The organism is Lacrimispora amygdalina, assembly GCF_900205965.1.
Taxonomy (GTDB): domain Bacteria; phylum Bacillota; class Clostridia; order Lachnospirales; family Lachnospiraceae; genus Lacrimispora; species Lacrimispora amygdalina_A.
Window position 1 is genome coordinate 1 of sequence record NZ_OAOF01000023.1, and the last position, 57,671, is coordinate 57,671.

The 57,671-nt window shown below is 42.7% G+C and carries 51 protein-coding genes, 1 pseudogene and 2 other annotated features; of the genes and pseudogenes, 16 read left to right on the top strand and 36 right to left on the bottom strand.

Translation table 11 applies throughout. From position 1 onward, the window contains the following. Positions 1–187: 187 nt before the first annotated feature. The 7 genes from CRO04_RS21820 to CRO04_RS21850 all read right to left on the bottom strand — a co-directional run bounded on the left by CRO04_RS21820 (position 188) and on the right by CRO04_RS21850 (position 10,707). On the bottom strand, positions 188–670 hold the full coding sequence (locus CRO04_RS21820; RefSeq protein ID WP_097006364.1) for a zinc ribbon domain-containing protein: 483 nt from the start codon (positions 668–670) through the stop codon (positions 188–190). Between the two features lie 86 nt (positions 671–756). Further along, the gene (locus CRO04_RS21825) at positions 757–2,898 is read right to left on the bottom strand and encodes a DUF6449 domain-containing protein (protein WP_097006365.1); all 2,142 of its coding nucleotides are present in this window, start codon (positions 2,896–2,898) and stop codon (positions 757–759) included. Beyond that, a complete protein-coding gene (locus CRO04_RS21830; RefSeq protein WP_097006366.1) occupies positions 2,873–3,772 on the bottom strand; it encodes an ABC transporter ATP-binding protein in 900 nt (299 codons plus the stop codon). The genes CRO04_RS21825 and CRO04_RS21830 overlap by 26 nt, the downstream gene beginning before the upstream one ends. Next, on the bottom strand, positions 3,769–4,164 hold the full coding sequence (locus CRO04_RS21835) for a GntR family transcriptional regulator (RefSeq protein WP_097006367.1): 396 nt from the start codon (positions 4,162–4,164) through the stop codon (positions 3,769–3,771). The genes CRO04_RS21830 and CRO04_RS21835 overlap by 4 nt, the downstream gene beginning before the upstream one ends. 92 nt (positions 4,165–4,256) lie before the next feature. Then, on the bottom strand, positions 4,257–5,102 hold the full coding sequence (locus tag CRO04_RS21840) for a DUF4397 domain-containing protein (RefSeq protein WP_097006368.1): 846 nt from the start codon (positions 5,100–5,102) through the stop codon (positions 4,257–4,259). A gap of 159 nt (positions 5,103–5,261) precedes the next feature. Further along, a complete protein-coding gene (nifJ, locus tag CRO04_RS21845) occupies positions 5,262–8,801 on the bottom strand; it encodes a pyruvate:ferredoxin (flavodoxin) oxidoreductase (RefSeq protein ID WP_097006369.1) in 3,540 nt (1,179 codons plus the stop codon). A gap of 199 nt (positions 8,802–9,000) precedes the next feature. Continuing rightward, positions 9,001–10,707 (bottom strand): VanW family protein, encoded by a 1,707-nt coding sequence (locus CRO04_RS21850; RefSeq protein ID WP_097006370.1) that lies wholly within the window; start codon positions 10,705–10,707, stop codon positions 9,001–9,003. A 181-nt stretch (positions 10,708–10,888) separates the two neighbouring features. Between CRO04_RS21850 and CRO04_RS21855 the strand changes: the two genes are divergently transcribed. Next, positions 10,889–11,743 carry a PHP domain-containing protein gene (locus tag CRO04_RS21855; RefSeq protein ID WP_097006371.1) on the top strand — a complete coding sequence of 285 codons (855 nt, stop codon included), beginning with the start codon at positions 10,889–10,891 and terminating at the stop codon, positions 11,741–11,743. Between the two features lie 23 nt (positions 11,744–11,766). Here CRO04_RS21855 and hemB read toward each other — a convergent pair whose 3' ends face one another. Further along, positions 11,767–12,750 (bottom strand): porphobilinogen synthase, encoded by a 984-nt coding sequence (hemB, locus tag CRO04_RS21860; RefSeq protein WP_097006372.1) that lies wholly within the window; start codon positions 12,748–12,750, stop codon positions 11,767–11,769. Between the two features lie 133 nt (positions 12,751–12,883). Here hemB and CRO04_RS21865 point away from each other — a divergent pair, with 133 nt between their 5' ends. Further along, the gene (locus CRO04_RS21865) at positions 12,884–13,138 is read left to right on the top strand and encodes a hypothetical protein (protein WP_097006373.1); all 255 of its coding nucleotides are present in this window, start codon (positions 12,884–12,886) and stop codon (positions 13,136–13,138) included. A gap of 51 nt (positions 13,139–13,189) precedes the next feature. Here the strand turns inward: CRO04_RS21865 and CRO04_RS21870 are convergent, their stop codons facing one another. Next, the gene (locus tag CRO04_RS21870) at positions 13,190–14,338 is read right to left on the bottom strand and encodes an AI-2E family transporter (RefSeq protein WP_097006427.1); all 1,149 of its coding nucleotides are present in this window, start codon (positions 14,336–14,338) and stop codon (positions 13,190–13,192) included. Continuing rightward, positions 14,325–15,503, bottom strand: a complete 1,179-nt coding sequence (locus tag CRO04_RS21875; protein ID WP_097006374.1) for an alanyl-tRNA editing protein — start codon at positions 15,501–15,503, stop codon at positions 14,325–14,327. The genes CRO04_RS21870 and CRO04_RS21875 overlap by 14 nt, the downstream gene beginning before the upstream one ends. A 153-nt stretch (positions 15,504–15,656) precedes the next feature. Here CRO04_RS21875 and CRO04_RS27325 point away from each other — a divergent pair, with 153 nt between their 5' ends. Next, the gene (locus CRO04_RS27325) at positions 15,657–15,920 is read left to right on the top strand and encodes a hypothetical protein (protein WP_097006375.1); all 264 of its coding nucleotides are present in this window, start codon (positions 15,657–15,659) and stop codon (positions 15,918–15,920) included. A gap of 52 nt (positions 15,921–15,972) precedes the next feature. On the opposite strand, the gene CRO04_RS27330 is transcribed toward CRO04_RS27325, so the two are convergent. Next, the gene (locus tag CRO04_RS27330) at positions 15,973–16,125 is read right to left on the bottom strand and encodes a hypothetical protein (protein ID WP_242974595.1); all 153 of its coding nucleotides are present in this window, start codon (positions 16,123–16,125) and stop codon (positions 15,973–15,975) included. 74 nt (positions 16,126–16,199) lie between these two features. On the opposite strand from CRO04_RS27330, the gene CRO04_RS21885 reads away from it, so the two are divergent. The 3 genes from CRO04_RS21885 to CRO04_RS21895 all read left to right on the top strand — a co-directional run bounded on the left by CRO04_RS21885 (position 16,200) and on the right by CRO04_RS21895 (position 18,615). Further along, positions 16,200–16,763, top strand: coding sequence for a hypothetical protein (locus tag CRO04_RS21885; RefSeq protein WP_097006376.1), 564 nt, complete (start codon positions 16,200–16,202; stop codon positions 16,761–16,763). A 49-nt stretch (positions 16,764–16,812) separates the two neighbouring features. Beyond that, the gene (locus tag CRO04_RS21890) at positions 16,813–17,103 is read left to right on the top strand and encodes a hypothetical protein (RefSeq protein WP_097006377.1); all 291 of its coding nucleotides are present in this window, start codon (positions 16,813–16,815) and stop codon (positions 17,101–17,103) included. A gap of 633 nt (positions 17,104–17,736) precedes the next feature. Then, entirely contained in the window at positions 17,737–18,615 is an 879-nt protein-coding gene (locus CRO04_RS21895; RefSeq protein ID WP_097006378.1) for a hypothetical protein, read from the top strand. A 56-nt stretch (positions 18,616–18,671) separates the two neighbouring features. On the opposite strand, the gene CRO04_RS21900 is transcribed toward CRO04_RS21895, so the two are convergent. The 3 genes and pseudogenes from CRO04_RS21900 to CRO04_RS21905 form a co-directional block, all read right to left on the bottom strand. Next, a complete protein-coding gene (locus CRO04_RS21900) occupies positions 18,672–19,133 on the bottom strand; it encodes a phage tail tip lysozyme (RefSeq protein WP_097006379.1) in 462 nt (153 codons plus the stop codon). A gap of 66 nt (positions 19,134–19,199) precedes the next feature. Continuing rightward, positions 19,200–19,451: pseudogene (locus tag CRO04_RS27335) on the bottom strand (SH3 domain-containing protein); the annotation flags it as partial. A gap of 91 nt (positions 19,452–19,542) precedes the next feature. Then, entirely contained in the window at positions 19,543–20,361 is an 819-nt protein-coding gene (locus tag CRO04_RS21905) for a hypothetical protein (protein WP_097006380.1), read from the bottom strand. 216 nt (positions 20,362–20,577) lie between these two features. On the opposite strand from CRO04_RS21905, the gene CRO04_RS21910 reads away from it, so the two are divergent. Continuing rightward, positions 20,578–20,838: a DUF4160 domain-containing protein gene (locus tag CRO04_RS21910; RefSeq protein WP_097006381.1), complete on the top strand. Its 261-nt coding sequence runs from the start codon at positions 20,578–20,580 to the stop codon at positions 20,836–20,838. Between the two features lie 11 nt (positions 20,839–20,849). Beyond that, the gene (locus CRO04_RS21915) at positions 20,850–21,134 is read left to right on the top strand and encodes a DUF2442 domain-containing protein (protein WP_097006382.1); all 285 of its coding nucleotides are present in this window, start codon (positions 20,850–20,852) and stop codon (positions 21,132–21,134) included. Positions 21,135–21,282: 148 nt separating this feature from the next. Here the strand turns inward: CRO04_RS21915 and leuS are convergent, their stop codons facing one another. From leuS to CRO04_RS21945, 6 genes are all read right to left on the bottom strand, one after another. Beyond that, a complete protein-coding gene (leuS, locus tag CRO04_RS21920; RefSeq protein WP_097006383.1) occupies positions 21,283–23,697 on the bottom strand; it encodes a leucine--tRNA ligase in 2,415 nt (804 codons plus the stop codon). Positions 23,698–23,754: 57 nt separating this feature from the next. Beyond that, positions 23,755–24,001 (bottom strand) — a binding site (T-box leader). A 46-nt stretch (positions 24,002–24,047) separates the two neighbouring features. After that, complete coding sequence (locus CRO04_RS21925; RefSeq protein WP_097006384.1) at positions 24,048–24,962, bottom strand: CPBP family intramembrane glutamic endopeptidase; 915 nt, start codon at positions 24,960–24,962, stop codon at positions 24,048–24,050. A gap of 131 nt (positions 24,963–25,093) precedes the next feature. Then, the gene (locus CRO04_RS21930) at positions 25,094–27,196 is read right to left on the bottom strand and encodes an elongation factor G (protein WP_097006385.1); all 2,103 of its coding nucleotides are present in this window, start codon (positions 27,194–27,196) and stop codon (positions 25,094–25,096) included. Positions 27,197–27,392: 196 nt separating this feature from the next. After that, positions 27,393–28,313: an N-acetylglucosamine kinase gene (locus tag CRO04_RS21935; RefSeq protein ID WP_097006386.1), complete on the bottom strand. Its 921-nt coding sequence runs from the start codon at positions 28,311–28,313 to the stop codon at positions 27,393–27,395. Further along, on the bottom strand, positions 28,310–29,404 hold the full coding sequence (locus CRO04_RS21940; protein ID WP_097006387.1) for an acyltransferase domain-containing protein: 1,095 nt from the start codon (positions 29,402–29,404) through the stop codon (positions 28,310–28,312). Before CRO04_RS21940 ends, CRO04_RS21935 begins: the two co-directional genes overlap by 4 nt. Next, on the bottom strand, positions 29,382–31,820 hold the full coding sequence (locus CRO04_RS21945) for a hypothetical protein (protein ID WP_097006388.1): 2,439 nt from the start codon (positions 31,818–31,820) through the stop codon (positions 29,382–29,384). The genes CRO04_RS21940 and CRO04_RS21945 overlap by 23 nt, the downstream gene beginning before the upstream one ends. A gap of 338 nt (positions 31,821–32,158) precedes the next feature. Between CRO04_RS21945 and aroF the strand changes: the two genes are divergently transcribed. Genes aroF through aroA form a run of 3 tightly spaced genes read left to right on the top strand, consistent with a single transcriptional unit; the run spans position 32,159 to position 35,558 of the window. Beyond that, entirely contained in the window at positions 32,159–33,178 is a 1,020-nt protein-coding gene (aroF, locus tag CRO04_RS21950; RefSeq protein ID WP_097006389.1) for a 3-deoxy-7-phosphoheptulonate synthase, read from the top strand. Beyond that, positions 33,171–34,268 (top strand): prephenate dehydrogenase, encoded by a 1,098-nt coding sequence (locus CRO04_RS21955; protein ID WP_097006390.1) that lies wholly within the window; start codon positions 33,171–33,173, stop codon positions 34,266–34,268. Before aroF ends, CRO04_RS21955 begins: the two co-directional genes overlap by 8 nt. A gap of 12 nt (positions 34,269–34,280) precedes the next feature. Beyond that, positions 34,281–35,558: a 3-phosphoshikimate 1-carboxyvinyltransferase gene (gene aroA, locus CRO04_RS21960; RefSeq protein ID WP_097006391.1), complete on the top strand. Its 1,278-nt coding sequence runs from the start codon at positions 34,281–34,283 to the stop codon at positions 35,556–35,558. Positions 35,559–35,625: 67 nt separating this feature from the next. Here the strand turns inward: aroA and CRO04_RS21965 are convergent, their stop codons facing one another. Beyond that, a complete protein-coding gene (locus CRO04_RS21965) occupies positions 35,626–36,138 on the bottom strand; it encodes a cysteine hydrolase family protein (protein WP_097006392.1) in 513 nt (170 codons plus the stop codon). A 120-nt stretch (positions 36,139–36,258) separates the two neighbouring features. Further along, positions 36,259–36,501: a binding site (T-box leader), on the top strand. Between the two features lie 79 nt (positions 36,502–36,580). On the opposite strand from CRO04_RS21965, the gene CRO04_RS21970 reads away from it, so the two are divergent. Genes CRO04_RS21970 through CRO04_RS21980 form a run of 3 tightly spaced genes read left to right on the top strand, consistent with a single transcriptional unit; the run spans position 36,581 to position 39,323 of the window. Beyond that, entirely contained in the window at positions 36,581–37,648 is a 1,068-nt protein-coding gene (locus tag CRO04_RS21970) for an ABC transporter substrate-binding protein (RefSeq protein WP_097006393.1), read from the top strand. A 26-nt stretch (positions 37,649–37,674) separates the two neighbouring features. Then, positions 37,675–38,553 (top strand): ABC transporter permease subunit, encoded by an 879-nt coding sequence (locus CRO04_RS21975; RefSeq protein WP_097006394.1) that lies wholly within the window; start codon positions 37,675–37,677, stop codon positions 38,551–38,553. Then, positions 38,550–39,323, top strand: coding sequence for an ABC transporter ATP-binding protein (locus CRO04_RS21980; RefSeq protein WP_097006395.1), 774 nt, complete (start codon positions 38,550–38,552; stop codon positions 39,321–39,323). The genes CRO04_RS21975 and CRO04_RS21980 overlap by 4 nt, the downstream gene beginning before the upstream one ends. A gap of 92 nt (positions 39,324–39,415) precedes the next feature. Here the strand turns inward: CRO04_RS21980 and CRO04_RS21985 are convergent, their stop codons facing one another. The 4 genes from CRO04_RS21985 to CRO04_RS22000 form a co-directional block, all read right to left on the bottom strand. Beyond that, entirely contained in the window at positions 39,416–40,441 is a 1,026-nt protein-coding gene (locus CRO04_RS21985) for a sugar kinase (RefSeq protein ID WP_097006396.1), read from the bottom strand. A gap of 115 nt (positions 40,442–40,556) precedes the next feature. Further along, complete coding sequence (locus tag CRO04_RS21990; RefSeq protein ID WP_097006397.1) at positions 40,557–41,588, bottom strand: sugar kinase; 1,032 nt, start codon at positions 41,586–41,588, stop codon at positions 40,557–40,559. Between the two features lie 35 nt (positions 41,589–41,623). Then, complete coding sequence (locus CRO04_RS21995) at positions 41,624–42,274, bottom strand: bifunctional 2-keto-4-hydroxyglutarate aldolase/2-keto-3-deoxy-6-phosphogluconate aldolase (RefSeq protein ID WP_097006398.1); 651 nt, start codon at positions 42,272–42,274, stop codon at positions 41,624–41,626. Between the two features lie 110 nt (positions 42,275–42,384). Beyond that, positions 42,385–43,146: an IclR family transcriptional regulator gene (locus tag CRO04_RS22000; RefSeq protein ID WP_097006399.1), complete on the bottom strand. Its 762-nt coding sequence runs from the start codon at positions 43,144–43,146 to the stop codon at positions 42,385–42,387. A gap of 215 nt (positions 43,147–43,361) precedes the next feature. On the opposite strand from CRO04_RS22000, the gene CRO04_RS22005 reads away from it, so the two are divergent. After that, the gene (locus CRO04_RS22005; protein WP_097006400.1) at positions 43,362–44,363 is read left to right on the top strand and encodes a LacI family DNA-binding transcriptional regulator; all 1,002 of its coding nucleotides are present in this window, start codon (positions 43,362–43,364) and stop codon (positions 44,361–44,363) included. Between the two features lie 29 nt (positions 44,364–44,392). Further along, complete coding sequence (gene uxaC, locus CRO04_RS22010) at positions 44,393–45,790, top strand: glucuronate isomerase (RefSeq protein WP_097006401.1); 1,398 nt, start codon at positions 44,393–44,395, stop codon at positions 45,788–45,790. A gap of 95 nt (positions 45,791–45,885) precedes the next feature. Here uxaC and CRO04_RS22015 read toward each other — a convergent pair whose 3' ends face one another. The 11 genes from CRO04_RS22015 to CRO04_RS22065 form a co-directional block, all read right to left on the bottom strand. Then, positions 45,886–46,887 (bottom strand): hypothetical protein, encoded by a 1,002-nt coding sequence (locus CRO04_RS22015; protein ID WP_166432643.1) that lies wholly within the window; start codon positions 46,885–46,887, stop codon positions 45,886–45,888. A 99-nt stretch (positions 46,888–46,986) separates the two neighbouring features. Beyond that, positions 46,987–47,751, bottom strand: a complete 765-nt coding sequence (locus CRO04_RS22020) for a C39 family peptidase (RefSeq protein ID WP_097006403.1) — start codon at positions 47,749–47,751, stop codon at positions 46,987–46,989. Between the two features lie 171 nt (positions 47,752–47,922). Next, entirely contained in the window at positions 47,923–48,711 is a 789-nt protein-coding gene (locus CRO04_RS22025; protein ID WP_097006404.1) for an RnfABCDGE type electron transport complex subunit B, read from the bottom strand. A 19-nt stretch (positions 48,712–48,730) separates the two neighbouring features. Then, on the bottom strand, positions 48,731–49,306 hold the full coding sequence (gene rsxA, locus CRO04_RS22030; protein WP_097006405.1) for an electron transport complex subunit RsxA: 576 nt from the start codon (positions 49,304–49,306) through the stop codon (positions 48,731–48,733). Between the two features lie 12 nt (positions 49,307–49,318). Then, positions 49,319–50,113, bottom strand: coding sequence for an RnfABCDGE type electron transport complex subunit E (locus tag CRO04_RS22035; protein WP_097006406.1), 795 nt, complete (start codon positions 50,111–50,113; stop codon positions 49,319–49,321). Positions 50,114–50,124: 11 nt separating this feature from the next. Then, positions 50,125–50,739 carry an RnfABCDGE type electron transport complex subunit G gene (locus tag CRO04_RS22040; RefSeq protein WP_097006407.1) on the bottom strand — a complete coding sequence of 205 codons (615 nt, stop codon included), beginning with the start codon at positions 50,737–50,739 and terminating at the stop codon, positions 50,125–50,127. Continuing rightward, positions 50,740–51,663, bottom strand: coding sequence for an RnfABCDGE type electron transport complex subunit D (locus tag CRO04_RS22045; RefSeq protein ID WP_097006408.1), 924 nt, complete (start codon positions 51,661–51,663; stop codon positions 50,740–50,742). A gap of 10 nt (positions 51,664–51,673) precedes the next feature. After that, complete coding sequence (gene rsxC, locus CRO04_RS22050) at positions 51,674–52,996, bottom strand: electron transport complex subunit RsxC (protein ID WP_097006409.1); 1,323 nt, start codon at positions 52,994–52,996, stop codon at positions 51,674–51,676. Between the two features lie 521 nt (positions 52,997–53,517). Continuing rightward, positions 53,518–55,389: an ABC transporter ATP-binding protein gene (locus CRO04_RS22055; protein ID WP_097006410.1), complete on the bottom strand. Its 1,872-nt coding sequence runs from the start codon at positions 55,387–55,389 to the stop codon at positions 53,518–53,520. Then, on the bottom strand, positions 55,389–57,128 hold the full coding sequence (locus CRO04_RS22060) for an ABC transporter ATP-binding protein (protein WP_097006411.1): 1,740 nt from the start codon (positions 57,126–57,128) through the stop codon (positions 55,389–55,391). The genes CRO04_RS22055 and CRO04_RS22060 overlap by 1 nt, the downstream gene beginning before the upstream one ends. Before the next feature lie 4 nt (positions 57,129–57,132). Continuing rightward, positions 57,133–57,636 (bottom strand): MarR family winged helix-turn-helix transcriptional regulator, encoded by a 504-nt coding sequence (locus CRO04_RS22065; RefSeq protein ID WP_242974597.1) that lies wholly within the window; start codon positions 57,634–57,636, stop codon positions 57,133–57,135. Positions 57,637–57,671 lie beyond the last annotated feature (35 nt).

Here is a 57,671-nt window from a genome sequence, read left to right on the forward strand (position 1 = left end):
TTATAGTCAAATAGTGCAGTCAAACCAACAAAACAAAAAACCTCATAAACAACGTCATGGCGAAGTCACACCTTCGCTCTTTTGCTATGCTATTTTTTATTCCAAAGCCATTATACACTTTCTTTGACTATTTGCGCAATTTCCTATAAAGTAAAAAAGGACCGGATCAAGTCCAGTCCTCTTTTTCCTATATCTGATCTTCCGTAGGTTCAAATACGTCGTCATTCACCGCGTTTATACCGGCATTAAAGTTTACTTCCTCTGCTGAGGCAGACTGCTCTTTTTCAGCCATGTCTTCCGTATCCGGCTCCGCAGCCGCTTCCTTTACAGGAGCTCCGCACTTTCCACAGTACAGGGAACTTTTGGGAACCTTGGCTCCGCACTCAGCGCAAATACGGCTTCCTTCGCTTTGGGTCAGTTCAATCTCCAGAGCGGCAATTCTTGCCCGGCTGGCTCTGACAGCTTCATAAGCCTTGGTATAAGATTCTTTTGGCTCACTGTTGTCTTCATAATAAAGTTTTCCGATGACTGCATAAGCCTCTTCCAGCTTAGTTTTTTCTGCACCGATCTGTGTCTTTAACTGTATCGTCTCAGTCAATGCTTTCGCCTTCGTTGCAACCTCTTTGCCGGTATCACTAAGTGTCTTTCCCAGCTCTTCAAAAAATGCCATCCGTGATTCCTCCTTTGACTTTCGCTCCTACCATTGTAACTTTATTGTAAGAAAAAGTCAATGAAAGACTGATGAGCCCCAGCCTGTTACTGCTTTAGCACTTCTTTTACGGAGTCAGGAAGACGGTCAACAGGCACGGTGTACTGAGCCTCTTCAAGACCGTTCCCAGCACTTCTGCTAACAGTGAAGCTGACCCGTTCAGTGTTCCAGATACCAAACGGATTCATTCCGGCATATTCTTCAATTGCAGACTCACTCATGATCTGAGTAATCATCTGCGGATCTGTGATCTTATAATACCGTGCACTGTTGGTATCGTAGACTGGTTTATCATAGTAGTAACTGTTTAAATCAATACTGATTTCATGAATTTCTCCAATAGAAGTCCAGTTGTCTACATTAAGCTGGCATTCTTTTAATAATTCCATCGTATTTGAAAATGAGGGATAAACGGGATAATAACCTCTGGATGTTACATCACTATATTGCCAGGAATTCTGATTTCCCTCCCGTCTGCTGTCCGCCTCGGCCTGCATTCTGGTCATAAACTGGATTGAAGCAACTGGATTTTCTTTGGTCATGGTTTCCACAGTTAACTGGCCAAAATCCTTCTGATATGCCAACAGCAGTTTTTCTGTCATGGCCTTATCCGTACCATTGCGGTCACGGCTCACAATACTGGACTGTGACCCTCTGCTGACCCTGACTGCAGCGGTATTCTCAGCGGTCTGACTAAATACAGGATATACTGCCTGAATGAAAACCGGATCTTGGTAGAGCTGTGTCAGTTCTTCTCTTATCTCTGATTCATCGATAGAATAACTGCGGTACACATCTTTTCCGTTTTTCAACGTGTATTTCACTGATAAATCGTGTACCGCTCCTTGTCTCCATGTGCTCGAACCAGCCCCTTCCCAATCTCTTCTGCTATTATTTTCAACTGCTTTTTTTATTATGGAATATGCAGCTTTATTATCCTTAAGTTTCATGTGATTGAAAATATAATCATCCGCACTTTCATATTCCCAGTGATAGTCACCCAGACCATCCTGAACGGCGTCTCCATAAGATACCCAGTTATTATTGTCTCTAAGGGAAACTGCCATGCTCTCTATGGAACTCTCCTGTGGAATATAGCTGTCATATCCGAACAAATCTAATTGAAATCCGGCAAATACCAGCGCTGCCACCAAAGCAGATGCAATCATCTGTTTCCAGTTTGAAAATAATTTTCTAAAGTCAAAATGATAAATGATTTCAATAACACAATGGGATAAAAACATCCCGCAAAGCAATCCGAATACCGCCCAGCCGGTATAGGAACGAATCATATAGAAAAAGAAGCTTCCAAACAGCGCAGATAAAACAACAATGGGGATCCGAATCAATGGCTTACTGATTTTAAATGCCATAGCCTTCTTGGCCGTTTCAGAACCTCTTTTTTTGTATAAGAGCAGACAAAGAAATGTAAACAGGATAAATAGCACTACTACAATAAGTATCTGAGATACAGTCACCCTATTTGCCGCAACGTTGGAGATAAAGATTGCATATGGAGAAGAGTTCTTTAAAAATGGCAGAAACAGTTCTTCCCCGCTCTTATAGCTGGTATGAAAAAAGTATCCATAGCATCCCTGTAAAACCAACAGCAAAGCAGTAAAATATCCTTCAAACACTGCCGTTCCAAAAATACCGACAATTACACTTCCTGTCATGATCATCGCCAGCACTGTAACAGCATAGATCATGGCATAATGCAGCAGAAAAAATAAGAATCCTGAAAGTACAGTCCCGATAATTTTTGCGGGCAAAATTCCGTAAGCGGCGGCTACTCCCAGAGACAGAACAATATTTATTCCATAAGCAGCTGTTACAATTAATATGCCATTGGTATAATTTGCCCAGAATAAATGCTTCCTGTTTACAGGTATTCCATGATAGAAATCAATTTTTTGCCTGGAATGGAGATAGGAAAAACTCGTTACCCCCATAATAACAGATAAAACCATGATCACAAAGACCATCCAGCCATTCTGAAATCCCAGAAAATGCTGTAATTCAGAAATAACATATGCTTTTTTCTGTTCCTCTTTTATGAAGTCTCCAAGTATCATGGCAACCGAGACAGGAAGGGAGAAGAAAAACAACAGGAAAGTAAGTGTCACCGCCCAAAGCCTGCGCTTTATATCTTCCTTGATTATATTAAAAAATAAGTTTCTTGATGTCATAACCTGCCACCTCCGTCTCACTTATAAATATTTCTTCCAGTGATAAAGGAATCATCTCATAGAAAACGGGTTGATAGGATTCCATAATTCCAACAACCGCTTCCTTCGTTCCCCGCACTGTCATGGTATAAAGCTTTCCTCTTGTCTCTGTCTTAATCCGGTCAAGACCTACCAGGTCTTCATCTGTCATCCCTTCCTTCAAAACACATTGGACCTTATGAATATTCAGCTTTAAATCGTCTAAGTCTCTGGAAAGTAAAATACCACCACGATGCAGCAATCCGATATGATCGCAGATGTCCTCAAGCTCCCTTAAATTGTGGGAGGCAATAATCGGGGTTAGATTTCTTTCCGCCATGTCATTGGCAAAAATGCTCTTCACTGCCTGACGCATAACCGGATCCAGTCCGTCAAACGTCTCGTCACAGAACAAATAATCGGTGTTGGCGCTGATACCGCAGGCAACAGACAACTGTTTCTTCATACCCTTTGAAAAGGTATGTACCTTTCTTCTCATCTCCAGACCGAAATTACCAATCAGTTTTTCAAAACGCTTCCGGTCAAAATCAGGATAAACTTTGCTGTAAAATTCCATCATATCCTTGGGAGTCGCATTATTAAAATAATACTGGTCATCTGATATATAGAAAAATCTTCGTTTCACTTTCTCATTCTCAAAGACAGCCTCTCCATCTATGGTTACAATTCCTTCGTCCGGCTTTAAAATTCCGCTTAACAGTCTTAAAAAAGTACTTTTTCCAGCACCATTGGTGCCGATCAATCCAAATACATTCCCATCTTTTATCTCAGCACTAACATGATCCAATGCCATAATGCCGTCAAATTGCTTTGTTAAATTCTCTGCATGAATCATTCGTTCACTCCTCCCCCCGATTTCATTCCTATTATTGTCCATTCCTCTGCCACCCATGAATGGGCCTTATCCTCTTTTATCCCTGCACGCTTCGCTTCTTCAATCCAGCTGCCCAGTTTCTTCTTTAATTCACTGTTCTTCAACGCACGAATGGAGCTGGTATCCGCTACAAAGCTGCCTTTCCCTTTTACAGAATAGATAAATCCTCTCCGTTCCAGCTCGGTATATGCTCTCTGAATCGTATTGGGATTGATCGATAAATCAGTGGCCAGGCTTCGCACAGAAGGCAGCTGGCTGTCTTGCTCCAAAACACCGCAAATCATAAGGTCCTTTAATTTTTCTACAATCTGTTCGTAGATGGGCCTGCGATCTTTGTAATCAAGCAGAATCATAGTTCACCTCTTTCTTAACTGTACCAACACATTTAATACACTTAATATAGCAGATTGCCTCCGGTCTGTCAATCGGAGGCAGTAAAAATTTGTTAATTTCTTCGGTCTTCCACAATCAGAATCCGAATCGCGTTCATTGTATTGCTCCAGTTAAATACATATAAAGTATAGGATGCATTTCCTCTGATGTAAATATTGGAAGTAAGCAGGATGTTTTCACTTTGAGCGCTGCTGCTCATAACAGCAACCAGATAAAAGCCGGTTTTCTGATATTTAAAACCGGTAAGCTCTTTATAGTCCACTTCCTTAAAGGTAAGTTCACCGCCATTTAAAATGACATTTACTTTCCGATTGGTGATGGACAAATTACAAACCCTGAAACAGCCGCTATTAATACCTCCATTGCAGTACATATCCATAATTTCCATAATTTCAAGACCAGAATCGGAATTGATGACTGCTATTGTTATAGCCTGCCCACGGGAAACCTCTATCTGTTTCTCCAGATAAACGTAACCGTTCTGTCCTTCCACGGTCACTGTCTGCATCTTTGCAGATACTCTTCCGTATTGACTCATATCCCCATTATCCAGCCCATTGACTGCCAGCTGCTTATTAATATAGATCTGAAACGGTTCGTATCCTGCTGCTGCATTTAAAAATCTTACCAGACCGTTTTCAGTCGTATTACAATCATAACACGGTATAATTGGCTTAGGAAACACCGTTATAACTGAAGTCCTGTGTTCATCTGAATCAGAATTATCGCTTAGACTACGTTCTAAAAGCCAATCCGCTCTAAGATCCGGAACAGGCACATCAAGCGAAGGATCCTGATTGCGGGTCTCATTAGTCTCTTCTGCCAGCTTATTCGCTTCCTTATCAGGATCGGGGTTTTGATCTGTATTTGTGCCATGCATATAATAAATAATACCCATACAATCCCTCTTTATTATTGTTATATAGTAAGTTTATTCCATGAACAATCCTCAGTGCCTGTCCTGTGATAATCCTCCGTGTTTTGTTACTATTATGTACAAAAAAAGCAAAAAAGTGCACCCGATTTGATCGGATGCACCTTTTATTTTATAAATTAATTATTCATTTCCGTATAAAGTAACCAGCTTCTGCAGATATTCAAATCTTGCTTTTGCATCTTCCTCATTCTTAGAGAATAATTCAGCTGCTCTTTCCGGATTCTTCATAGCTAAGGATGCGTAACGAACCTCACCCTTTAAGAATTCCTGGTATCCTTCCAGTGCAGGAGCCTTGCTGTCTAAGGAGAATTTCTTCTCAGCAGCAGGATTGAAACGGAAGTTATTCCAGTATCCGCACTCTACAGCAAGCTTCTCTTCTGTCTGTGCCTTTGACATACCCTTCTTGATACCATGGCTGATACATGGAGCGTATGCGATAATTAAGGATGGTCCCGGATATGCTTCTGCCTCTGCAATTGCCTTAACAGTCTGATTGTAATCAGCACCCATAGCAATCTGTGCTACATATACATAACCATAGCTCATGGCAATGCTTGCAAGATCTTTCTTCTTGGTGTCTTTTCCGCCAGCTGCGAACTGTGCTACTGCACCAGTCTTAGTAGCCTTGGAAGACTGACCGCCTGTATTGGAATAGATCTCAGTATCAAATACCATGATGTTGATGTCCTTACCGCTTGCAAGAACGTGGTCAACACCACCGAAACCGATATCATATGCCCAGCCGTCACCACCGAAGATCCACTGGGACTTCTTGCCAAGGAAATCTTTTCCTTTCACTACGGCTTTTGCTAAATCACAGTCAACACCCTCTAATGCTGCAACCAGTTTATCAGATGCAGTACCATTGGCAACACCAACGCTGAAGGTATCTAAATATTCTTTGCATGCTGCTTTTACTTCATCGGATGCTTTTTCAGAATTGCTAAGCTCTTCAACCTTATTCTTTAATCCTTCTCTGATGGCATTCTGTGCTAAAAGCATACCATAACCAAATTCTGCATTATCCTCAAACAGAGAGTTAGACCATGCAGGACCCTGTCCCTTAGCATTTACAGTATAAGGTGTAGAAGGTGAGGAGTTACCCCAGATAGAGGAACATCCGGTAGCATTTGCAATATACATTCTGTCGCCGAATAACTGTGTAACCAGTTTTGCATAAGGTGTCTCGCCGCAGCCTGCACATGCTCCTGAGTACTCAAGAAGAGGCTGTTTGAACTGACTTCCCTTAACAGATGCTTCTTTAAATTTATCAATAACTTCCTGCTTAACCGGCAGAGTCTGACCAAAATCAAATCTCTTCTGAATGACTTCGCTGTTAGCTTCCATGTTAACCATGGTAAGAGCTTTCTCGCCCTTCTTTCCAGGACAAACATTTGCACAGGAGCCGCAGCCGGTACAATCTAAAGCAGATACGGTAATTGCAAACTGATATCCTGGCATACCTGTCATTGGAAGTGTCTTCATCTCTTCCGGTTTCTTAGCAGCCTCTTCTTCTGTTAAAGCGATTGGACGGATAACAGCGTGAGGACATACATAAGAACAGAAGTTACACTGAATACAGTTCTCAGGATTCCACTGAGGAATATTTACTGCAATACCACGTTTCTCGTAAGCAGATGATCCGGAAGGTGTGGAACCGTCAGCATAATCAACAAAAGCTGATACAGGTAAGGAATTACCATCCTGAGCACTTACTTTAATCTGAACATTGTTTACAAAATCAACAACATCCTGTCTGCCTTCTGTGATCTTCTTATAATCAAGACCTTCATCTTCGCAGTTCTTCCAGCTTTCCGGTACATCGATCTTAACAACGCCCTTAGCACCGGCATCAATTGCTGCCCAGTTCTTCTGAACGATCTCTTCACCCTTACGTCCGTAAGTTGCCTTAGCAGCAGCTTTCATCAGCTCGTTTGCTTTCTCAGCAGGAATGATTCCTGTCAGTTCAAAGAATGCAGACTGAAGAATTGTGTTAATACGGGTTGGTCCCATACCGGTTTCAATACCGATCTTCACACCGTCAATGGTATAGAACTTGATGTTATGATCAGCAATGTATTTCTTAACCTGTCCTGGTAAATGCTTTTCAAGGCCTTCCTTATCCCATGGGCAGTTTAATAAGAATACACCACCGTCAACCAGTTCCTGAACCATATTGTACTTACGGATATAGGAAGGATTGTGGCATGCTACGAAATTCGCTTTGCGGATTAAATAGGTGGACTTAATCGGCTTATGTCCAAAACGAAGGTGAGACATTGTAACACCGCCGGATTTCTTGGAATCATAGTCAAAGTAAGCCTGTGCGTACATATCAGTATTGTCACCGATAATCTTAATGGAGTTCTTGTTAGCACCTACGGTACCATCAGCGCCAAGACCCCAGAACTTACAGTTTGAAGTTCCTTCCGGAGTTGTAACGATCTCATCGCCTGTCTCAAGAGAAAGGTGGGTTACATCATCAATAATACCGATGGTGAACGGAGATTTTGTCTTATTTTCGTATACAGCTACAATCTGGGTAGGAGTTGTGTCTTTGGAACCAAGACCGTAACGTCCGGTAAGAATCTTAACCTGATCATACTTTGTTCCCTTTAAGGCAGCAACAACATCTAAGTATAACGGCTCGCCTAAAGAACCTGGTTCTTTTGTTCTGTCTAAAACAGAAATAGTCTTAACTGTCTCAGGAAGTGCATCGATTAAAGCCTGTGCGCTGAATGGTCTGTAAAGACGTACTTTAATCACACCAACCTTATGACCTGCTGCAACTAAATAATCAAGAGTTTCTTCAATGGTATCATTAACAGAACCCATAGCAACAATTACATGATCTGCATCTGCTGCGCCATAGTAATTGAACAGTTTGTAATCAGTACCGATCTTTGCATTCACCTTGTCCATATATTTCTGAACAATTGCAGGCAGTGCATTATAATATGGATTGCATGCTTCTCTTGCCTGGAAGAAGATGTCAGGGTTCTGAGCAGAACCTCTCAGGCATGGATGGTTTGGATTTAACGCATGATTGCGGAACTCATCAACGGAATCCATATTTACCATCTCTTTTAAATCTTCATAATCCCATGTTTCAACCTTCTGAATCTCATGAGAAGTACGGAAACCATCAAAGAAGTTAATGAATGGTACTTTTCCCTCAAGAGCTGCCATATGGGCAACTGGAGTTAAGTCCATAACTTCCTGTACGCTGGATTCGCACATCATAGCACAACCGGTCTGACGGCAAGCGTATACATCAGAGTGGTCACCAAAGATTGATAAAGCATGGCTTGCTATTGCACGAGCGGATACATTGATAACACCAGGTAACTGCTCTCCGGCAATTTTATAAAGATTAGGGATCATGAGTAACAGACCCTGGGAAGCTGTATAGGTGGTGGTCAGAGCACCTGCTGCCAAGGAACCGTGAACCGCACCTGCGGCACCTGCCTCAGACTGCATCTCTGTAATGTGCACTGTCTGGCCAAAAATATTAGTTCTTCCGTCTGTAGACCATTCATCTGTAGCTTCTGCCATAGGTGAAGACGGTGTAATAGGATAGATTGCCGCTACATCAGTAAATGCATAGGATGCATGAGCTGCTGCATGGTTTCCATCCATGGTTTTCATTTTTCTTGCCATTCTTGATTTCCTCCTGCAAATGTGAATATTGTATAATTTGGTTCCCGTTAAGGGAAAGTGACCTGACATTATTATAACAATTATTCAACAAAATGCAAATATTAAAACAGGAAAATAAAGTATTATTTTCAAAACAATTTAAAAAAGACAGTATCAGATTGTAAAATACGCCTGATACTGTCTTTATTTTGCTTACTTTTTACTGATTCATGGGATTGGGCGGAATTACATTCTGGCTGTTATCCTCAGTTGTTCCTTCCGTCTCCGGCTGCGTGGCAGCATTTTTCTGGGTCTGTGCTGCCTGTGTCTGCGGAGGCGTCTGTGCTATATCTGCACCCGGTCCATATCCAGTTGGCTGTGTCGCCTGGGTGTTTGGCTGGTTATTTTCCGGTACGGAGCCTGCAGGATCTGTCGCCGGTATCACAACGCCGGATGTATTGCGCTTAATGGTAGCAGACTTTCCGCGGTACGTACTGTTATGGAAGAATTCATCACTTACCACTTTTCCATCTTTCTTCGTTACCAGATTCGTCACCCAGCGGCTTCCCCTGGTCTCCTGCTTAACGACTTTTTCTTCTCCGGGCTGCATCGTCTGGTCCTCTTCGTAAATCGGTTCCGGAGCATCTAACTCTGCAGTCTTTTTGGAGGTCATTGACAATGTTACTCCTTTTTCCAGTATCGGGATTCCCACTACGGAAATCTTAAGCTTGCGGTTAGAAAAGCTGGTCCTGATAGCAATGGCACTGGAGGAGTTATTTATGAACTTCATATCCGGTCCGCCAAAGCTTACCATAGCATCCTCACCCGGTGTAACATAAGATGGTTCATAACTGTGAGCATGCCGCTCCGTTGTTGTCAGTCCAGAAAAAACAACTGCATTGTACAGCGTGGAAGAAACCTGGCATACACCGCCGCCCGGTTCTTCGATCAGGACACCGTTTAAATAAGCTCCTGCGGGGCGGTAACCTTTCTCAGAGGAACGTTCTCCTGTCGCCTTATTAAAAGAGAACTCTTCACCAGGCTGAAGGATCAGACCGTTGAGAGCGGCAGAAGCCAGTTCAATGTTCTTATTCCTGTCACTGTTGGCTGTGGTGGTGGTGGAATAGGTACCAATCACCTGGTACAATTCCTTCGCCTGCTCTTTCGTTATCTCAGGATTGGTTTCCTTTACAGCCGCCGGTATTAAAGCCTTATAATTCTTCGCCTTTATATGTGCCAGTATATCGGCTGTCAGCTGGTCCTGATCAACGGCGATTCCCTTCTCTTCCCCTGAGTAAACGAATGTACCGGTGCTTTTATCAAAGCCTGAGATAGAGCCGTTCTTAGCGGGCACGTCCCACTTTTGGGCAATTGCTTCTACCTCAGCCTTTACTTCATCGTCCATACCGTCAGTATCGATGGTATATTCTTCTTTTGTATCCTTACCGTAAATTTCCTTCAGCAGAGAATCAATCCTGCTGTCCAGAAAATTCTTAAGTTCATAGGTTTTATCCTGATAAGTAACTTTCATTCCCCAGTCAAGAGACTGGTCAATGGTTTTTCGTGCTTCCGCTTTTGATAAACCCGTAATGGAAATACCATCTACACGGACCTCTTTTTTCAGCTGGGTGTCGGAGACTGTTGTAGAATTCACATCTGCCTCCTTTGTCTTATGACCCCCTATATACTTGACAGCAGCCATAACACTGATAACGGAGGCAACAGCGAAAACAGCAGCCAGCAGAATCTTCGTAATGCCGTACTGCGGCCCTCTTCTTCTCTTCTTCCCACGCCTTGGCTGATAGGAACCTGCCCCTCTGTAAGACTGGCTTGTCCTTCTGCCGGAATTTTGCGAATTTCTTTTGCTTCCGTTCCTGGAGGAACTGGTTCTTCCCCCGGTTCTTTGTCTGTTATCTTCCTGACTCATTTACTTCACCTTTTTACATGATTATGTAGCATTACACTGAGTAGTATACCATACTTTGTGGGAAATGCTATTACGATTTTATGAATTTTCTTAATTATTTATCGAGCTGATTCTACATTTTACAGAACTAAAAAAACATGTTACTATAGTATTAATAAACTATTTCATTTCGGAGGTTACTATGAATTTTGTCGATCTTCACGTACATTCCAATGCTTCAGACGGTACCCTGACACCTGCAAAAGTCGTTGAGCTTGCCGCACAAAAGGGGCTTTCTGCCATTGCGCTTACAGACCACGATACAATCGAAGGTATCCCCGAAGCACAGGAGGCTGCAAAAAATCTGCCTTTAGAAGTCATTCCAGGCATTGAACTCTCCTGCGTTTATCTGGGAGAAGAAATTCATATTTTAGGTCTTTATGTCGATCTGTCTGACAAAGAATTCCTTGCTCAGACAGACCAATTAAAAGAGATCCGCATCAAAAGAAATGAGGAAATGATAAACCGGTTTCAAAAAGCCGGTATCGATATCACACTTTGTGAAGTTCAGGCCGGTAATCCGGACACCGTCATTACCCGTGCGCATTTTGCACGTATCCTTCTGGAAAAAGGATATGTAAACAGCATGGACCAGGCATTTAAAAAATATTTAAGCTACACTGGCCCCTACTGTCCGCGTAAAGAAAAAATCACGCCGGAACACGCCATAAAAATACTGGGAAATTGCGGTGCTTCACCCATTCTCGCTCACCCTTACCAGTATCATCTGGGAGACAAAAAAACAGAAGAACTGGTCTCCTATTTAAAGGAACTGGGACTTCATGGCCTGGAGGTTTACCATTCCTCCAATAATCAGTATGAAAGCGGCAAATTAAAAAAACTGGCAAAAAAATACCAGCTTTTTCCCACTGGCGGCTCTGATTTTCACGGATCAAATAAGCCTGATATTGATTTAGGAACGGGAAGAGGCGGCCTTCGGATATCTGCCCTGCTTCTTGATGATATAAAAAGAATACGGCAGGAAAAAGGACTGTAACCTCATCCTGCCCAAATTACATACTAACCGATTTTCCCCTCATCCATATAACGGGCGAGATCCATGGCGAAATATGTAATAAGTATATCCGCACCTGCACGATAGATGCTCACAGCCGATTCACAGACCGTTTTTTCTTCATCCAGATATCCGGCTTTTGCAGCCGCCTTAATCATGGAGTATTCTCCGCTTACGCTGTACGCTGCCACAGGTACGTCGATTAAGTCTGATACCTCACGGATAATATCCAGATAGGAAAGTGCCGGTTTTACCATTACGATATCTGCGCCCTCGGCCACGTCAAGTTCCACTTCCTTTATTGCTTCTTTCCTGTTATGATAATCCATCTGATAGCTCTTACGGTCTCCAAAGGAAGGCGCCGAGCCGGCAGCATCCCGGAACGGTCCGTAAAAAGCTGACGCATATTTAGCTGAATAAGCCATAACAGGTACATTGATAAATCCTGCTTCATCAAGAGCCAGCCTTATGGAATGGATTCTTCCATCCATCATATCAGAAGGGGCCACCATATGTGCACCTGCTCTGGCATGGGAAACTGCAATCCGGTTTAAATACTCCAATGTCTTATCATTATCTACATACTCTCCGTCTAAGATACCACAGTGCCCGTGAGATGTATATTCACACATGCATACGTCTGTTATAATATAAACAGACGGATAATATTCCCGGATATAACGAATGGTACGCTGTACAATCCCGTTATCGTCATAAGCCTGACTGCCCAGGCTGTCTTTTGATGCCGGTATTCCAAATAAAATCACCTTACTGACTCCGGCAGCCGTCAGCTGGTTAAGGATAACAGAAAGCTGGTCTACACTGTATCGGTACTGCCCTTCCATAGAAGGGATATCTTCCATAATTCCTTCTCCGTCCACTGCGAACAAGGGATAAACAAGGGACTGCTTTGATACTCTGGTCTCCCGCACCATCTTTCTTAAGGTTTCAGATGTTCTGAGTCTTCTGGGTCTGAATAATAAATCCATTTCCTTTACCTCCCTTTTATACCTGTTCTATTATACACCCTCTCAAATAAGATTCAAGTAATTCTTGCGGCATTGGAAAAGATTGCTTATAATAGCAGGTGTACAATATGAACCAGAAACGAGGTACGGTATTATGGATGAATTTTATCAGGCAATTGAAAAAGCCATACAAAACACCGGTTATGACGGTCCGGTAAGCGGACAGGACATCTACGATGAAATCTGTGATGAAATTGAAGACAAAGAACCAGGAGCTTATGTGTTCATGTCTAAAAAAACAGATGAAATATTCTTTGAGTACAAGATTCAGATCTTTGAAGACCAGTTTAATTTAAGTGCCATTGACATTCACTCCGGCGGAAAGGTTTATCACGCAGACCTTGATTAATGGAAAAAAGGATTCGCATAAGGCTGACTGCAGCTTGTGCGAATCCTTTTTTTAATGTTTTACTGTTCTTTTCCGTTTTTCACGTTCCCTGACCCTGATTCTTTTATTAACAGTTTCTCTTAAAATCGCATAGAAAACAGAACAAAGCGGGATAAATATCAGCATACCCACAATCCCCATGGCACTGCCTCCTATTGTCACCGCTACCAGAACCCAGATAGCAGGAAGTCCAACTGAATTGCCGACAACATTGGGATAAATTAAATTCCCTTCGATCTGCTGCAGAACAAAAAAGATTATGAGGAACAATGCTGCATCAAAGGGTTTCACCATCAGCATTAAAAAGGCTCCGATTGCACAGCCGATGAACGCTCCAAACATTGGGATCAGAGCAGTGAAAGCAATCAGCACTCCAATGAGAAGCGCATATGGAAGACGTAATATGGATAATGTAATGAAAAACATGCTTCCCAGTATAACCGCCTCCACACACTGCCCAGTCAGGAAATTAGAAAATGTCCGGCTGGAGAGACTTAATATTTCTGAAATTCTCTCAGATGCATGGTCAGGGAGAAACGCTTTCATAAGCTTTTTCATCTGTCTGGATAAATTTTCCTTCTGTAAAAGAATATAAACTGCAAATACCACACCAATCGCAAAGGTCGTCACTCCGCTTATTATACTTAAAGCAGCAGATAACGTGGAGGACAGCACCGTTCCGGCGCCAACGGATAAAAACTGCACAATACCTTCTATATATGATTTCCAGTCAATCTGAATATTGTTGATGTAATCTGCAATTTCCGGATATTGGGAAAAAAGCTTTTCTGCCCCCTGTTTTACATCATTCCAAAATACAGGCAGGCTGTACTGAAGACTTAATACCGTATCAAACAGCTGTGGAATCACTACAAAAGTGACCAGAAGCAAAATCCCGATTACAAATAAAAATGTAAGGCACAGGCTTAAGGGACGGCGAAACTGATTTTCCTTTTTTACAGGCAGAATACGTTCAATCGCCCGCATGGGAACATTTAAAACAAACGCCAATACGCCGCCAAGCAAAAATGGTGTCGTGATCCCAACTGCTCGTACAAGAAGTGCAAATAAGCTTCTATAATTAACGCCTGCTACTACTGCAACCACTGTAAATACGATCAACCAGCGGATTTTTTTGATTGTGCTGTCATTTAATTCCATTCTGTCCTCCATATAATTCTTCCTGAAATACTTTTTGAATCTCCTTTAGCGAAGCGTTAAAGGTTCCCTGCGCTAACAAGGTGCTGCCCCCTCCCCGTCCGTTCAATCTTTCATTTAACAGGTGGCAAAGTGCCCGCATATCAAAAGCACTGCTTCCTGCCGCATACTGATACAGCCCTTCTTCCCCCGAACACACCAGCACAATACTGCCCTTTTTTCCCTCGTAAAGCATGGTACAAAACAGTCTGAGCTGTGCAGGTGTAAGCTGATCCTCTATTATCAGCAGAGGGGAATCTGATTCCGGATATTCTGCCGTTTTCCATTCAAGCAGTTGTCTGGTAAGCCGGTTTAGATCACTATCTTTTTTAAGACTTTCCTCTTTTAATTTTGTAACAGCTTCCACTACGCTGTCAGGCTTTGCTGATAATAATACAGAAATCCCCTGGACAGCATTTAATTTTCTGCTGTAATCAAGAAGTGCCTGTCTGCCGCACAGCAGTGATACCCTGACACCGCCCTTATAACGAGCCACGCCTGTAACCTTTAATAATCCAATCTCTCCTGCAGTCATTACATGAGTTCCGCAGCAGGCGCATATGTCTGCTCCGGGGAATTCTATAATCCGTACCTGGCCGCTGAGTTCCTTTTTGCTCCGATAATCCAGAGTTTCTAACTCTTCCTTTGTCGGATAAGTCTCAAGGACCGGTATATTCTGCCAGATCAGTTCATTCACCTCTGCTTCCACTTCTTCGGCCTGCTCCATGGTCAGCGGTCCGTTAAAATCTACAGTCACTTCGTCCTTTCCCATATGAAATCCAATATTATCGTAACCGTAATGCTTATGTACCACGCCTGAAAACAAATGCTCTCCGGAATGATTCTGCATATGGCTAAATCTCCGCTCCCAGTTAATGGTTCCGGTTACCACCGTCTTTTCCGGAATGGGCCTGTCCGTAATGTGAACGATTCCCTCCGGGCATTCCCTCACATCAGTAACCAGAGCATCTCCCAGAGTTCCTGTATCTGCCGGCTGTCCTCCACCCTCCGGGTAAAACGCAGTCCGGCTTAAGCGAACCAGATATTTCCCATCTTTATCCGGCCTGCACTCAGCCACTTCCGTTTCAAACAGCTTCACATAAGGTTTCTCATAGTATAATTTTTCCATCTTTTACTCCTTTTAATCCTGTTGTTACTAATTATACACAACATTTCTATCAGTTCAATCAAAACAAATCTAAAATTTTTCAGAAATATGGAAACAATGGCAAGCTGACTTTCATACTATTACAGTGTAAACAAATTATTTGGAGGAACCAATATGAGTGATCTGGCAGCAACTAACTGTGGATGCGGATGCGATTGCAACAACGGAGGATGTGGATGCGGTAATAACGGTTGTAATAGTATTATCTGGATTATCCTTCTCCTGTGCTGCTGCTGCGGCGGTAGTGGCTTCGGCGGTGGATGCGGCAGCGGTTGTGGCGGTTGCGGAAATGATGGTTGTGGAAGTTGTATTTGGATCATCATTCTTCTGTTCTGCTGCGGCGGCTGGGGCGGCGGATGCGGCGGATTCGGCTGCTAAACAAAACATAAAACAGGACCCGAACCATCTTTGGTTTGGGTCCTGTTTCCGTTTAACCGCGGCTTTGACCTTTATTCTGTCCAGGTCTGGTAAAAGAAGCCTGACTGGTTGTTCCTTCCTGGCCGCTTCTGTTTTGTTTCTGTTTCATACATTCATCGTCAATTTCATAAACCGCATTTCCATCTATGATTAGTCTGTTTCTCATATATATCACTCTCCTGTAATACTAATATATGCAGCCGCATATATTGTCAACAAGAAAAGTAAGGATCTCATGACATGAATAATGAAAATAATGTCCATGCAAATGAATTAGATTCCCGTATCGGCGATAATCATCTTGATATGATGAAGGCTGCCCTGCCTTTTATGAATGTCTCCCAGCAACGTTTCATCTCCACCTTTGTCAAATTCAATGAACTTCAGAGAACCATAAACTTATTTGAGGATGGAGAAGTTGCGGCTATGGGAATCTGTTCCGCAGGCGAAAATAAGCGGTCTGGCTCTCCCCTTGAGATGTTAAATACAATTAAGCCTTATGCCAATCCTTCGGAGCAGGACTTAATTGATCTGTTTATTAACATTTTCCAGGGATTCAATCTGGCAAATGCTTACTCAGAAACCGTTCCCAGCTCCACCATCCCCCTGCAGGCACAGGCACAATCACAGGGACCAAAACAGGCACAGGGCGACGGACAAAACCGCTCTAACAACGCCAACCGCCAAAACAATCCCTTTGGCAAAATGCCGTTCGAGCAGCTAAAGAACTTCATGCCGCCGGAACAGCAGTCCCGTCTGGAGACCATGCAGATGATGATGAACGCCATGCAGCAGATGAATTAATGTTTATTGTCCCCCATACATATGCACAAGAAAGGAAGCGTATCGACTTATGAATTCCAACTGGAAACAGGACCCTCGGTTAAAAAATATGAATCCTCAGAAACTTACCATGCTGACCGAATTTGCAAAGCGGGCGGAATCCGCCCCAAAAGACCAGCTTTTCCAGACTCTTATGAGTGTAAGCGCAGAGGCCAATCAGAAAGGCATCAAATTCAGCGATGAGGAGACAGATCTTCTTATTTCTATTATCAGCGCCAATATGGATCCAGGCGAACGGCAGCGGGTGGAAACCATTCGCATGCTTTCGAAAAATATGATGAAACGTAATGGAAAGAAATAAAAAACAGGTGTCAGGACACAAGCCCTGGCACCTGTTTTTTATACAAATATCATATATTCCCTTAAAATTTCTGTCTAGTTAATTGTAGCCGATCCAATAAGTGGGCATAGTGGCTTGAACAAAATGAAAGCCAGTGGCTTGTGCTGGCCGATAACAAAGGCCTATAGCCTTAGAGCAAACCAACCGTTTTACGGGGGCATGATTTATTACGAGGGAATTATGAAAAACCACTAAAAAGTGTTAAGAAAATTGTAGGAAAAAACGGATATCAATTCAGTAAAATAATGGTACAATAGTTGAATAGCCTTATATAAAACTAGCATAATTATTATAGCAGAGAGGTGAGCTAAAGGGGGACTCTTTTGACAATGCTTGCTGTGAATGCTTCTTCAACTGCCTTAAAAGAAGAAATGGTTGTACCGGCTTTGGCAGAATCAATGGACTGAAAGATTGGTTCGGAAAGATTAATAAGACAGTCCGGAGAACACTTAGGAAATCTTACTTGGTGAATGAGATTTTGGAATTATTAGGGACTTTTTAAATGTATGGTGATCGTCAGGAAAGGCGTATCATTGCAACATGAATGTTACTGCAATTTCTTGTTCAATAATAAAAATCAGTGGAGGCTATATTATGAAAAGAAAATTTGTTAGATATGTTGTTGTTTCTATGTTATGTATGTTAGGAATTACCGGCTGCTCGTATTCTACACAAGAACATAATTCGGATGAGATACAGATTAATAATGAATCTATTATAGATAAAGATATTTCTAATAATACAGTAGCGGGAATTGATAGCGTTATAGATAACTCTACAGCCAATATTCCTCAAAAAGATGGTAACTCTAGTGATTTACCTGGTGATATATCAGAAAGTACTTATGAAATGAAATTATTTACTGAAGCACCGAATCAGGATAGCTCTGTAAAAATTCAATATCCTGTTTTTTCTGGAAATAAAGCAAAAGAAATAAATGCATTGATTTTGACCCAAGTACAAGATATTGCTTGGCTTGACCCCTCGCGTTTTCCAAAGAATGCGAAAGAGACTGTTGATTTTCAATCGGCTGTTACCTTACAAAATTCTAAAATAATAAGTATTGTTTTTTGGGGAACATCTGATATAAATGTTAGTCAATTTCCAACCACTAACTTGTACTCTCTTAATATAGATCTACAATCCTTAAAATTAATAACCTTAACAGATTTATTAACAATAAATGAAGAATTTGAAAAGACTTTTTTCGAGAAAGCTTTTTTTCCTACCAATCCAGTTACATCGTATAGCGAAGAAGAATTTCCTGAAATGCTGAAACTGCAGACTCCAGAATATCAATCTATAAGCCCATTTAGTAATCCTGAAGTTGTAAGATACTTTTTAAAACCTGAAGGAATTGTTTTAAGCTTGTTATCAGTACATGCATCTGGAAGTGACCATTTTGAAGCAGAACTTCTATATAACGATATACAGGAATATTATTTATCGAAGCAAAACTATTGGGAACAATAATTTATAAAGGAGACCGAATTTCTACGGTCCCCTTTTAGGCTATATGCTATATTTATTTAAGACAGCGTACCATACCATTTAATAGCCTGATTTCCACGCACTGGAATCTGATTAAGATCCTTCGCCTTTTCATAGTTATAGAGGAACGCAGCAGCAAGGTCATATGCACCTTTTGTAGATTTAGTAAACTCCGGAAATGTATAATTATATTCAGAAGTAGGATACCACTGCTTCTCATTGTAATCAGTTGTAGTTAACTCAAATAATATTCGCTGTAACTGGCTATCCATATCAACCGGATACAGATTTCTTTCATCAGCCCAATTAAGAAACTTAGATGCTGGTGACCACATGGTTAAGCCAAATCCCAACTTCATATTACCTTCATCTCCGTTCTGCCAGCGCCCCGGACTGATTGTGCTTTCTGTCTGCATATTTCCGAGCATGCCGCAAACTGCATTTTTTGTCCATCCTCTAGCTCTTAGATAGTTCAAAATATACTGAGCATTTACTTTCATCTGTCTCTGAGTAAGGTAAGTATTATAAGCATAAACTTTATCATAAGCGGGCGCACTTCCTGATGAAAATGCATTTATTGTTGCATAATTTTCAACAATTCTGTATCTTCTGCGGTCAGGGGCTGATGTCGTCCACGTACTTTGCCATACGCCATCATCATCTACCCAATAATAATTTACCCCATCCGCTGCTTTGATGTAGCAAGAAACAAACAGATAAGAATCTTTACCAAAGCAATAATCTTTCCCTTCAATGGTTTTCCAGGCACTTGCTGTATAGGAATAATCTTTTTCTACATACCACCAACTATTGTTGTCAATGAGTCCAAAAAAATGGAGTCTAAAAAAAGGATATTATCGACAGCCAGTTTCTTCCTGGCTGTCATAATGTCCTTCTCCTGATTCTGTTTTATAAGAAACTAAATGCTGCCAGAAGCACTTGTGTTATCAGCAGATAAAGATAAGAGCCCCGGACACGAAACCGATAAACAAAACCAACGCTGCCATAGATCACCCACAGCCTTAAAAGATTGACTGTCAGTACGATGTCCTTTGCTGATATTAAAATCGCAGCACTAATGCAGATACTTCCAGTCAGTATTACCCATCTAAGGATATCACCAATCCGAAATAAAAGATTTTTCAATTTCGTACGGCTAAAAAAATATATAGTGCCTTCTATGTACACTCCTTTTCCCTTCCTCATATCATGAAGATCGCCGGTAAAGTAAATCAGAAAATTAATAATTAAAGCCAGATAAAGCGCCAGATTCAACTGGTTAAAATAGAAATCCCCCTTTTGGACCAATAAAATTTTCAGCACCGTAGTGATCACGGAGAAGAGAAGTAACATACAAACAATCGCTGCAGTTTTTTTTACAGGGATACCCAGTAATCTATTCTGCTTTTCTGCGATTAGTCGTGACCTCTTTTCATAAGCATCACCGGAAGGAAATCCAAATATGATATAATGATTATTCTGGCATAGAATCTCTCCTTTTCCAGTCTTCAATTGCTCAATTTCTTCATCTATCTCATCATCTAAATATTTGTAAAAAACAGCATACACCTTTGGTGCATCCGTGTCTGTATGACAAAATTTCAGAATTCTGAAAGAGTTCCCTATCATACCGCAAAGAGTATATCCCTTTTTACTCTGCTTTTCTATCAGCTCAGTCAAAGCGGCGTACTCATAGAATTGATAATTATTATATACTATTTTAACCATATTCTTCCCCTTTTTCTAATCTGTCAAACACTACAAATTCATCATATACTCAATATGTAGGTTTATCAACCAGATTGTTGCAATTATAATTAGATTGTCAACAGTTTTCTAGACACCAATCCAAGTATATCAGATTAGAATATCAGTTAATTGCAGCCGATCCACTTGCATATCACAATCTCATCATGGTATAATAATGAAAAGGACGGTGATAAAATGCCTGAGATATCATTATTTTATGGTATACGCATAACTATGTACTATAACGATCATACACCACCACATTTTCATGCCGAGTATAATGGTAGTAAAGCATTGGTGGACATTATTAACATACAAGTAATAAGAGGTTCATTGCCAAATAAGCAGTTACGTTTAATACTTGCATGGTGTACAATCCATCAGGATGAATTAATGCAAAACTGGGAACTAACAAAAGATCAAAAGCCATTAAATAGAATTAATCCTTTAATATAGGAGGTGTGAATATGCAAGATTATTTTCCTGTAGTTGTACAAGTGATACCACTAGACAATTATCATGTACAAGTATTTTTTGATAATGGAAAGATTGTCGACTATAACGCAACAAATCTTTTACAAGGCGAAGTATTTAAACCACTGCAAGATATTCAGACATTTAAAGATACATGCACAGTATTAAACGATACTTTAGCATGGGACATATCAGGCAACAGGGATCCAAGTGAGAGTATAGATATTGACCCGTTCACGCTTTATGAGTTGGATTCAATTAACCACTTAATTGCATAAAAGTATATATAAGCATCAAAAAAGGCGGTTATACCATGGATTAATGGATTACGGACTCTTCGGAGTCCGTTTTTCTATTTTTAAGTAAAAAAGGGGAGCTATTGCTCCAATAGATTATTCATCTATTTTTGCAACAGCCCCGCTTGTTTTATTTACAGACGATATTAATGATCCTTCCAGGAACATAAATTTCCTTCACAATGGTTCCGGTAATCTTATCCGGAATCAGAGCTTTTCCTGCTTCTATTGCATCTTCCTTCGAAACATCCGCCGGAAGTTTTACCACAGCTCTTGTCTTTCCATTCACCTGAACGGCCACTTCGATTTCATCCTCTTTCATAGCCTCTTCACTCCACTCCGGCCATGTTGCATGGAATACAGTATCTGTACCGCCAAGCTGCTGCCACAGTTCCTCTCCGATATGAGGTGCAAATGGAGCAAGAAGAATCACAAAGGTCTTTAATGTCTCTTTATCAATGCCGCCGGCTGTTTTTGCCAGATCAATAAACTTGTTGTTATATTCCATAAACCCGGATATTACAGTATTTAAGTTAAACTGGTTGAAACGCTGTTCAATGTCAAATACCAGTTTGTTACGGAGACGGATCATTTCTTTTGTCGCTTTTACGTCTTTCCCGCAGTTGTCTGATACCAGATTATAGAAACGGTTTAAGAAACGGCTGACGCCTTCAATTCCTCTGTCATCCCACTCTGCATCTAACTCCGGCGGGCCTACAAAAAGCTCATACATACGAAGGGAATCACAGCCATAATCCTGAACCAGCTCGTCGGGAGAAACCACGTTTCCCTTAGACTTGCTCATCTTGATTCCGTTTTTGCCGGTAATCATTCCCTGGTTAAACAGCTTTTTAAATGGTTCATCAAAATCCACAACACCGATATCAGATAAAAACTTGGTATAGAAACGGGAATACAGAAGATGAAGAACTGCATGCTCCACACCGCCAATATACATATCAACTGGAAGATATTTGTCTGCCTTTTCTCTGGAAACCAGTTCTTTCTCATTGTGGCTGTCTACGTAGCGGAGGAAATACCAGGAAGATCCTGCCCACTGCGGCATGGTATTGGTCTCTCTCTTTGCAGCAGCACCGCATACCGGACAGGTGGTGTTTACCCACTCCTCAATATCCGCAAGAGGGGATTCTCCTGTACCAGTAGGCTGATAGCTTTCCACTTCCGGAAGGGTAAGAGGAAGCTGGTCTTCCGGTACCGGAACATTGCCGCAGTGTGGACAGTGTATGATGGGAATCGGCTCTCCCCAGTAACGCTGTCTGGAGAATACCCAGTCACGAAGCTTAAAGTTCACTGTTTTCTTACCAAGACCTCTCGCTTCGATCATGGCAGGTGCTTCCTTTTTGAGAACTGCTGATTCCATACCGTTCCATTCGCCGGAATTGATCATGGTACCGTTTGCCTCTGTATAGGCCTCTGTCATGTTTTCTATTTCTTTACCGTCTTTTGCAATTACCTGTATGATAGGAATATTAAATTTTGTTGCAAACTCAAAGTCTCTGTCATCATGGGCAGGAACACACATGATAGCACCTGTACCGTAATCACCCAGTACATAATCGGAAATCCAGATCGGAACTTTTGCACCGCTTAAAGGATTAACTGCATAGCTTCCCGTAAATACACCTGTTTTTTCCTTATCCTGCAGACGGTCAACATTGGATTTCATGGAGGCGTCATAGATATACTGTTCCACAGCTGCCTGAGTTTCCGGCACTGCAAGAGAAGAAGCCAGAGCGTGCTCCGGTGCAAGCACCATAAAGGTTGCTCCATATAACGTATCAGGTCTTGTGGTGTAAACCGTTATGGCTTCATCCCTTCCCTCAACCTTAAAATCCACCTCTGCGCCGTAAGATTTTCCGATCCAGTCTGTCTGCATCTTCTTAACCTTTTCCGGCCAGTCAAGCTTATCCAAGTCATTTAACAGACGGTCTGCATAAGCTGTGATTTTTAACATCCACTGTCTTAAGTTCTTCTTGGTTACGGTAGTTCCGCAGCGTTCGCAGCAGCCATTTACCACTTCCTCGTTGGCAAGACCTGTTTTACAGGAAGGACACCAGTTAATGGGGAACTCCTTCTCATAAGCAAGGCCCTTCTTAAACATCTGCACAAAAATCCACTGAGTCCACTTATAAAATCCCGGATCTGTGGTGTTAACTTCCATATCCCAGTCGTAAACAGCAGCAATTTCATCAATCTGCCTTTTGATGTTCTTTACATTCTCAGCCGTAGATTTTGCCGGATGAACACCCATCTTAATTGCATAATTTTCTGCCGGAAGGCCAAACGCATCCCAGCCCATTGGATGGATCACATAATGACCCTTTAAGATCTGATAACGGCTCCAGACATCAGAGATGACATAGCCTCTCCAGTGACCTACATGAAGACCACTTCCGGACGGATAAGGGAACATATCCAGACAATAATATTTTGGTTTCTTTCCATCGTCCACATTAATCGGATTTTTCGCCCAATTCTCACGCCACTTTTTTTCAATAGCGCTATGATTATAAGATGATGCCATAACAATATTTCCTCCTTTAGTTATAAAAAAAAGCGTCTCCAACCGTAAAAAAACGGTTATAGAGACGCAGAATTTACCACGTGGTACCACTCTATTTCATACAAAATGTATGCACTCAACCGGACAGAAGCTTCTGTCCGCCCGCTGTAACGGTCGGGAAACCGGCTATACCTACACAAAAGCCATGGCTTTCTTCAGCACGCTACTCAAAGGCCAGTTCAGCTGTCTTCCCCAACCGGCTTTCACCAGCCGCCGGCTCTCTGAATGTTTCAGACTGCTTACTACTCCTGATCACTGTATTTTTGCTAACTGTAAATGTAACACAATTGCCGGGACGTGTCAACATGATTTTATGAAAACTCTGTAATTACAAAGGAAATGGCAGATAATATAAAAAATAATACCATGCCAATATTCAAAAACAGTATCTTTCCTGCTCCCCTGCCCCAGACCGCTTCTTCGCCCTGCCAGAACATCCAGTCTTTCCTCGTAAGAATAAACAACACGATTCCCGCAATCATGGATCCATATAGAACCAGAGAATAAATCGCTGCCAGCACCATGGAATTCTGAATATAGATTGCCGCCACTGATCCTAAAAAGTTAATAATCATATGGAATACTATGGTATAGCGGAGTCTTCCTGTTCTGGTATAAATATAGCCAAACACAAGACCAATTCCAAATGCGTAAAAAAATTGATAAAAATTCCCGTGGCAGAGTCCGAAAATCACTGCAGATACTAAAATAGCCGCTTTCTCCCCATATCTGCGTATCCGGTCAATGATAAGCCTGCGGAATAGTATTTCTTCACAAACAGGTGCCATAACCACCATAATTGCAAATATAGTCCCTGTACTCAGCCCCTTAAGCACCTCTGTCACCGGATTCACCATCGGTCTTCCTTCCAGCGCGCTGATCAGACTCATGAGCAGCTGCCCCAGTAAATTACCGGCAATCAATGCAGTGATACAGATAAAAAATGAGCAGATCAGCAGCTTTTTATCCGCTTTCCTGCTTACCGGTCTATGAGTGACAGGCATATTCTTTATAATCAGAAATAAAACCATTCCTCCCGCTGCATAATTGGCCAGGGAAGTAGCAAATAAATACCAGTTGCGGGATAAATTCAAAATACCTTCCCGATTAACTACATAAATAAAAATCCTTAACACAATTTGAAGTACAATTGATGCACTGAGAAAACCGGTATATCCGATTCCGATTCTTCCAAATGCTTTTCTTGCGGCTCTCGTCTCTTCCACTCGCCCCTTACCTCCTGCTGAATTGTTACCAGTTTAACACATAACCATGAAATACGCAATTCCTCCAGCAGTCTTACGGTAATAAAACGGCGGACCCATATGTATTCTGGATCCGCCTGAATCATTATCTATTAAGCATCCATCCGGTCAACTTTTGATGCCCGTTCTTCAACTTCCTTCTTCTGCACATCTCCGGGAGCCAGCTCATAACGGCTGAACTCATATTCAAAAGTACCAATCCCTCCTGTCATTGAACGAAGATCTGTATTATAGCCAAACAGCTCTGACATAGGTATATCAGCCTCTATAATCTGCTTTCCATGATGATTGGGATTCATTCCCAGAACCCGTCCTCTTCTCCTGTTTAAATCTCCCATAACGTCTCCGGTAAATTTATCCGGTACTGTGACTTTTAATGATGCGATCGGCTCTAAAAGCACAGGATTTGCATCCATAAAACCTTTTTTAAAGGCAAGCGTTGCAGCCATCTTAAATGCAAGCTCTGAGGAATCTACCGGGTGGTACGAACCATCGGTCAGTGTTGCCTTAATTCCTACAACGGGATACGCAGCAAGGGGGCCCTTTAGTACACATTCTGCAATTCCCTTTTCCACTGCAGGAAAATAATTTTTAGGAACTGCCCCGCCGAATACCGTCTCTTCAAATATATATGGGGTTTCCAAATCTCCTGAGGGTTCAAAGGTCATCTTAACGTCACCAAACTGACCGTGTCCGCCGGACTGCTTTTTATATCTTCCCTGAACCTCCACACGTTTGCGTATGGTTTCCCGGAAGGCAAATTTAGGCTTGCTTAATTCAATCTCAACCTTGTAGCGGTTTAACAGCTTGCTGGTCACCACATCCAGCTGCTGGTCACCGATTGCGTAAAGAAGTGACTGATGGTTCTCCGTATCGTTGACTGCCTTTAATGTCCAGTCCTCTTCCATTAATTTCGCCAGCGCATTGGAAACCTTGTCATCATCCCCTTTCGTCTTGGTTTTGTAACGCATATACGTATAGGGGGTGGAGATCTCGGGCTTGTGATATACAATGGGTGCAGAACGAAGGGCTATGGTATCTCCGGTCTGTGTCACGTTAAGCTTTGATACTGCTCCGATGTCTCCGGCCTTTAATTCCGGCACTTCTATGGCTTCTTTCCCCCGCAGGAGATAAAGTTTACCGATCTTCTCTTCCGTATCTTTATTCACATTATAAATTGCCGAATCAGATTTCAGCGTTCCGGTACAGATTTTTAAAAGAGAATACTTTCCGATAAAGGGATCTACGATTGTTTTAAATACACGGGCAGACAACGATACGTGATCGTTGTATCTGGCTGTAAACCGTTCTCCCGTGGATACATCCACACCAATGCACTCATAGCGCTCCGGTGATGGAAAATACTTGTCAATTGCCTGCAAAACCATCTTTACCCCCTGGGCATTGATTCCGGATCCCAGCATGACCGGAACCATATTCCCCTGTATGACATGTTCCCGAAGTGCAGAAGAAATCTCTTCCTGGGTAAACTCATCGCCGGAGAAATAGCGTTCCATGTATTCCTCACTGATTTCAGCAACTGCCTCCATCAAAGCTTCTCTTGCAATGCCCAGATTCTTCTGGCTGTAATCAGGAATCTCACATTCCACATAATCACTGTTAACCGTAAAGCGCCGCCCTGCCATTTTTACTACATTCACGAATCCCACAAACTTTTCATTCTCTCTGATGGGAAGGTGGAACGGTGCTATTTTTCTTCCAAATTCTTTTTCCAGCTTTATCAGCAGCTCACGATAGCTGGCCTGATCATCATCCATATTGGTTACAAAAAACAATCTGGGAAGCTTGTACTTTTCACAAAGCTCCCATGCCTTTAACGTACCAACCTCAATTCCTGCCTTGCAGTTTACTACAATGACTGCAGCATCTGCCACACTGATTGCTTCTTCAACCTCACCAACAAAATCAAAATAACCGGGAGTATCAAGTAAATTAATCTTGATCAGTCCTTCCTCTCCTTCATATTCCAACGGAATCAGGGAAGTGGAGATGGAAAACTGTCTCTTAATCTCTTCTTTGTCATAATCGCTGATGGTATTGCCATCGGAAATTTTTCCCATTCTGCTGATGGCTCCGGTCACTAACGCCATTGCTTCAGCAAGGGTAGATTTGCCGGCGCCCCCGTGCCCAAGTAAGGCGACGTTACGGATCTGTTTGGTTCCATACACGTTCATAAACATTCCTCCTGTTCGGTATATAAGTCTATAATCACATTTTACTAAAAATGTCTTATAATTGCAAGCAAAAGGTACAATTTGCACAAATATTTTTCGACATTTTTCTATATTTTGATAAAAGAAAGGAAGGCTTCCGCCTCCCTTATGGTCAATTTTTTCTAAAATTGTTATTTATATGCCCAAATCCAACATTTCAGCATATATAATCTTTCTTCTGAACAGCCTGAAGTGCCGCATCCAGAGCGGTTATTTGCGGGATGTCCATACGCATACCAGGCAGCTCTGCATGGACTTTACCTTTCACCATTTCACGGAGAATGTGGTTTTTCACCAGAAGACTTCCCCATAGCCAGAGGTCTGCTCCTTCTCTGTTCATTTTAGCCGCTGTGTCACGGATCAGCCCCCATAAGGCATCTGCACATTCCTGGTGAATCCCTATGGCTGTCACATCTCCTGATGCTGCGGCCTGATAGGCGAGAAGGGAAAACCGGGCTATCTGAGACTTCTCCATCAGATTGTCATTGATATAATCATCGATCTTTCCCAGTGAATCCAGCCCTGTCGTCTTAAGAAATAAAGGCGTAAGCACCGGACTTTTACTTCGTCCGGATAATTCACTGCCAACTGTTTTTAAGACCTTCAGTCCCATGTCAAAACCACTGCCTTCATCGCTTACTATATGATTCCAGCCGCCTGTCCTGTGTGTGATCCCCGTCTCATCTCTGCCAAAGCAGACTGATCCCGTTCCCGATACTAAAACCAGAGCCGGAAGTCTGGTCTGATAAAGAAACACCTCACAGTCATTGACTACCATCAGGTAATCCGGTAAAAACCCCATTTCCTCAAAAATGGATCTGCATTCCTGCTCATCAGAAGGGGAATCAATGCCGCTTGCAGCCACACAGATCCCCCTGCAGCTGCCTGGGGTAAGATTCTGTTTCAGAAGTGCCGGGAGCACCAGATCACGGTAGCGCAGCCGGCTCTTTACCGCACCGTCTGTGTTAAAGCTGCAGCCGGGAGCAGTAAATTCTCCCAGCACTTTTCCTGACAGATCACAGATTTTTAGTCTTCCGCTTGTTCCGCCTACGTCCAGTCCCGCATAGTACTCTTTCATAAACCAGTATTCCTCCCAGTTGTGTTGTCATTCCATGGCATAAAACCTGCTGTGGTAAACATCTCATTGCCCTCTGAAAGATACTTTTTCAGTGCTGACTGCAGAGATGTTGTACAGGGAAACTGTAAAAGTTTATCCATGGTAAAATCAAAACCCATGACCCGTTCCAGTATCTGTGGCCGGTCTGCCATAACCGGAATTTTATAAAACCGGTGCATAAAGTTAACCACCCGGCTGGTCTGCGGCAGAATAAGCTCCAGATGCGGGTCCAGCATCCAGCTTTCACAGATAAGAATGGAATTCTCATAATAGCTCTTTGCAGCATGGAGAGAGGCGTCAATGCTGTCGGGAGACAAATCTGCACCTTCAGGAATATGAACGGCAACCGCCTCTTCTCCAGGAACAAGCTTCACCTCCCAATTCTCAAGACAATACGAAGCTTTTTCTTCCACATTCAGAGTTCCCCGTTTTAAATCCGCACAATACCCGTGAAGGTTCCCCTCCCGGTACTCTAACTCCGTTTTTACTATACTCACCGATTTTCTTGCATTTGTACCTGCGAAATAGCCATCCTGATCTGCCACAAGATCCGGATATGCCATTGCCTGCAGCTTCCCGGACTGTCTGTTTTCCAGGACCAGAAACGGGAATTCATATGTCACTTTTTCAAACTGCAGGCTGCCGAATCTTTGTACCTTTCCAGCCAGCGAACGAAACACCCATTCAATCCGGTCAAGCCCCACCTGCCCCTGATGATATTTCCTGTAAGACTGAATCCAGATTTCAATGTCTCTTAAAGATTCCATAATCACCGTATCAGGAATGCCCTGTTTCTTTAAATCTTTTAACAGTTCCGGTAACATCCAGTCTATATAGACAATGGGCAGCAAATAACAATCTAAGTGAAGGAGCCTGGCATGCATGATTCCAAACCTTACGGCTTCAGCCGCTCCCTCAGGATCTTTTTCTGTCAGCAGAAGCTCCCTGCATCTGCTGTAATTTCTTATAAAATAAGGTTGTCTCTCATAGACGGCGGAAGAAGCCGCAACCGCCGCCCGGGTTTCTTTCCTAAATATACTGTGTTCTGTCATTGTTATTTGTAAATCTCACTTTTAATGGTCCTGCTGTCAGAATACGCTGTTGTGCATCAAAATTGGGATGAAGGTCCTTTGCATAAGCAGTAAATTCTTCCAGGCTCTTAAAATCCTGACGGCCTGCACATACACAGAAGTAAGCGATGTCATCTCCATAGGTTCTGTATTCGCATTCAAACAGCTGGTCATCAACGGGTTCCAACATACCGCTGCACCATAGCGCGGCAAATCCATCTGCCTTCCTGCCAGACAGCCAGTGATCTGAAATTATCGTCTCCGAAAACTTTGGCGCCGGGAAATAAGCATGTGTAAAATGTATCGGGTGCTCCTCTGGAATGTGATAGACGGCACCCAGGAAATTTTCTTCCTGAGCCAGCGAAGGCATGACTCCATTTCCATACCAGTAACCAGGTCTCATGGAGCTGGAATCACAGGTTCCGCCTGGGTGATTTGTAAAGAGATCTGTTTCTTTATCAAGAGCAGCATACCACATATGCTGCTGATAGCCATAGACTCCAGGCTCAAAACAGGTGGTTCCATGAAACCGTTCATTCAGCGATTTGGTGTATTCACAGGTGGAAGTATCTGAATCCGGATCCAGAGTAAGATTTCTCCACCGTTTAAATTCCTCATCCTGTCTGGGGGACTGAACGGAAGTCATACAATATGCAGGTGTTTTTTTCAATCTGATGAGAGCATTTCCAGTGGAGTATGCCTTATCAGCCGGCTCCTTCATCAGAACTGTTAAATCTTTTGGCAGCTGGTAGCTGCTGCTTGCATAAAAGCCAAGCCAGCCCTCCCCATAGGAATAAGGTACTTCCGGATTTATTAAGTTCATCAGCGCCTGTGCACCCTGCTCAAACGGGTGAACCACTTCCCTGTAAACCCGTCCCATGGGGGCAATGACAACGCCGTCAAAGGTATGGCGGCACAGCATTTCAAGGAGCCGGTCGGTAATTTTTACGGCACGCCGGGAAATGACATCTTCTGAAAAATCAATTACATTTAACAGCGCTGCAAATGTAACGCACATATATACTGTACTTAAAAATTCTTCAAATCCATGCTCCTCCACATCAGCCAGCCAGGCTTTAACTTTGCTTCTTCCTTCTATAAAAAGCTCTCTGCCGGTCATGTCAGCACGGGGGAAATATTCTTCCGGATACATCTCTCCTGCATTCATCGCACAGGTATAGAACATGAGGGAGTGATTTTCACTCCAGAAACACATGGCATCAGACCCTTTCTGGTCCATCCAGTAACGCCAGTTTAAAAGAACCTCTTTCGCCCGTTTTGCCAAATCCTCATTCACCGGATAATTCTTCAGATACCTTATAAGACCGCATACCAGGAAATCAGAACAGTCATATCTGCTTTCAATCTGGTCAAGTGTTTCATAAAGAAGCTCTGTATCCCGTTCTCCATCCACGCCAAGAAATTTTCTTGCAAGTATATTGGAGATGGAAAAGCCGAATTTATCCCCTCTGGATAAGCCTTCTGCTTCCCCAATCCTGCGAAAAATAGCTTTTTTATTTTCTTCAAAGTCTATGATTCCAGAGTATTCCGGCTTCTGTGCCAGGATATTTTCCACCTTTCTTGTGAGGGTACCGTGCTGGTTCTTAACGCTCACTAAGATCACACCTGGTTTTTCTTCATCCAGTTCCACCCGGGTTTTGCCGCTGATCTCATGCCATTCCTTACGGATATTTACCTGGGCAAAATCCGGACTCTGACTGTCATACCCCAGATACGTTTCGTCTGGAGCACTCCCCTGGTAAGTCATAACTGAATTTTTAATCTTAACGGAAGCAAGCCACTGTTCGATCCGGACCAGTTCCTCCGTCTGCTTCTCATCAGGCAGTACAACACAAATGTCCTCTGTATGATCCATGAACTGAATGCCGAATAATGTTCTGGTATCTCTGACCCCCAGTGTCTGGAGGCTGACATAGATTTGATTCTTCCCTTTTTTTAACCGGAGCTCCATTTTCTTCTTTTGTATGGGCTTATAAACCGGCGTATCCATACGGCACGCCAATTCCCCATTGCACCAGACATCCACAGCTGCATAAGACCATACAACAGCTTCTGCCGTCAAATCCTCCTCAACCAGAATTTGGGTCACTGCATCAAGCTCCACTTTCTTAAGGGTGGAATAAAATGTACTTTCATCTACAAACCAGTTTCCATAATGGTAATAATACTTCCATGGCATTTGAAGTCTGCTGTTTTGTCCAAGAACTATTGGTCCTCTGGGGCATGTTCTGCTTAAATCAGCTACCAGAGATCTTAAATGCTGTTCATATCGCAGCTGGTTCTCGTCTGTTTCATCGTTAACAAAATCCATCTCTTTTGGACCGGAAATGAGATAATTGGTAAGAAATCCGGTTTTGTTTAATTGTAATTTTTCCATTGTCTTATCCTTTACCGCGCCAATATTGGTGCATATTATTAGTATTTTGCCTCATACTGTTATTTTAAATAATTTTGCAAAAAAATTATATGGCATTTTCCATGTTTCATGTAACTTTTTTTATTATTCTTCTCATTCATACAGAAGTTCTACACAAAAAGAGAGCTGAGGGGACTGCTGTTTCCGCCGATTTTACCATCTGTAAAGTTGCCATGCGGGTTCCTTTTAGCAACTTTTACTTTAAAGTGTCAAAGTTTAACGTGTAAAAGCGTTGACAACTTTCATACTATCCATTACAATGGGGATTAATCATTTGTTGGAAAAGAGGGAAAAGAGATATGACAATTATTATGAAACCGAATGCTTCTCCAGAAGCTGTGAGTAAAGTAAGGCAATTTATTGAATCCAGCGGACTGACCGCTCATTTATCAGAAGGAACCCAGGTAACAATTGTAGGTGTTGTAGGTGATAAAACAAAAATTCAGGGTGCGAATATTGAGATGATGGATGGTGTAGATAAAATAGTTGCAGTAACAGAGAGTTACAAGGTTGTGAACAAAAAGTTTCACCCGGAAGATTCAGTCATCACCGTAGGCAAAACGAAAATCGGTCCGGGACATCTTACCATGATGGCTGGTCCCTGTGCCATTGAAAACCATGATATGCTGTTAGAAACTGCTTATGCGGTGAAAAAAGCTGGTGCCCAGTTCTTAAGAGGCGGTGCTTATAAACCAAGAACTTCCCCCTATGCTTTTCAGGGACTGGAGGAAGAAGGGTTGCAGTACATGAAAGAAGCCAGAGAAGCTACCGGACTGAATGTGGTTTGTGAGGTAACCAGCCTGCGTGCACTGGAAACTGCAGTAAAATATGTTGATATGATCCAGATTGGCGCAAGAAACATGCAGAATTTTGAGCTTTTAAAAGAAGCAGGTAAAGCAGGAATTCCAGTTCTTTTAAAAAGAGGTCTTTGTGCTACCATCGATGAATGGTTAAACGCAGCAGAATACATCGCTTCCGAAGGGAATCCTAACATTGTTCTTTGTGAAAGAGGAATCCGCACATATGAAACTGCAACAAGAAACACCCTGGACATCAGCGCGATTCCGGTTATACGCTCAAAGAGCCATCTCCCGGTTATCGTAGACCCCAGTCATGCGACCGGAGTCAGAGCTTACATTGAACCTATCTCAAAGGCAGCCCTTGCCGTAGGTGCAGACGGTTTAATCGTGGAAGTTCATCCCTGTCCTTCCTGCGCATTATCCGACGGTCCCCAGTCTCTTACCTTTGAGCAGTTTGAGCAGTTAACCAGGCAGTTACAGCCTTACGCAGAACTTTCAGGGAGGGTTTTAGATGAATGATGCCGTAGTAGCCTTTATCGGGCTTGGTCTGATCGGGGGCTCCATCGCCCGGGGGATCAAGCGTGAAACACCTGAAACTAAAATCATGGCTTATATGAGAACCCGCTCCAGGCTGATTGAGGCCAAAGAGGATGGCATCGTCGATGTGATTCTGGACGGAATTGGAAAAGAGCTGTTAGAATGTGACCTCATATTTCTTTGTACACCCGTGGAATACAATGCAGAGTATCTAAGTAAAATCCAGCCTTTTTTAAAACCAGGAGCCATTGTTACCGATGTGGGAAGCACCAAAACGGACATCCATGAGGCCGTAATCCGCCTTGACATGGAATCCTGTTTTGTGGGTGGGCACCCTATGGCAGGTTCTGAAAAAACAGGCTATGAAAATTCCACCGACCATCTGCTGGAGAATGCTTATTATATTATAACACCTACAGCCAAAACTACTCAGGATCATACAAAACGTCTGGTCCGTATTGCAGAAATGATCGGTTCCATCCCCATTGTTCTGGATTATCACGAGCACGATTTTGTGACAGCTGCAGTCAGTCATCTGCCCCATATCGTTGCTTCCAGTCTGGTTAATTTAGTAAAGGATTCTGACAGTCAGCAGGGTCTGATGAAAAGGCTGGCAGCCGGAGGATTTAAGGATATTACACGTATCGCCTCCTCCTCGCCGGAAATGTGGGAACAGATCTGTATGACAAACCAGCAAAACCTTTCTATTATATTAGAGCGGTATATCACATCCTTAAATCAGATTTTAGATCAGTTAAACCAGAAAAACGGCAGTTATATCAACCAGCTCTTTGAAACCTCCAGGAATTACCGGAATACCTTTTCGGAACGGACTACCGGCCCTATAGCACCGGAATATTCTTTCACAGTAGATATGGCCGATGAAGTTGGTGCCATATCTACCCTGTCCGTAATTCTCGCCTCCAAGGGTATCAGTATCCGCAATATTGGGATCAATCATAACCGGGAGCATGGAGAAGGTGCCCTGCGCATCGCATTTTACGATAAGGAAACCATGGATCATGCCTGGAAGCAGCTGGAAAGCTATCATTATGAATTAATATCCAATTAAGAGAGGTATCTTATGAAATTTACAAAAGCCTCCCCTTTAAGGGGGGAATTATCCATACCCGGTGATAAATCCATATCCCACCGCAGTATCATGTTCGGCTCTCTTGCAAAAGGTACGACGGAGATCACCAATTTTCTTCAGGGCGCAGACTGCCTGTCTACTATTGCCTGTTTTAAAAAGATGGGCATTGATATTGAAAATAACGGGGACTCTGTGATTGTTCACGGAAACGGTCTTTATGGACTAAAAAAACCGGAGGATATACTGGACTGCGGCAACAGCGGCACCACCACCCGCCTGATATCAGGTCTTCTGTCTGCCCAGAACTTTGATGTCACCTTAACCGGCGATGAGTCCATAAAAAAACGCCCGATGAAACGGATTATGGACCCGCTCTCTCACATGGGTGCTGATATCAGAAGCCTGGAAGGCAATGGCTGTGCGCCTCTTGCCATTACCGGAAAGAAGCTTTACGGCATTCATTACACCAGCAGGGTAGCCTCTGCCCAGGTTAAATCAGCCATTCTTCTGGCAGGACTTTATGCAGAAGGGGAAACCAAGGTAACCGAACCATATATTTCAAGAAACCATTCAGAAATCATGCTGAAATACTTTGGTGCTGATGTAACAACAGAAGGGACAACTGCCTCCATACGGTCTGCAAAGGAACTGTATGGCAGCAGAATTGATGTTCCCGGGGATATCTCCTCTGCCGCCTTTTTCATTGCAGCTGGTCTTTTAATACCTGGTTCTGAAATACTGATAAAGCATGTGGGAATCAATCCTACCAGAGACGGAATTCTTACTGTATGCAGGGATATGGGCGCGGATATCACTCTGCTTAATAAAAACAACGGTTCCGGTGAGCCTACTGCTGATATTCTTGTAAAAACCAGTACTCTTTGCGGAACCGAAATCGGCGGTGCCATTATCCCCACTTTAATTGATGAACTTCCCATCATAGCTGCCATGGCATGTTTTGCAGAGGGCGAAACTATAATCAGAGATGCAGGAGAATTAAAGGTAAAGGAATCCAACCGGATTGAGGTAATGGTTAAGAATCTTTCTGCAATGGGAGCCGATGTAACAGAAACAGAGGACGGAATGATTATACGCGGGGGAAATCCTCTTCACGGAGCAGTAATTGACAGCAGGCTGGACCACCGGATCGCCATGACCTTCGCTGTTGCAGGACTATGTGCAGATGGTGAAACGCAGATCAAGGGAGCTGAATGCGTAAATATATCCTACCCCGGTTTCTACAGGGATTTAGAGCGTCTGGGTAAATAACCCATAAAACATAAAAAGCAAAAAAACAGCAGCTCCATCTCATGTTTTTTTGCTTTTTTATATTTGATTATAAAACAGTAACCTGGCACATCTTCATGGCATTCAAAGCATTCTCATGGCTTTCCGGTGTAACTCCTGCACAACAGGAAGAATCAACCAGAATTGGAATTTCCGGAAGAAATGCTTTGATTAACAGAGCGTTGGATATGACGCAGATATCGGTGCACAGACCGACCAGCTCTATGGATTTATAGCTGCCTGACGCTGCATATTCTCCCACAGCCTTACTGGCAAAGGTATTCTTCTCAAACCGCCTGCCCGGAATCTCTTTTATCGCATCCGCCAATTCCCAGCCTGGAGTCCCCTTCACACAATGAATAACCGGAAGATTCTTTCCCTCCTGGGTATCCATATAATCGTTCTCATGGGTATCAAGCGTAAATATCACATCGTCTCCTGATTCCTGATACTCTTCAATTTTCTTTTTTACATTGGTAACGACCGCCTCCGCTTCCCTGGTTCCCAATGAACCGTTTATAAAATCCTTCTGCATGTCCACCACAACTAACAATCTGCTCATAAGTTCTCCTTCCATCGCATGTCTTTTTTTCATTCTATCACAGATCCAGGGAAATAAAGAAAGAATTTTCAATTACCTGTTGACAAAATTCCTTTCACGCATTAATATATTGATTAATAAAAGAAACCGTTGAAAAAGAAGAGTAAGCTTTCGAAGCAGTATTTCAGAGAGCCGCCGGTGGTGTGAGTGCGGTATAGTGCAGATAGCTGAATGGACTTTTGAGGGCAGCCTTGAACCGACAGGAAGTAGGGGCTGACGGATTCCACAACCGTTATTCATGTGGCATATATGTTAGTATATGAAAAGAGGGCTTATATTAAGTCAATTTGAGTGGCACCGCGGATTGTATGATTCGTCTCAAGTATGTGAATAACATACTTGGGACTTTTTTTATGCAATGAAAGCATTTTATTAATGAGAATAAATTTCAGGAGGAATTATTATGAAAAAATCAGTAAAAATCATGTTATTTGCAGCACTTGCTGCTACCCTTACCGGATGTGCTTCCGGTAAATCACCAGAGAGCACCAAAGAGACCAACGCCACTAATACTACTGCTGCTGCAACTGCCAAGAGCGAAGAAACCAAAGCCTACACCATTGGAATCGCCCAGTTTGCAGAGCATGGTTCTCTTGATAACTGCAGGGAAGGTTTTTTAAAGGGGCTTGCAGAGGAAGGACTGGAGGAAGGAAAGAATTTAACCGTCCTTTATGAAAATGCGCAGGCAGATGGCGGTACTGCCAGTCAGATCGTAAACAACTTTCTGGCCAAAAAGACCAATCTGATCTGCGCCATTGCAACTCCTATGGCACAGGCAGCCTACAGCGGCGCAAAAAAAGCGGATATACCTGTTATCTTTACCGCTGTTACAGATCCGGCAGCTGCTGCACTTGCCAATGAAGATGGTACACCGGTAGGCGAAATAACCGGAACCAGCGATAAGCTTCCCGTTGAAAAACAGCTGGAAATGATCCGCAAGATTCTTCCGGATGCAAAAAAAATCGGTATTTTATACAGCACCAGCGAAGTAAACTCAGAGACAGCTATTAAAGAATACAAAGCGGCTGCTGCGAATTACGGATTTGAAATCGTAGAAGGACCGGTTACTGCCACAGCTGATATTCCCCTGGCAGCTGACAGCATTTTGGAAAAGGTTGACTGCCTTAACAATTTAACTGATAATACAGTAGTCAGCTCTCTTCCGCTTATCCTTGATAAAGCCGGCAAAAAGAACATTCCTGTTTTCGGCAGTGAAGTGGAACAGGTAAAGATCGGCTGCCTCGCAGCAATGGGTCTTGATTATGTGGATTTAGGAAAACAGACCGGTGTCATGGCTGCCAAAGTATTAAAGGGTGAAGCCAAAGCAAGTGAATTAAACTTTGAAGTAATCAAAGATGCAGCATTTTACGGCAATTCTAAGGTTGCCGAAACACTGGGCATCACCTTACCAAAGGATATGACCGATACTGCAGCTGAGATATTTACTGATATTTCAAAAGGAACAAAATAAATAGAAACATTGGAGGAAGTTAAATCATGTCAATTATACTTGGCGTTTTGGAAGAAGGTCTGGTTTATGCCATTATGGCACTGGGCGTATACATCACTTATAAGATCCTGGATTTTCCGGATCTGTCTGTTGATGGGACCTTTCCCCTTGGAGGCGCTGTTACCGTTACCCTTATTTTAGCCGGATTCAATCCTCTGGCAACCCTGTTTATCGCATTTGCCATAGGAGCTCTTGCAGGATGCATTACCGGTTTCATTCATGTAAAATTAAAAGTACGGGATCTTCTGTCTGGTATTATTGTCATGACCGCTTTGTACTCCGTTAATTTAAGAGTCGCCGGAAAAGCCAATGTTCCATTTTTCAATGTGAATACCATTTTTGAAAACAGCCTGGTTAACAGGCTGTTTCCGGCGTCTTTAAGCTCTATAACTGTAGTTATCATACTTGCACTCATCGTTCTCATTGTAAAATTTATCTTGGACCAATACTTAAAAACCCGCTCCGGCTATCTCTTAAGAGCAGTCGGCGATAATGAGACACTTGTTACTTCTCTTGCAAAGGACCGGGGAATGGTTAAAATCGTGGGGCTGGCTATCGCAAACGGACTTGCTTCCCTGGCAGGCTCCGTATACTGTCAGCAAAAGGGATTTTTCGAAATCAGCATGGGAACGGGAACCATCGTTATAGGACTTGCCAATGTAATCATTGGAACAAAGCTGTTTAAGCGGGTCGGATTTGTGAAATCAACCACTGCTGTCATTATAGGCTCAATTATTTACAAAGCCTGTGTGTCATTTGCGATCTATCTGGGTATGGAAGCTTCTGATCTGAAACTGATTACATCTGTTCTGTTCTTGGCAATTCTGGTACTGAGCAACGGAAGGGAAAAGAAGGTGAAAGCATGATTGAACTGAAAAATATCAACAAATATTACAACCACGGAACCGTCAATGAGATGTGTCTGTTCCATGACTTTCAATTAACCATAAAGAACCAGCAGTTCATATCAGTTGTGGGCAGCAATGGATCCGGGAAAACTTCTCTCTTAAATCTGATCTGCGGAAGTATTCCTCTGGACAGCGGATCCATACTCATTAACGGAACTGATATTACCAGCATGCCGGAATACCGCCGTCAGCGGCGTATTGGAAGAGTCTATCAGAACCCCGCCATGGGTACCTGCCCTAACATGACTATTCTGGAAAATATGGCACTGGCTGATACGAAAGGAAAACCATTTAACTTACGTCCCGGAACCAATAAGCAGCGGATTGGGTATTACAGAGAACAGCTTCGCACCTTAGGTCTGGGCCTGGAAGACAAACTGCACGTAAAGGTAGGGGTGTTGTCCGGAGGGCAGAGACAGGCCATGGCACTTTTAATGTCAACCATGACACCTATCGAATTCCTGATTCTTGATGAACATACAGCAGCCCTTGATCCCAAAACGGCTGAGATCATCATGCAGCTGACAGACAAGATCGTAAAAGAAAAGCAGCTGACAACCATCATGGTGACTCATAACCTCCGTTATGCAGTAGACTACGGTAACAGGCTTTTGATGATGCACCAGGGAAATGCAGTTGTGGACTGTTCAGATGAAGAAAAAGATAATATTGATATTAACTTTATACTTGAAAAATTTAATGAGATCAGCATAGAATGCGGAAATTAATCAAAATTATATAACAACTCAAAAATAGCCTGGGTCAATTCTCATAGACCCAGGCTTTGACTATATTCATTTTTTCTTATCCAGACAACTTGCTATCTGCTCATCTCACTTTGAGGTCCCTTATCATTATGTTCCCTGATAATCGTATTAACCTCGCTCAAGTCTGAGGTTGGAAGGTCACCCGGTATAGTATTTTTTAAGGCGGCTGTAGCATTGCCGTACTGGACCGCTTTCATGCAGTCTCCGCCGGTGCTTAAGAGACCATAAAGCGCACCTGATATATATGCATCTCCGCTTCCGATCCGGTCCACAACATCAATATTACGGTAAGGTTCTTCCTCATAATATTCGTTTCTCGAAGCATCGTAAATAATAGAACCGAATGTATGACTCTTCGGACTATGTACGATTCTTTGAGTGGAAGCCACAATGGATATGGGATAATCCTTAGTAAAGCTCTTCATCATCTCTTTGACTGTTCCTTCTTTTTTGAAGGTCAGCCTCGCTGTATCTTCCGAGCAGAAAAAGATATCCACATAAGGAAGGATCTGCTCAATGCACGCTCTCGCTTCCTCTCCTGTCCATAGATTCCCACGGAAATTTACATCAAATGAAATAATCGTACCGCTTTCTTTGAATTTACGCATCATATCAATGGCAGTTTTTCTTGTATTCTCACACAAAGCCAGGGTGATGCCGGTAGTGTGAAAACAGGTGGTTGCTTTATACATCTCGTCCGGAAATGAAGCCTCTATAATATTATAAAAAGAACTGTTCTTTCTGTCATAGATTACCTTAGGCTTTCTTGGATATGCTCCATACTCGTAATAATAAAGCCCAAGTCTGGCATTGGAGCTTTCGTCATATACAAAATAATCATCACTGATTCCATAGGAACGTACCTTGTTCTTTACAAAATTTCCCATGTCATTCGATGGAAGCTGCGTTACCACGCCGGTATGAAGACCTAAAAGAGCCGCTCCTACCGCTACGTTTAACTCTGCTCCACCTACCTGCTTTTGAAAGGAATCTCCCCTGACCAGCCTTTCTACGCCATCCGGAGACAGACGTAAAAGCAATTCTCCCAGGCTTAATAAATCAAATGGTCTGTCACTCATCTTGATCGTTCCTCCATAGATTTTAAAAAAAGGGGGTCATTGCAATGACCCCCGATGTCTTTCCTCGTTCAGTTAGAGGCAGTCATATCATCTGCCGGAATAGTTCAGCCTGAAATTATCTCTGAACACGTCCTGATCCGTCACCGCCAGCCAGGTTGTCAACATCTTCTCTGGATACAAGGTTGAAATCGCCAGGAATGGTGTGCTTTAATGCAGAAGCAGCTACTGCATATTCCAGAGCAGCCTTAAAATCCTTCTTGTCAGCCATACCGCAGATTACGCCTGCTGCGAAGGAATCTCCGCCGCCTACACGGTCTACGATTGGTGTGATGTGATACTTTCTGGAATGATAGAATTCACGGGTAGCACCGTCCATAATACATGCAGACCAGCCGTTATCGGAAGCAGAATGGCTTTCACGTAAAGAGCTGATTACGTACTTGAAGTTGAACTTGTCAACCATCTGATTAAAGATATCTACATATCCCTGTAATTCCAGTTCTCCTGAGGTTACATCAGTGTTGCCTGGCTTGAAGCCAAGAACCTTCTCTGCATCTTCTTCGTTACCGATACATACATCTACATACTGCATTAAGTTTGTCATAACCTTCTGAGCTTTTTCAGAAGACCATAATTTCTTACGGAAGTTTAAGTCAACGGATACAGTCACGCCGTGTGCCTTAGCTGCCTTTAAAGCTGCCTCAGTCAGTTCTGCTGCACTGTCGCTGACAGCAGGAGTGATTCCTGTAAAATGGAACCAGTCTGCTCCTTCAAAGATCTCATCAAAGTTAAAGTCTGCAGCTGTTGCTGTAGAGATGGAGGAATGAGCTCTGTCATATACAACAGTAGAAGCTCTCATAGCAGAACCTGTCTCTAAGAAATAGATACCAAGTCTTTCTCCGGTTTTTGCAATGTGCTTTGTACCAACATTGTATTTTCTTAAAGCAGCAACTGCGCACTCTCCGATCGGATTCTTCGGAACTGCCGATACGAATTCAGCGTCATGTCCGTAGTTTGCAAGAGAAACTGCAACGTTTGCTTCGCCGCCGCCGTAATTTACATCAAATTCATCTGCCTGAATAAACTTTTCATTGTTCGGGGTAGATAATCTTAACATGATCTCGCCCATGGTTACGATCTTTGCCATTTTGTATTCTCCTTAATTCTGCTGTTCTTAATCTATTATTTACGTGCTGCTGCCACTGCTTCAACAAATTCTTTTGCTTTCGCGGTAACTGCTGCAAAATCGCCTGTATTAGCGCCCTTTGTCAGGCTGCTGCCTGTACCAACGGCATATGCGCCTGCCTTAATCCACTTATCAACATTATCAACGTCAACACCGCCGGATGGCATGAAGTCACCCTGAGGAAGGGGTCCTTTAAAGGAGCTGATCGCTGCCGGTCCCATGATGTTGCCTGGGAAGATCTTGATGATATCACAGCCGCACTCCAGAGCAGTAATTGCTTCGGTAGGAGTCATAACACCTGGAAGCATCGGTACTCTGTAACGGTTGCAAAGCTTGATAGTATCTACATTTAAGCCAGGACTTACCACGTAGTTGGCACCTGCAAGGATTGCTGCTCTTGCAGTCTCAGGATCCAGAACGGTACCTGCACCGATAACAACGTCTTCATTGCTTCTATATTTTTCTGACATCTTAGCGATGAATTCAATTGGGTTTCCTTCATCCATAGTCATAGTAATTTCAATAAAATTGATTCCGCCTGCAATAATTGCATCTACGACTTTTTCGCCCTGTTCCAGGCTTTTCGCACGAACAACAGCAACCAGACAGTCTTTTTTCATCTTTGATAAAACTTGTTCTTTTTTCATGATTGTTCTTCTCTCCTTTTTTAAATTCGCATATACGAATTGACTTCATATTTACGATTCCTATACTTGAAATATTAATCGCTTCCAGGCATTTTGTCAATAAGTATTCCTCATATTTTTCCAAGAAAGCCTAATAATCTGGAAACCTCCATACCCTTCATCGAAACCAGCTTTCCAAGAGCATCATAATCCTCTGCCGGCTTATATAAGCTGGAAATGCTGATTGCTCCCAGCACGTTGCCATCCCGGTCAAAAACCGGGGCTCCCACGCACTGCATATGCTCTTCCATCTCCCTCGCATCAAAAGCGTATCCTCTTTCCCTGACCTCATCCAGTTCAGCAAGAAGGCCTTCTCTGTTTCCAATGGTGCGTTCTGTAAACCGGTTAAACCGAATGCGGCTGATAATCTGATCTCTGTTCTCCTCATCGCTGTAAGCAAGAATCACCTTTCCTAAAGAAGTACAGTACATAGGATTTTTTGATCCGACCGTTGCCGTTGTAATAATAGGATTCTCCGGTTCGAACTTACATATGTATACAACATGGTGATCCGATGGAATTCCAAAAAAAACAGTTTTTCCCACTTCCTTTGAAAATGCCTTAAGAACCGGCTCGATTGTTCCGATAAAATTCAGATTATTGGTATAATTAACTCCGATCCGGTATGCCATCAGACCGATGGTATAATTCTGCTTCTGCCCCCGCGTCACATTGACCATGCCCATCTCTCCCAGAGTGGTGACAATATCATAGGCACTGGTCTTCGGCAGATCCAGCTTCTGGCAGATATCATCTAACGTTGCGCCTTCCGGTGTCTTCGAAATAAGCTTCAGGATTTCTACTGTACGTTGTGTAGTTCTGTTAAGTTTCATGGTATAGCCTCCGTTTCTAGGCTCTAGTATACTCCCGGGGTCCACAAAAAAGCAAGATTATTTTCCCATATACGAAGTATTTGTAAGTGTTTACAGGATTATACGGATATTTTATAATATTTAGCAAAAAAGACAAATGGGGGATTGTAATATATATCATAATTATGTATAATAACCTAGGAATGTAAATACTTACAATTACGGAGGGGATGCTTTTGAATATATACGATGTTTCCGAACATGCTCATGTTTCCATCGCTACCGTTTCCCGTGTCATTAACGGGAATCCCAATGTCAGTGACAAAACCAGAAAACGGGTTCTCGCTGTCATGGATGAACTTGGTTATACACCGAATGTGTTCGCCAGAAGTCTGGGACTCAACACTATGAAAACCATTGGAATCATGTGCGCGGATTCCTCTGATCCATGGCTTGCTGAGGCTGTCTATTATCTGGAAAAGCAATTGAGAAGCAGCGGCTATGATTCCATCTTATGCTGCAGCGGTTATCTTCCTGAAACAAAAAAGAAGTATCTGGAGCTTTTGCGTTCCAAACGTGTGGATGCCATTATTCTTGCCGGCTCCCATTATGTGGAAGCCAGGGACAGGGACAATGCCTATCTTTTAGAAGCCGCAAGGGATATTCCCATTATGCTGGTCAACGGCTGTCTGGAAGGCGGACAGATTTACAGCACGGTCTGTGACGATCAGGCTGCTGTCTATTCTGCTGCAACAAAGCTTTATAAGTCCGGCCGGTCGGCGCTGTTATATCTTTATTCCGGCACTTCCTACAGCAATTTATGTAAGCTTTCAGGATACCGTCAGGCTACCGCTTCTGCCAATCTTCCGTTAAAAGAAGAACTTATGGTTCTCTGCTCCAAAGACCCGGATCTTGCCATGGAACAGCTCAAGGAATTATCAGGTTCCGGAATTAAGTTTGATTCTGTTTTGGCAGCTGAGGATATTTTGGCTGTTGGTGCGGTAAAATATGCAAATCAGACCGGTATTTCCATCCCTGAGGAATTAAGCATTATAGGATATAATAATTCCATATTATCCAGGTGCACAACGCCGGAAATCACTTCGGTGGACAACAAGGTGGAAGCGCTCTGCACCACTACCGTCAACACTTTGATGAGGGTGCTGGAAGGAGGCAATGTGCCTGCTAAAACTTCCATTACTCCGGAGCTGATCAAACGAGGTACTACTAATTTTTAATCACATATATCTAAGGAGGACACTCTAACATGAAACAATTTATGGACAAAGACTTTTTACTGTCTACCCAGTCTGCAAAAGATCTCTATCACAATTATGCGGCAAAGATGCCAGTCGTTGACTATCACTGCCACATCAATCCCCAGGAAATTTATGAAGACCGCAAATTTGATACCATCACTCAGGTATGGCTGGGCGGCGATCATTATAAATGGCGTCAGATGCGTTCCAACGGAGTAGAAGAAAAATACATTACCGGAGATGCCACTGACAGGGAGAAATTCCAGAAATGGGCAGAGACCATGCCAAAGCTGATTGGTAACCCGCTTTATCACTGGAGCCACTTAGAGCTGCAGAGATATTTTGGCTACACCGGCTATTTAAATGGTGATACCGCAGAAGAAGTCTGGAATTTATGCAATGAAAAGCTGCATCAGGATTCCATGAGTGTCCGTAATTTAATCAGACAGTCCAATGTGACCGTAATCTGTACAACGGATGATCCTGCTGATACACTGGAATGGCACCAGAAGATCGCTGCTGATTCCTCCTTTGAGGTAAAGGTTCTTCCAGCATGGAGACCAGACAAAGCGATGAATGTTGAAAAACCTGATTTTGCCGCTTATATTACAAAGCTTTCTGCTGCAAGCAAGATGGAAATCAAGGATTTTGCTTCTTTAAAAGCCGCTTTAAAGAACCGTATGGAATTCTTTTCCAGCCAGGGCTGCTGTGTATCTGACCATGCTCTTGAGTATGTTATGTATGTACCTGCCGATGATGCAGAGCTTGATGCAATCTTCGCAAAAAGCATTTCCGGAAAAGCTGTTACAAAGGAAGAAGAACTGAAATACAAAACTGCATTTATGATCTTTGCAGCTAAGGAATACAACCGCATGGGATGGATTATGCAGCTTCATTACGGCTGTAAGAGAGATAATAATGCTCTTATGTTTGAAAAGTTAGGACCTGATACCGGATTTGACTGTATCAACAACTATGCTCCTTCTGCACAGATGGCTGATTATCTCAACGCGTTAAGCGCTACAGATGAGGTTCCGAAAACTATCATCTATTCCTTAAACCCTAATGATAACGCTTCCATCGGAACAATCCTCGGCTGCTTCCAGAGCCAGTACCCAGGAAAGATCCAGCAGGGTTCAGCATGGTGGTTTAATGATCACAAAACCGGCATGACAGAGCAGATGACTTCTCTTGCCAACTTAGGATGTCTTGGAAACTTCATTGGTATGCTTACCGATTCCAGAAGCTTCTTATCTTATACCAGACACGAATATTTCCGCAGAATTCTCTGTGAACTGGTAGGCGGCTGGGTAGATAATGGAGAATATCCGGATGACCAGAAGGCTTTAAAAGAGATTATTGAAGGAATCTCTTATAACAATGCTATGAAATATTTCGGATTCTAATACATTGGCATAAATACACGGTGCCGCAAAGAACTGCTGATTTACAGCGGCTTTGCGGCACCTTTCTTTAATAATAAGATTATTGTTTTTCGTTATTATTGAGGAATTAAATATACATTTTCCTTCCCGTTGCCATGATCCGGCTGCTTTACAATCAGAAGATTATCCCCATAAGAAAGCATAACCCGAATACTGTATGTATCATTTTCCAGATCGTAATTCTGAATCTCTATTTTCCCTGATTCTGTATCCAGCCTGTAAATTTCATTCGTATTTCTTTTATATAAATATTCATGGGGACTGTTTACGGAATCATTGGGGACATAAACAACATCCGTTTCGCATAACAGCGCCTGATTATTTCCATCTGCAAAGCTGCATAAAATGGTATTACTGGAATAATCGGTCATAGTGAAATAATTCTGAAACACAGAAAAAGAGGCTATTCCACTGGTTATTTCATACTTCTTCAGGATCTCAGTTATATCCATTTCACTTATAGATGAAAAATTCCGGTCATATTTTACTATAAAGCACTTCTTGTCCGGATCAGAATCACTGATTTCTATGGCATATAAATATGTATTGTCACTTGCAATCGAAACGATACGGCGGGGCTGACTGGCTGCAGAATGTAATTGGACCCGTTCCATTGTCTGACCGCCATCCTGCATTTCTATAAACGATTGAAATATTCCATTTTCCGAATAATCTCCCTGCAGGGATATCAGTTTACCATCTAAGACTGTTAAAGGAATCAGTTTCTGGCAATATCTGTTCTTAGATACTGCGTGCATGCGTTCTTCTGAGAAATTCACTACATACAGATCATTCTCCAATTCTGTTCCATGGTATAAACTCATGTAAAAATACAGGGCATCGTCTATAAATGCATTGCTCATCCCTTTTAGCGCAAAATTACCGACTGTTAAAATCTTCTTATTGCTGCCGTCCTGAAAATTATAAATGAAAAAGGCTGTATCTGCTTTTCCAGTCTCCATATATAGTAATCTCGTTTCATAAAGATCGATATAGGTCCTTAATGCAAAATTATCAAAAGCCACGTGGTAAGCAGGACTTACCTTGTCAGATTCCATATGGCAGCCTGACAGGGTTATGAGGCAAATTATGATTACAGAAGCGATAACGCCTTTCATTTTTTGATATATCCCATTCGTCTCTGACATAATCTGAAATTAATACATAAATCCTATATTTACTTTACTATATGCCTTATAAAGCGTTGTTGCAGATTTGGTATATGTCCAGGACTCACCGTACAGTCCGGAACCTGAATAACCAATCCAGGGATCTCCCAGTGCAAATGCAGATTTGTCACTTTTCGCTCCGTATACAGACATGAAATGCCCGTTTGTGGAATAAAGCCAGCCGTCATTGGTTGAAAATGTTAATCCTATGATGGGAACTGCTTTGCCAGTTGCTACTGTACTATATAATAATCTGGTCATTTCAGACTTTGATTCATTATATTTACCCACATATCGGTTCCGCCCCTGCTGTCTGTTTATATATGTAACCATATCAGCAATATAAGAACCATTAACCGTAGTTCTGCAGCCTTTCGCAATATCCGATTGATTCCGGTTGACACCAAGATAGTTTAATGCTGCCTGAACCGATGCAGGCCCGCAATTATAGCTTGTTACCTGGCTGTATACAGTAAACCCGTTTAAATATTTCCAGGACGACGCTGACTGGCGTAAGAGACTCTCACTCAGCATATCAGGTTCTTTAACACCGGATTTATCCTGAGGTCTTGCTAAACGTGCACCTTTTGGAGCATTCATTGAATCCTGACTTAAGGGTCTGGTTTCACCGGTGACTGACACGGTTTTCGCTTCCATAAATTCTTTCCCTGAATTTCCCTGACCTGCAAAGGAACTGTAATGGGCTGACAAAACCATGGTTACTGTGAGAAACATAACTGCTAACTTTTTCATATTGGTTACCCTCCATTTTCATTTGTTGGTTCTTCCAGACTAATGTACTACAAAATTCTGCAAAAAAACGCGCTGTTGTTGAATATGGCAGTCTGGATGTAATGAAATGCAGTCAGACATAAAAAAAGCTGCCGCTTAAGCAGGTTATCTGCTTTTGCAACAGCTTTTCTCTTATATAATTACTTTAACCGGGCACTTAGCCGCGCATTTACCACAATTGGTGCATTTCTCGTAATCAATCACTGCAACGTTATTATCCATATGGATTGCATCAAATTCACACTGCTTAATACACATGGTACAACCGATACAGCCAGTTTCACATTTCGCCTTAACATCTTTTCCCTTGTCATGGGAGTTGCACTGAACTAAATGCTCTGCCTTATACGGAACCAGATCAATCAAATTGTTAGGACAGGAAGCCACACATTTCCCACAGGCAACACACTTTTCCTTATCAACCACTGCAATTCCGTCTACTACGTGAATGGCATCAAACTCACACGCTTTCACACAGGATCCATATCCCATACAGCCATAGACACATGCCTTTTCACCGGCTCCGGGAACAACTGAGATCTTCCGGCAATCATCAATTCCATAATAATTGTACTGAACTTTTGTCTTATCACAGGTACCCTTGCATTTAACAAAAGCAACCTTTTTATCTGCAGCACCGGCAGAGATGCCCATGATTTTGCCAATCTTTTCTGTAACGGACGCTCCGCCTACGGGACAGGCACCAACATCAGCCTGACCTGCAGCAATGGCTTTTGCCAAAGCGTCACAGCCTGCATAGCCACAGCCGCCGCAGTTGTTTCCAGGCAGTTCATTTCTGACAAGGATTTCTCTTTCGTCCACTTCAACTTTAAATTTCTCGCTGGCAATGCCGAGGAATATACCAATCAGAATACCGATAATGCCTACAACGGCTGCCGCAATTATTATTCCTGTTATCATATTCTTTCGTCTCCTCCTTTTAAATTAATCCGGAAAATCCGAAAAATGCAATTGCCATCAGGCCAGAGGTAATCAGAACAATCGGTGATCCCTTAAAGGAATGAGGAACGTCATTATATTCGATTCTTTCGCGGACACCAGCCAGCATAACGATGGCAATGGTGAAACCTATAGAAGTACCCACACCGTTTATAACACTTTCCAGAATATTATAGCTTTTCTGAACATTGGTCAGGGCTACACCCAGCACTGCACAGTTAGTTGTAATCAGCGGAAGGTATACACCCAGTGCCTCATAAAGAGCAGGGATAGATTTTTTCAAAAACATTTCTACAAACTGTACCAGTGCTGCAATTACAAGAATGAATACGATGGTCTGTAAAAATTCCAGATGAAGATTGTAAAGTACACCCTTATAAATGATACTGGTAACAAATGATGCAATGGTAATAACAAAGATAACAGCCGCGCCCATGCCGGCAGAAGTTTTCACATTTTTGGAAACTCCAAGGAACGGACAAAGGCCGAGGAACTGGCTGAGCACTACGTTGTTGACCAGTGCGGAGCCTATGGCAATAATTAATAATTCTTTCATCGATCCACTCTCCTATTCGTCTTTCTTGGAAGTTGCAGTTTTTAATTCTGCTTCTTTTCTGGCTACTTCTGCTTTCTTAGCTGCAAGCGCTTCTTCTTCCGCCTGTCTTTTTCTGGTTTCTAAAACCTCATGGTTTGACATGCAGGAAGAACCGGAGCATGACATACAGTTGCCTCCGCAGGCTAACTTAGACGGAGGAACGGAACCATTGGTCGCAGAAGGTGCTTTAAATTTATTCTGCAGTGCTGTTAAAATCGAAAGCACGAAGAATGCACCGGGAGCCAGAACGAAAGAAGCGATGTGGTAGCTCTCCGGAATGAATTTAAAACCAAATGCAGCACCGGAACCTAAGATCTCACGAACCAGACCGATACAGGTTAATGCGATGGTAAAACCAAGTCCCATACCAATTCCGTCAAAGGTGGAAACCATCACACCGTTCTTGGAAGCATAGGATTCCGCACGTCCTAAGATAATACAGTTAACAACGATCAGCGGAATATAGATTCCGAGAGCTGAATACAGACTGGGTACATAAGCCTGTAAAAGCAGCTGCACAATTGTAACAAGGGTAGCCACAATAACGATATAAGCCGGAATTCTCACACGGTCCGGAATTATCTTACGCATGGCAGAAATAATCATATTGGAAAATAACAGTACCACCGTCGTGGAAAGTCCCATACCTGCTCCGTTGATCGCAGATGTGGTAACAGCCAGCGTCGGACACATACCGAGCATCAGCACGAAGGTTGGATTCTCTTTTACGATACCGTTAAATAAACGTTCTGTACATTTGTTGTTCATCTTCCCACCTCCTACTGATTTATATAGTGATGCACATAATACAATGCTGCGTTAACTGCATTGGTTGTTGCACTTGATGTAATGGTAGCACCGCTGATGGCATTGATCTCAGCGTCACCTGCATTGCCGGATTTGGTAACTGTAAGTGACTCTGCACTCTTTCCAGTATACTGATCCTTAAATGCCGGTTCTTTTGCCTTCAGACCTAAGCCCGGTGTATCACTGATTGCAAGAAACTCAATACCGCTTATACTTCCATCCGCTTTGATTCCTACAGACAGCTCTACGGTACCGCCATAGCTGTCATCTGAATGGGAAGTGATGACATAGCCAAGCAGCGTGCCGCTTTCATCTACTGCCTGAAGCGCATTGTTTACGCCTACATTGCCAAAATTCTGTGCCGGCAGTTCCGTATTGCAGGTTTCAATCGCTGCCTTCATCTGATCGTCAGGCTTAAACTCTGCCGCTTCCGGAAATACCGCTTTGTATGCCTCATTATTGGCAGCAATTGTTGCTTTTTCAATAGGTGCTTTTGTAATCTGATAAGCGCCGCCTAAAAGGAAGCCGGAAACCAGGGTAATAACAAATAAAATCAACGCGTCTTTCATAAATCCGCCACTTTTCATCTACTTGCCCTCCTTTCCAAATGCTTTTGGAAGAGAGATCTTCTCGATCAGAGGAACCAGAATATTGCTGATGATGATCGCATAAGAAACTCCCTCTGCGGAACCTCCGAAAAGCCGGAACAGACCGGTAAGTACACCCAGAAGAATTCCAAAGTAGATCTGGCCTTTTGGGGTAACAGGGCTGGTAACATAATCAGTTGCCATAAAGAACGCACCAAAAATAATACCGCCGCCGCATAAGTGAGTCAGCACATACATCAGGTCATGCTGGCCGAATATAAAAACAAATACAGAAAATGTAATCAAATATGCAGCCGGAATCCGGATTGAAATTACTTTTCTTATGATTAAATATGCTGCACCAATTAAAAGTGCAATAACGGAAACTTCACCAATTGTACCAGGAATCCTTCCGATAAACATAGCTGTCACATCTACTGCCTTGCCTGCTTTAAACGCTGCCAGAGGAGTAGGGCTTACGACCGCGTCATTGTATGTAAACGTGGTCATGGGACCTGCAAAAGAAATCAGAAGAAAACATCTTGCTGCAAGCGCAGGGTTCATAAAGTTCTGTCCCAGTCCGCCATAAAGCTGCTTAACAACGATGATTGCAAATACACCGCCTAAAAATGCCATCCACAGAGGTAATGCCGGAGGCATGTTAAGCCCAAGAATCATTCCGGTTACAAGAGCGCTTCCATCACTGACAGTTATTGGTTTTCCCATCAGGGATTCAAATACATATTCACTTAATACACAGGATAAAATGCTGACAAGCAGAACCAGTGCAGCTTTTATTCCAAACTGATATACACCATACGCAGTTGCCGGGATCATGGCGATTGCAACATCCAGCATTAGATTTTGTGATGTTACCTGATCCCTGACATGAGGTGATGATGATACGTTTAATAATTTACTCATGTTCACCCTCCTACGCTTTCTTTCTGCTTGCAATGACTGCTTTACGCATCTCTTTAAATGCCTGGGTTAACGGCAGTTTTGCCGGACAGGCATACGCACAGCAGCCGCATTCGCAGCATTCCATACCATCTAATTTTACAAATGTATCTATGTCAGATCTGACAGCCGCCTGCATCATCATCTGGGGAATAACGCGGCTGGGGCATACATTTACACATCTGCCGCACCGGATACAGGCTGTTGGCGCATTCATTGCAACCTCATCCTTTGACATACAGGTAAGTGCAGAGGAAGTTTTGGTAACAGGGATATTCATGTTGAACAGTGCCTGGCCCATCATGGGTCCTCCGGAAATCACTTTCTCCGGTTCTGTCTTAAATCCGCCGGAAGCCTCTAAAAGTTCGGAATAATTAGTTCCTGTCCTTACATTATAATTCTGTGGATTTGCAATGGCATCTCCGGTAACTGTGATAATTCTTCTGATTAACGGGGTTGACTTTGCAACTGCATTATAGATAGAAATAACCGTATCCACGTTATCTACGATACAGCCAGCATCAGCAGGAAGCATGGATGAGTTAATCTTTCTTCCTGTAACCGCATAGATCAGGGAACGCTCTCCTCCCTGGGGATATTTTGTCTTTAATGGACAAACCGTAATTCTCGGTTCATCTTTTACAAGTTCCGTTATCAGTCTGATTGCTTCCGGTTTATTGTTTTCAATGCCGATTACGCCCTTTGCATTATCAAACAGCTGAAGAATAATATTCAGACCTTTCACAATGCTTTCCGGCTCTTCTAACATCATCCGGTAATCAGAAGTCAGATAAGGTTCACATTCCGCTGCATTTACAATGATGGTATCAATTTTTGTTTCATCCTTTGGTGTCAGCTTTACGTGTGTAGGGAATCCAGCACCGCCAAGACCAACAATTCCAGCTTCTTTTACAATATCGCGGATCTCTTCTTTTGACAGTGATTTGGGATCCCGTTCTTTTCCAAATCCTTCCATCTCCTGATATTTTCCGTCGTTTTCAACGATAATGGACATCACCATGGAGCCATTGGCAACCATTCTCGGTTCAATGGTTTTTACTGTTCCTGATACGGAACTAATGACACAGGCTGAAATAAAACCGCCTGCCTCTCCGATCTTCTGACCAACTAATACCTGATCACCTGCTGCCACCAGAGGCTTTGCAGGAGCACCGATATGCTGGGACAGCGGGAACACCATCTCGCCTTTTGGCTGCAGTACCTGCACAGGTTTATTCTCCGACAATTCCTTTCCCTCGTAAGGGTGAATGCCGCCTTTAAATGTAGCCAAACCCATTAGACTAACCCTCTTTCTCTACAATTCTTTATCTCTCCCGACAAAATCAACTTATTTTGTCACCGGAAACAGTATAGCACACTCTGCAGAGTGAAACAATGCGAAATTACATATTGTATACTGTGTTCCTAATGTAAATCTTTCCATATGTGAGAGGAATGACCGGATGAAAGTTTGAAATTATTGTTAAATTTCAAACAATTATATTTTGAAACAGTGCGCTTTGTTTTTACAAAAAAACAATCATTTCCTTTTGCATCCATTTAAAAACAAAATAATCATATTTTAGGTCTATTGTTTTTATTTTTATACAGTTTGCATTGTGAAATTTTTGTTTAATTTTATTCTTTGTTAGAAAATTAACTTTCTTATTCATAAATAATTTTCATTAATAAACCCATTTATTTATTAAAAAAAATAATAATAAAACAGGAGCATCCTGCATGCCAGTAATGGGAATTTCTCCCCGTTACAAGCTTTGCCCAATGCTCCCAGACTGATACCAGCGGGTAAATAATGGATCAATCCAACTCCGCTGCTCCGGTATGAAGCTGATAATATCGTCCTTTTTGTTTTACCAGATCCTCGTGATCTCCCCGTTCAATAATTTCCCCGTTTTCCAGCACCATAATGGCATCGGCGTTTCTTACCGTAGACAGGCGGTGAGCAATTACAAAAGTGGTCCGGTTGGTCATGAGACGATCCATTCCCCGCTCTATATGCTTCTCCGTTCTTGTATCCACGGAGCTTGTCGCTTCGTCAAGAATTAAAATGGGTGCTTTGGAAATAGCCGCTCTGGCTATGTTAATAAGCTGTCTCTGGCCCTGGCTTAGGTTTGCCCCATCTCCTTCCAGAACTGTCTGAAACCCGTCGTGCAGTCTCATGATAAATGAGTAGGCAGAAGCAGTTTTAGCCGCCTCAATCACTTCCTCATCCGTGGCATCCAGTCTGCCGTAGCGAATATTTTCCATTACAGTTCCTGTAAACAAATGGGTGTCCTGGAGCACCATGGCGATGTTTTTCCGGAGATTTTCCCTTTTGATATCGTGTATGTTTACACCGTCAATGATTATTTCCCCACCCTGTATATCATAAAAGCGGTTGAGCAAATTGGTGATAGTTGTTTTACCGGCTCCGGTTGAGCCTACAAAAGCAATCTTCTGTCCTGGCTTTGCATAGAGACTGATATCGTTTAAAATCACCTTTTCCGGATTATAACCAAATGTCACGTTCTTTAATTCCACAAACCCATTCATAGGCTCCAATTCTATTGCATCTTCCCCGTCTGCAGGCTCGGGAACCTCATCCATAATTGCAAATACCCGCTCTGCTCCGGCAAGCGCGGAGAAAACGTTGCTGATCTGCATGGAGATCTCATTGATCGGCCGGCTGAATTGTCTGGAAAAGTTTAAAAATACAGTGAGTCCGCCTACGTCAAATCCTTTTAATACACACAAAAGAGCGCCGATACAGGCAGTTAATATATAATTCAACTGACTTAAGTTAAACATAACAGGCATCATGACACCGCCAAAAAACTGGGCATGTATCATGTTATTTTTTAAATCCTCGTTGAGAATACCAAATTCCTCTTCTGCATCCTGTTCATGACAGAATACTTTTACTACCTTCTGCCCGCTGATGGTTTCTTCAATATATCCGTTGACAGCTCCCAGAGAACTCTGCTGGGCAGAAAAGTATTTCTGGCTTCTTGAAGCAATCATTCCGGCCGCCTTCATCATAACCGGTATCAGCGCCAACGTCACCAAAGTCAGCCAGATATTGGTATAGATCATAAGTGCAAGTGTTCCAACAATGCTCAGTGCTCCTGAAAAAAGCTGGATCAGGGTATTGCTCAGCATCTGACCGATGGTATCTACGTCATTGCTGAAGCGGCTCATTAAATCTCCGGTATTGTTGGTGTCATAAAAACGAATCGGGAGAGTCTGCATCTTTTTAAACAGTTCATCTCTTATCTTCTGAAGCGCATTCTGAGCCACTGTAACCATAATCCTGGACTGGATATAATTAGCCAGTACTCCCACCACAAAAACTCCTGCCATAGCGGCTAGCCCTTTTGCAAGACCTGCCACATCTCCCCTGCTCCCGTCTAACGGAGCAATAAACTGGTTGATAATGGGGCGAAGCATATAAGCACCACCTAAATTAGACAGCGTGCCTATGATTACACAGACAAGTGCAATTGCCATTTGTGATCTGTATTCCTTTAAATAAGCCAGTAAACGTCTGGCGGTAAGGCTGGCATTCTTTGGAGTGCCTTTTTTCATGGCTCTTCCATGCCTCCCTCCGCCCATTCCACCACCGCTTTTAAGCGTCTTTGCAGACCGGCCGTATCGCCGCTTCAGGCTTTCTATCTTCTTTTGTTCTTCCATCAGGCACCGGCCTCCTTTTTCCGTTCTTTCTGTGAATAATAAATCTCCTGATAGGCTTCGCAGGTTTCCATCAGTTCCTCATGGGTTCCCATACCTGCAATTTTTCCTTCATCCAGAACAATTATTTTATCCGCATATTCCACAGAACCGATTCTCTGGGCAATGATAAACTTTGTTGTATCTTTCAGTGTCGTTGCAAAGCTCTGTCTGATCTTTGCTTCCGTCGCTGTATCAACTGCAGAAGTACTGTCATCAAGAATCAGTATTTTAGGTTTTTTTAACAGAGTCCTTGCGATACACAGCCTTTGCTTCTGACCACCGGAAACGTTAGATCCTCCCTGTCCCAGATCCGTATCATACCCATCTTTAAAGCTGGATACGAATCCATGCGCCTGGGCGCTTTGGGACATGAGAATTATTTCATCCATATCCGCGTTTTCATTTCCCCACCTGAGATTCTCCTCAATCGTTCCGGAAAAGAGAACATTTTTCTGAAGCACCATTCCCACGCTTTCTCTTAAATTTTTCAGCAAATAGTCTTTTACATTGATTCCGTCTACCAGCACTTCTCCCGCATCTGCATCGTAAAGCCGGGGAATCAGCTGTACCAGTGAGGTCTTACCGCTTCCGGTTGCACCAATAATACCGATGGTCTCTCCCGGATTTGCAGTGAAGGTTATGTGATCCAGAACCAGTTCCTCTGTCTCCTTTTCATAACCGAAACACACATTGCGAAACTCCACTTTTCCAGCAGTAACCTGTGCAGATTTTTCTGCTGCATGCTCATCGTTTAAGTCAATTTCCGTGTCTAAAACCTCTCTCACCCTCTTCAAAGAAGCCATGGCACGGGAGGCCTGTAAAAATACCATGGATAGCATCATTAAGGACATAAGAATCTGAACAATATAGATGGTAAATGCAGTCAGATCACCTACAGGCATCTTACCTGCAATAATCAGATTCCCACCATACCACACCACGGCAATAGTAGTAATATTCATCATCAGCATCATCAACGGCATGGAAGTGATCACTATCTTCAGCGCATTTAAGCTGCCTTCTTTCAGATCCCGGTTGGTCTCCTTAAACTTTTCCTCCTCATGCTTTTCCCTGACAAAGGATTTAATTACTCTGACATTGGTGAGTGCTTCCTGTACGCCGGAATTTAACCGGTCGATCTTCTTTTGCATGATCTCAAACCGTGGAAATGCGATTACAAGGATAATCCCGATCATAATAATCAGTACCGGAATAACCACAAGAAGAATGCTGACCAGTTGCCGGTTCATTATAAATGCCATGATGAGTCCTCCTATCAGTAAACCCGGAGCCCGAAACATCATACGGAGCGTCAGCATGACTACGTTTTGAATCTGCTGAATATCGTTGGTCAGTCTTGTTACAAGAGATCCTGTGCTGAAATCATCAATATTCTTAAAGGAAAATTCCTGTACCTTATGAAAAATATCCTTTCTTAAATCCGTGCTGAAGCTGATGGAGGCCTTAGCTGAATAATAAGCGGCTCCGATTCCTCCAACTACCATAATGACAGCAATTAATACCATGATCATACCCATTTTAATAATGTAGGGATCATTCTTTTCCAACACTCCGTTATTGATAATCAGCGAAGTCAGTCTCGGCAGCAGTATTTCTCCAAAAACTTCCGTAAGCATCAGAATGGGAGCCAGAATAAAGGCACCCAGATAGGGCCTTATATATTTCCAGTATCGTTTCAAGTTATTATTCCTCTCTTTCTTCCATATCCTTTTCTACAGGTATCTGTGATAGATTATTATAAATACGGTCCAGTACCTGGCCCATGTAATTGAGATCCTCATCGGAAAACCCCTGGAACATTTTGATTTCTACATTGCGGAAATATTCCCTGCTTTTGCCTACCATATCCTTCCCTTTCTGGGTCAGGCAAAGCTGATTTACCCGGTTATCCTCTTTGTCGACGATCCGTGTAATATAACCTGCTTTCTCCAGCTTCTTTACTGATACTGCTATGGTAGCAGTGGAAACAAAAAGAAGTTTTGCTATCTCCTTTTGTGATACATTGGAATGTTCCGAAAGCATCATCAGAATCTGATGCTGGCTGCGGTATACACCGGTCTGCTTTCCCTGCTCATCTAAAATGCACCGGTGCATCTTCATGATTTTCATATATTTTATCATGACATTATGCATCGGTGAGCTCATACCCATTGACTCATCCGATCCAGATCGGTACATCGATCTCATTTCATGCCTCCTTTTGTTAGCCTGCTAATAATTAG

Excerpts from the sequence above, each read along its gene's own strand:
- CRO04_RS21820 (WP_097006364.1), bottom strand. The coding sequence starts at position 670 with ATGGCATTTTTTGAAGAGCTGGGAAAGACACTTAGTGATACCGGCAAA.
- CRO04_RS21825 (WP_097006365.1), bottom strand. The coding sequence starts at position 2,898 with ATGACATCAAGAAACTTATTTTTTAATATAATCAAGGAAGATATAAAG.
- CRO04_RS21830 (WP_097006366.1), bottom strand. The coding sequence starts at position 3,772 with ATGATTCATGCAGAGAATTTAACAAAGCAATTTGACGGCATTATGGCA.
- CRO04_RS21835 (WP_097006367.1), bottom strand. The coding sequence starts at position 4,164 with ATGATTCTGCTTGATTACAAAGATCGCAGGCCCATCTACGAACAGATT.
- CRO04_RS21840 (WP_097006368.1), bottom strand. The coding sequence starts at position 5,102 with ATGGGTATTATTTATTATATGCATGGCACAAATACAGATCAAAACCCC.
- nifJ (WP_097006369.1), bottom strand. The coding sequence starts at position 8,801 with ATGGCAAGAAAAATGAAAACCATGGATGGAAACCATGCAGCAGCTCAT.
- CRO04_RS21850 (WP_097006370.1), bottom strand. The coding sequence starts at position 10,707 with ATGAGTCAGGAAGATAACAGACAAAGAACCGGGGGAAGAACCAGTTCC.
- CRO04_RS21855 (WP_097006371.1), top strand. The coding sequence starts at position 10,889 with ATGAATTTTGTCGATCTTCACGTACATTCCAATGCTTCAGACGGTACC.
- hemB (WP_097006372.1), bottom strand. The coding sequence starts at position 12,750 with ATGGATTTATTATTCAGACCCAGAAGACTCAGAACATCTGAAACCTTA.
- CRO04_RS21865 (WP_097006373.1), top strand. The coding sequence starts at position 12,884 with ATGGATGAATTTTATCAGGCAATTGAAAAAGCCATACAAAACACCGGT.
- CRO04_RS21870 (WP_097006427.1), bottom strand. The coding sequence starts at position 14,338 with ATGGAATTAAATGACAGCACAATCAAAAAAATCCGCTGGTTGATCGTA.
- CRO04_RS21875 (WP_097006374.1), bottom strand. The coding sequence starts at position 15,503 with ATGGAAAAATTATACTATGAGAAACCTTATGTGAAGCTGTTTGAAACG.
- CRO04_RS27325 (WP_097006375.1), top strand. The coding sequence starts at position 15,657 with ATGAGTGATCTGGCAGCAACTAACTGTGGATGCGGATGCGATTGCAAC.
- CRO04_RS27330 (WP_242974595.1), bottom strand. The coding sequence starts at position 16,125 with ATGAGAAACAGACTAATCATAGATGGAAATGCGGTTTATGAAATTGAC.
- CRO04_RS21885 (WP_097006376.1), top strand. The coding sequence starts at position 16,200 with ATGAATAATGAAAATAATGTCCATGCAAATGAATTAGATTCCCGTATC.
- CRO04_RS21890 (WP_097006377.1), top strand. The coding sequence starts at position 16,813 with ATGAATTCCAACTGGAAACAGGACCCTCGGTTAAAAAATATGAATCCT.
- CRO04_RS21895 (WP_097006378.1), top strand. The coding sequence starts at position 17,737 with ATGAAAAGAAAATTTGTTAGATATGTTGTTGTTTCTATGTTATGTATG.
- CRO04_RS21900 (WP_097006379.1), bottom strand. The coding sequence starts at position 19,133 with ATGAAAGTAAATGCTCAGTATATTTTGAACTATCTAAGAGCTAGAGGA.
- CRO04_RS21905 (WP_097006380.1), bottom strand. The coding sequence starts at position 20,361 with ATGGTTAAAATAGTATATAATAATTATCAATTCTATGAGTACGCCGCT.
- CRO04_RS21910 (WP_097006381.1), top strand. The coding sequence starts at position 20,578 with ATGCCTGAGATATCATTATTTTATGGTATACGCATAACTATGTACTAT.
- CRO04_RS21915 (WP_097006382.1), top strand. The coding sequence starts at position 20,850 with ATGCAAGATTATTTTCCTGTAGTTGTACAAGTGATACCACTAGACAAT.
- leuS (WP_097006383.1), bottom strand. The coding sequence starts at position 23,697 with ATGGCATCATCTTATAATCATAGCGCTATTGAAAAAAAGTGGCGTGAG.
- CRO04_RS21930 (WP_097006385.1), bottom strand. The coding sequence starts at position 27,196 with ATGAACGTGTATGGAACCAAACAGATCCGTAACGTCGCCTTACTTGGG.
- CRO04_RS21935 (WP_097006386.1), bottom strand. The coding sequence starts at position 28,313 with ATGAAAGAGTACTATGCGGGACTGGACGTAGGCGGAACAAGCGGAAGA.
- CRO04_RS21940 (WP_097006387.1), bottom strand. The coding sequence starts at position 29,404 with ATGACAGAACACAGTATATTTAGGAAAGAAACCCGGGCGGCGGTTGCG.
- CRO04_RS21945 (WP_097006388.1), bottom strand. The coding sequence starts at position 31,820 with ATGGAAAAATTACAATTAAACAAAACCGGATTTCTTACCAATTATCTC.
- aroF (WP_097006389.1), top strand. The coding sequence starts at position 32,159 with ATGACAATTATTATGAAACCGAATGCTTCTCCAGAAGCTGTGAGTAAA.
- CRO04_RS21955 (WP_097006390.1), top strand. The coding sequence starts at position 33,171 with ATGAATGATGCCGTAGTAGCCTTTATCGGGCTTGGTCTGATCGGGGGC.
- aroA (WP_097006391.1), top strand. The coding sequence starts at position 34,281 with ATGAAATTTACAAAAGCCTCCCCTTTAAGGGGGGAATTATCCATACCC.
- CRO04_RS21965 (WP_097006392.1), bottom strand. The coding sequence starts at position 36,138 with ATGAGCAGATTGTTAGTTGTGGTGGACATGCAGAAGGATTTTATAAAC.
- CRO04_RS21970 (WP_097006393.1), top strand. The coding sequence starts at position 36,581 with ATGAAAAAATCAGTAAAAATCATGTTATTTGCAGCACTTGCTGCTACC.
- CRO04_RS21975 (WP_097006394.1), top strand. The coding sequence starts at position 37,675 with ATGTCAATTATACTTGGCGTTTTGGAAGAAGGTCTGGTTTATGCCATT.
- CRO04_RS21980 (WP_097006395.1), top strand. The coding sequence starts at position 38,550 with ATGATTGAACTGAAAAATATCAACAAATATTACAACCACGGAACCGTC.
- CRO04_RS21985 (WP_097006396.1), bottom strand. The coding sequence starts at position 40,441 with ATGAGTGACAGACCATTTGATTTATTAAGCCTGGGAGAATTGCTTTTA.
- CRO04_RS21990 (WP_097006397.1), bottom strand. The coding sequence starts at position 41,588 with ATGGCAAAGATCGTAACCATGGGCGAGATCATGTTAAGATTATCTACC.
- CRO04_RS21995 (WP_097006398.1), bottom strand. The coding sequence starts at position 42,274 with ATGAAAAAAGAACAAGTTTTATCAAAGATGAAAAAAGACTGTCTGGTT.
- CRO04_RS22000 (WP_097006399.1), bottom strand. The coding sequence starts at position 43,146 with ATGAAACTTAACAGAACTACACAACGTACAGTAGAAATCCTGAAGCTT.
- uxaC (WP_097006401.1), top strand. The coding sequence starts at position 44,393 with ATGAAACAATTTATGGACAAAGACTTTTTACTGTCTACCCAGTCTGCA.
- CRO04_RS22015 (WP_166432643.1), bottom strand. The coding sequence starts at position 46,887 with ATGGAATCTGACAAGGTAAGTCCTGCTTACCACGTGGCTTTTGATAAT.
- CRO04_RS22020 (WP_097006403.1), bottom strand. The coding sequence starts at position 47,751 with ATGAAAAAGTTAGCAGTTATGTTTCTCACAGTAACCATGGTTTTGTCA.
- CRO04_RS22025 (WP_097006404.1), bottom strand. The coding sequence starts at position 48,711 with ATGATAACAGGAATAATAATTGCGGCAGCCGTTGTAGGCATTATCGGT.
- rsxA (WP_097006405.1), bottom strand. The coding sequence starts at position 49,306 with ATGAAAGAATTATTAATTATTGCCATAGGCTCCGCACTGGTCAACAAC.
- CRO04_RS22035 (WP_097006406.1), bottom strand. The coding sequence starts at position 50,113 with ATGAACAACAAATGTACAGAACGTTTATTTAACGGTATCGTAAAAGAG.
- CRO04_RS22040 (WP_097006407.1), bottom strand. The coding sequence starts at position 50,739 with ATGAAAAGTGGCGGATTTATGAAAGACGCGTTGATTTTATTTGTTATT.
- CRO04_RS22045 (WP_097006408.1), bottom strand. The coding sequence starts at position 51,663 with ATGAGTAAATTATTAAACGTATCATCATCACCTCATGTCAGGGATCAG.
- rsxC (WP_097006409.1), bottom strand. The coding sequence starts at position 52,996 with ATGGGTTTGGCTACATTTAAAGGCGGCATTCACCCTTACGAGGGAAAG.
- CRO04_RS22055 (WP_097006410.1), bottom strand. The coding sequence starts at position 55,389 with ATGGAAGAACAAAAGAAGATAGAAAGCCTGAAGCGGCGATACGGCCGG.
- CRO04_RS22065 (WP_242974597.1), bottom strand. The coding sequence starts at position 57,636 with ATGAGATCGATGTACCGATCTGGATCGGATGAGTCAATGGGTATGAGC.